The sequence below is a fragment of the Haladaptatus sp. ZSTT2 genome (assembly GCF_037081775.1).
GTDB lineage: Archaea > Halobacteriota > Halobacteria > Halobacteriales > Halococcaceae > QDMS2.
This window is the reverse complement of record NZ_JBAMHQ010000001.1, coordinates 1-56,308: the sequence shown is the minus strand read 5'-3', so window position 1 is coordinate 56,308 and position 56,308 is coordinate 1. Positions and strand designations below refer to the sequence as shown.

54 protein-coding genes (1 of these 54 cut by a window edge) are annotated in these 56,308 nt (G+C 60.2%); 27 read left to right on the top strand and 27 right to left on the bottom strand.

The features are described from left to right. A protein-coding gene (gatA, locus tag V5N13_RS00265) for an Asp-tRNA(Asn)/Glu-tRNA(Gln) amidotransferase subunit GatA (protein ID WP_336359124.1) crosses the window boundary here: on the bottom strand, positions 1–176 show its 5' end (the start). Its footprint begins 1,096 nt before the window's first position; 176 of the gene's 1,272 nt are visible here — the first part of the coding sequence; its start codon is at positions 174–176; the stop codon falls past the left edge of the window. Then, a complete protein-coding gene (gene gatC, locus V5N13_RS00260; protein WP_332898815.1) occupies positions 173–451 on the bottom strand; it encodes an Asp-tRNA(Asn)/Glu-tRNA(Gln) amidotransferase subunit GatC in 279 nt (92 codons plus the stop codon). Before gatC ends, gatA begins: the two co-directional genes overlap by 4 nt. Before the next feature lie 228 nt (positions 452–679). Here gatC and V5N13_RS00255 point away from each other — a divergent pair, with 228 nt between their 5' ends. Together V5N13_RS00255 and V5N13_RS00250 are read left to right on the top strand one after the other, a co-directional pair. After that, on the top strand, positions 680–1,654 hold the full coding sequence (locus V5N13_RS00255) for a transcription initiation factor IIB (protein WP_336359123.1): 975 nt from the start codon (positions 680–682) through the stop codon (positions 1,652–1,654). Positions 1,655–1,691: 37 nt separating this feature from the next. Beyond that, positions 1,692–2,162 carry an NUDIX hydrolase gene (locus tag V5N13_RS00250; protein ID WP_336359122.1) on the top strand — a complete coding sequence of 157 codons (471 nt, stop codon included), beginning with the start codon at positions 1,692–1,694 and terminating at the stop codon, positions 2,160–2,162. Positions 2,163–2,363: 201 nt separating this feature from the next. Here V5N13_RS00250 and V5N13_RS00245 read toward each other — a convergent pair whose 3' ends face one another. Together V5N13_RS00245 and V5N13_RS00240 are read right to left on the bottom strand one after the other, a co-directional pair. After that, positions 2,364–3,437: an asparagine synthase C-terminal domain-containing protein gene (locus V5N13_RS00245; RefSeq protein ID WP_336359121.1), complete on the bottom strand. Its 1,074-nt coding sequence runs from the start codon at positions 3,435–3,437 to the stop codon at positions 2,364–2,366. Continuing rightward, positions 3,437–4,123, bottom strand: coding sequence for a PHP domain-containing protein (locus V5N13_RS00240; protein ID WP_336359120.1), 687 nt, complete (start codon positions 4,121–4,123; stop codon positions 3,437–3,439). The genes V5N13_RS00245 and V5N13_RS00240 overlap by 1 nt, the downstream gene beginning before the upstream one ends. Positions 4,124–4,263: 140 nt before the next feature. Between V5N13_RS00240 and purL the strand changes: the two genes are divergently transcribed. Beyond that, positions 4,264–6,402, top strand: coding sequence for a phosphoribosylformylglycinamidine synthase subunit PurL (gene purL, locus V5N13_RS00235; protein WP_336359119.1), 2,139 nt, complete (start codon positions 4,264–4,266; stop codon positions 6,400–6,402). 612 nt (positions 6,403–7,014) lie between these two features. On the opposite strand, the gene V5N13_RS00230 is transcribed toward purL, so the two are convergent. Further along, positions 7,015–7,176, bottom strand: a complete 162-nt coding sequence (locus tag V5N13_RS00230; RefSeq protein ID WP_336359118.1) for a DUF7550 family protein — start codon at positions 7,174–7,176, stop codon at positions 7,015–7,017. Between the two features lie 94 nt (positions 7,177–7,270). Between V5N13_RS00230 and hisF the strand changes: the two genes are divergently transcribed. Next, positions 7,271–8,083 carry an imidazole glycerol phosphate synthase subunit HisF gene (gene hisF, locus V5N13_RS00225; protein ID WP_332898807.1) on the top strand — a complete coding sequence of 271 codons (813 nt, stop codon included), beginning with the start codon at positions 7,271–7,273 and terminating at the stop codon, positions 8,081–8,083. 11 nt (positions 8,084–8,094) lie between these two features. Here hisF and V5N13_RS00220 read toward each other — a convergent pair whose 3' ends face one another. The 4 genes from V5N13_RS00220 to V5N13_RS00210 form a co-directional block, all read right to left on the bottom strand. Further along, a complete protein-coding gene (locus V5N13_RS00220) occupies positions 8,095–8,379 on the bottom strand; it encodes a DNA-directed RNA polymerase subunit L (RefSeq protein WP_332898806.1) in 285 nt (94 codons plus the stop codon). Beyond that, positions 8,345–8,662, bottom strand: coding sequence for a DUF7563 family protein (locus V5N13_RS17135; protein WP_442905052.1), 318 nt, complete (start codon positions 8,660–8,662; stop codon positions 8,345–8,347). Before V5N13_RS17135 ends, V5N13_RS00220 begins: the two co-directional genes overlap by 35 nt. A gap of 109 nt (positions 8,663–8,771) precedes the next feature. Next, complete coding sequence (locus V5N13_RS00215) at positions 8,772–9,146, bottom strand: YlbF family regulator (protein ID WP_336359117.1); 375 nt, start codon at positions 9,144–9,146, stop codon at positions 8,772–8,774. A gap of 64 nt (positions 9,147–9,210) precedes the next feature. Then, positions 9,211–9,822, bottom strand: coding sequence for a LysE family translocator (locus tag V5N13_RS00210; RefSeq protein ID WP_336359116.1), 612 nt, complete (start codon positions 9,820–9,822; stop codon positions 9,211–9,213). 105 nt (positions 9,823–9,927) lie between these two features. Between V5N13_RS00210 and V5N13_RS00205 the strand changes: the two genes are divergently transcribed. The 3 genes from V5N13_RS00205 (at position 9,928) to V5N13_RS00195 (ending at position 13,013) form a co-directional block, all read left to right on the top strand. Further along, entirely contained in the window at positions 9,928–11,265 is a 1,338-nt protein-coding gene (locus V5N13_RS00205) for a hypothetical protein (protein ID WP_336359115.1), read from the top strand. 159 nt (positions 11,266–11,424) lie between these two features. Beyond that, positions 11,425–12,462 carry a diphthamide biosynthesis enzyme Dph2 gene (gene dph2, locus V5N13_RS00200; protein ID WP_336359114.1) on the top strand — a complete coding sequence of 346 codons (1,038 nt, stop codon included), beginning with the start codon at positions 11,425–11,427 and terminating at the stop codon, positions 12,460–12,462. 44 nt (positions 12,463–12,506) lie between these two features. After that, entirely contained in the window at positions 12,507–13,013 is a 507-nt protein-coding gene (locus V5N13_RS00195) for a hypothetical protein (protein ID WP_336359113.1), read from the top strand. Position 13,014: 1 nt separating this feature from the next. Here the strand turns inward: V5N13_RS00195 and V5N13_RS00190 are convergent, their stop codons facing one another. Beyond that, a complete protein-coding gene (locus V5N13_RS00190; RefSeq protein ID WP_336359112.1) occupies positions 13,015–13,272 on the bottom strand; it encodes a DUF5789 family protein in 258 nt (85 codons plus the stop codon). Between the two features lie 173 nt (positions 13,273–13,445). Between V5N13_RS00190 and V5N13_RS00185 the strand changes: the two genes are divergently transcribed. Next, positions 13,446–13,835 carry a hypothetical protein gene (locus tag V5N13_RS00185; RefSeq protein ID WP_336359111.1) on the top strand — a complete coding sequence of 130 codons (390 nt, stop codon included), beginning with the start codon at positions 13,446–13,448 and terminating at the stop codon, positions 13,833–13,835. Then, positions 13,835–14,455, top strand: a complete 621-nt coding sequence (locus tag V5N13_RS00180) for an METTL5 family protein (RefSeq protein WP_336359110.1) — start codon at positions 13,835–13,837, stop codon at positions 14,453–14,455. The genes V5N13_RS00185 and V5N13_RS00180 overlap by 1 nt, the downstream gene beginning before the upstream one ends. Here V5N13_RS00180 and V5N13_RS00175 read toward each other — a convergent pair whose 3' ends face one another. Continuing rightward, positions 14,456–16,099 (bottom strand): rhomboid family intramembrane serine protease, encoded by a 1,644-nt coding sequence (locus V5N13_RS00175; RefSeq protein ID WP_336359109.1) that lies wholly within the window; start codon positions 16,097–16,099, stop codon positions 14,456–14,458. A 104-nt stretch (positions 16,100–16,203) separates the two neighbouring features. Here V5N13_RS00175 and V5N13_RS00170 point away from each other — a divergent pair, with 104 nt between their 5' ends. The 6 genes from V5N13_RS00170 (at position 16,204) to aceB (ending at position 22,258) form a co-directional block, all read left to right on the top strand. Then, positions 16,204–17,034 (top strand): MBL fold metallo-hydrolase, encoded by an 831-nt coding sequence (locus tag V5N13_RS00170; RefSeq protein ID WP_336359108.1) that lies wholly within the window; start codon positions 16,204–16,206, stop codon positions 17,032–17,034. A gap of 81 nt (positions 17,035–17,115) precedes the next feature. After that, positions 17,116–18,489 carry a hypothetical protein gene (locus V5N13_RS00165; protein WP_336359107.1) on the top strand — a complete coding sequence of 458 codons (1,374 nt, stop codon included), beginning with the start codon at positions 17,116–17,118 and terminating at the stop codon, positions 18,487–18,489. A 41-nt stretch (positions 18,490–18,530) separates the two neighbouring features. Then, positions 18,531–19,457, top strand: coding sequence for a hypothetical protein (locus V5N13_RS00160; RefSeq protein WP_336359106.1), 927 nt, complete (start codon positions 18,531–18,533; stop codon positions 19,455–19,457). 248 nt (positions 19,458–19,705) lie between these two features. Beyond that, on the top strand, positions 19,706–19,873 hold the full coding sequence (locus V5N13_RS00155; RefSeq protein WP_336359105.1) for a hypothetical protein: 168 nt from the start codon (positions 19,706–19,708) through the stop codon (positions 19,871–19,873). Next, on the top strand, positions 19,867–20,880 hold the full coding sequence (aceA, locus tag V5N13_RS00150; RefSeq protein ID WP_336359104.1) for an isocitrate lyase: 1,014 nt from the start codon (positions 19,867–19,869) through the stop codon (positions 20,878–20,880). The genes V5N13_RS00155 and aceA overlap by 7 nt, the downstream gene beginning before the upstream one ends. Positions 20,881–20,956: 76 nt before the next feature. Then, the gene (aceB, locus tag V5N13_RS00145; RefSeq protein WP_336359103.1) at positions 20,957–22,258 is read left to right on the top strand and encodes a malate synthase AceB; all 1,302 of its coding nucleotides are present in this window, start codon (positions 20,957–20,959) and stop codon (positions 22,256–22,258) included. A gap of 102 nt (positions 22,259–22,360) precedes the next feature. Here the strand turns inward: aceB and eif1A are convergent, their stop codons facing one another. Beyond that, positions 22,361–22,648 (bottom strand): translation initiation factor eIF-1A, encoded by a 288-nt coding sequence (eif1A, locus tag V5N13_RS00140; RefSeq protein WP_332898790.1) that lies wholly within the window; start codon positions 22,646–22,648, stop codon positions 22,361–22,363. A gap of 82 nt (positions 22,649–22,730) precedes the next feature. Continuing rightward, positions 22,731–24,608 carry a zinc-binding dehydrogenase gene (locus V5N13_RS00135; protein WP_336359102.1) on the bottom strand — a complete coding sequence of 626 codons (1,878 nt, stop codon included), beginning with the start codon at positions 24,606–24,608 and terminating at the stop codon, positions 22,731–22,733. 169 nt (positions 24,609–24,777) lie between these two features. Here V5N13_RS00135 and V5N13_RS00130 point away from each other — a divergent pair, with 169 nt between their 5' ends. Both V5N13_RS00130 and arcD read left to right on the top strand, forming a co-directional pair. Next, positions 24,778–26,394, top strand: a complete 1,617-nt coding sequence (locus tag V5N13_RS00130; protein WP_336359101.1) for a long-chain fatty acid--CoA ligase — start codon at positions 24,778–24,780, stop codon at positions 26,392–26,394. 134 nt (positions 26,395–26,528) lie between these two features. Beyond that, positions 26,529–28,031, top strand: a complete 1,503-nt coding sequence (gene arcD, locus V5N13_RS00125) for an arginine/ornithine antiporter ArcD (protein ID WP_336359100.1) — start codon at positions 26,529–26,531, stop codon at positions 28,029–28,031. A gap of 193 nt (positions 28,032–28,224) precedes the next feature. Here arcD and V5N13_RS00120 read toward each other — a convergent pair whose 3' ends face one another. Then, complete coding sequence (locus V5N13_RS00120; RefSeq protein WP_336359099.1) at positions 28,225–29,040, bottom strand: IclR family transcriptional regulator; 816 nt, start codon at positions 29,038–29,040, stop codon at positions 28,225–28,227. A gap of 370 nt (positions 29,041–29,410) precedes the next feature. After that, positions 29,411–30,661 (bottom strand): Zn-dependent hydrolase, encoded by a 1,251-nt coding sequence (locus V5N13_RS00115; RefSeq protein WP_336359098.1) that lies wholly within the window; start codon positions 30,659–30,661, stop codon positions 29,411–29,413. Positions 30,662–31,332: 671 nt separating this feature from the next. Between V5N13_RS00115 and V5N13_RS00110 the strand changes: the two genes are divergently transcribed. The 4 genes from V5N13_RS00110 to V5N13_RS00095 are packed head-to-tail and all read left to right on the top strand — an operon-like array spanning position 31,333 to position 36,955. After that, complete coding sequence (locus V5N13_RS00110) at positions 31,333–32,973, top strand: ABC transporter substrate-binding protein (RefSeq protein ID WP_336359097.1); 1,641 nt, start codon at positions 31,333–31,335, stop codon at positions 32,971–32,973. A gap of 14 nt (positions 32,974–32,987) precedes the next feature. Further along, positions 32,988–33,947, top strand: coding sequence for an ABC transporter permease (locus V5N13_RS00105; RefSeq protein WP_332898783.1), 960 nt, complete (start codon positions 32,988–32,990; stop codon positions 33,945–33,947). Then, positions 33,948–34,862 carry an ABC transporter permease gene (locus V5N13_RS00100; protein ID WP_332898782.1) on the top strand — a complete coding sequence of 305 codons (915 nt, stop codon included), beginning with the start codon at positions 33,948–33,950 and terminating at the stop codon, positions 34,860–34,862. Then, on the top strand, positions 34,859–36,955 hold the full coding sequence (locus tag V5N13_RS00095) for an ABC transporter ATP-binding protein (protein ID WP_336359096.1): 2,097 nt from the start codon (positions 34,859–34,861) through the stop codon (positions 36,953–36,955). Before V5N13_RS00100 ends, V5N13_RS00095 begins: the two co-directional genes overlap by 4 nt. On the opposite strand, the gene V5N13_RS00090 is transcribed toward V5N13_RS00095, so the two are convergent. Further along, the gene (locus V5N13_RS00090) at positions 36,952–37,674 is read right to left on the bottom strand and encodes a DUF1028 domain-containing protein (protein WP_336359095.1); all 723 of its coding nucleotides are present in this window, start codon (positions 37,672–37,674) and stop codon (positions 36,952–36,954) included. The two genes, V5N13_RS00095 and V5N13_RS00090, sit on opposite strands and share 4 nt — an antisense overlap. Positions 37,675–37,790: 116 nt before the next feature. On the opposite strand from V5N13_RS00090, the gene V5N13_RS00085 reads away from it, so the two are divergent. Then, positions 37,791–38,210 carry a DoxX family protein gene (locus V5N13_RS00085; RefSeq protein ID WP_336359094.1) on the top strand — a complete coding sequence of 140 codons (420 nt, stop codon included), beginning with the start codon at positions 37,791–37,793 and terminating at the stop codon, positions 38,208–38,210. 13 nt (positions 38,211–38,223) lie between these two features. On the opposite strand, the gene V5N13_RS00080 is transcribed toward V5N13_RS00085, so the two are convergent. Next, entirely contained in the window at positions 38,224–38,796 is a 573-nt protein-coding gene (locus V5N13_RS00080; RefSeq protein ID WP_336359093.1) for an OsmC family protein, read from the bottom strand. A gap of 86 nt (positions 38,797–38,882) precedes the next feature. Beyond that, positions 38,883–39,827: a glycerophosphodiester phosphodiesterase gene (locus V5N13_RS00075; protein WP_336359092.1), complete on the bottom strand. Its 945-nt coding sequence runs from the start codon at positions 39,825–39,827 to the stop codon at positions 38,883–38,885. A 133-nt stretch (positions 39,828–39,960) separates the two neighbouring features. Between V5N13_RS00075 and V5N13_RS00070 the strand changes: the two genes are divergently transcribed. Next, entirely contained in the window at positions 39,961–40,692 is a 732-nt protein-coding gene (locus V5N13_RS00070) for a tetratricopeptide repeat protein (RefSeq protein ID WP_336359091.1), read from the top strand. Between the two features lie 77 nt (positions 40,693–40,769). On the opposite strand, the gene V5N13_RS00065 is transcribed toward V5N13_RS00070, so the two are convergent. Beyond that, entirely contained in the window at positions 40,770–40,943 is a 174-nt protein-coding gene (locus V5N13_RS00065) for a hypothetical protein (protein ID WP_336359090.1), read from the bottom strand. Positions 40,944–41,055: 112 nt separating this feature from the next. Between V5N13_RS00065 and pheA the strand changes: the two genes are divergently transcribed. After that, the gene (gene pheA, locus V5N13_RS00060; RefSeq protein ID WP_332898774.1) at positions 41,056–41,859 is read left to right on the top strand and encodes a prephenate dehydratase; all 804 of its coding nucleotides are present in this window, start codon (positions 41,056–41,058) and stop codon (positions 41,857–41,859) included. 9 nt (positions 41,860–41,868) lie between these two features. Next, positions 41,869–44,838 (top strand): FAD-binding and (Fe-S)-binding domain-containing protein, encoded by a 2,970-nt coding sequence (locus V5N13_RS00055; RefSeq protein WP_336359089.1) that lies wholly within the window; start codon positions 41,869–41,871, stop codon positions 44,836–44,838. Here V5N13_RS00055 and V5N13_RS00050 read toward each other — a convergent pair. The 4 genes from V5N13_RS00050 to V5N13_RS00035 form a co-directional block, all read right to left on the bottom strand. Further along, positions 44,835–46,082 (bottom strand): trans-sulfuration enzyme family protein, encoded by a 1,248-nt coding sequence (locus tag V5N13_RS00050; protein ID WP_336359088.1) that lies wholly within the window; start codon positions 46,080–46,082, stop codon positions 44,835–44,837. The two genes, V5N13_RS00055 and V5N13_RS00050, sit on opposite strands and share 4 nt — an antisense overlap. A gap of 601 nt (positions 46,083–46,683) precedes the next feature. Continuing rightward, a complete protein-coding gene (locus V5N13_RS00045) occupies positions 46,684–47,265 on the bottom strand; it encodes a cysteine hydrolase family protein (RefSeq protein WP_336359087.1) in 582 nt (193 codons plus the stop codon). Continuing rightward, a complete protein-coding gene (locus tag V5N13_RS00040) occupies positions 47,262–48,029 on the bottom strand; it encodes a YqcI/YcgG family protein (protein ID WP_336359086.1) in 768 nt (255 codons plus the stop codon). Before V5N13_RS00040 ends, V5N13_RS00045 begins: the two co-directional genes overlap by 4 nt. Before the next feature lie 78 nt (positions 48,030–48,107). After that, positions 48,108–48,890 (bottom strand): MOSC domain-containing protein, encoded by a 783-nt coding sequence (locus V5N13_RS00035; RefSeq protein ID WP_336359085.1) that lies wholly within the window; start codon positions 48,888–48,890, stop codon positions 48,108–48,110. Between the two features lie 144 nt (positions 48,891–49,034). On the opposite strand from V5N13_RS00035, the gene V5N13_RS00030 reads away from it, so the two are divergent. Beyond that, entirely contained in the window at positions 49,035–50,081 is a 1,047-nt protein-coding gene (locus V5N13_RS00030; RefSeq protein WP_336359084.1) for an NAD(P)/FAD-dependent oxidoreductase, read from the top strand. 74 nt (positions 50,082–50,155) lie between these two features. Here V5N13_RS00030 and V5N13_RS00025 read toward each other — a convergent pair whose 3' ends face one another. The 4 genes from V5N13_RS00025 to V5N13_RS00010 all read right to left on the bottom strand — a co-directional run bounded on the left by V5N13_RS00025 (position 50,156) and on the right by V5N13_RS00010 (position 54,674). Then, a complete protein-coding gene (locus tag V5N13_RS00025; protein WP_332898767.1) occupies positions 50,156–51,358 on the bottom strand; it encodes an orc1/cdc6 family replication initiation protein in 1,203 nt (400 codons plus the stop codon). A gap of 961 nt (positions 51,359–52,319) precedes the next feature. Next, the gene (locus V5N13_RS00020; protein ID WP_336359083.1) at positions 52,320–52,757 is read right to left on the bottom strand and encodes a hypothetical protein; all 438 of its coding nucleotides are present in this window, start codon (positions 52,755–52,757) and stop codon (positions 52,320–52,322) included. Next, positions 52,754–53,632, bottom strand: a complete 879-nt coding sequence (locus V5N13_RS00015) for a ParA family protein (RefSeq protein ID WP_336359082.1) — start codon at positions 53,630–53,632, stop codon at positions 52,754–52,756. Before V5N13_RS00015 ends, V5N13_RS00020 begins: the two co-directional genes overlap by 4 nt. 169 nt (positions 53,633–53,801) lie before the next feature. Further along, positions 53,802–54,674, bottom strand: a complete 873-nt coding sequence (locus V5N13_RS00010; protein WP_336359081.1) for a QueT transporter family protein — start codon at positions 54,672–54,674, stop codon at positions 53,802–53,804. 220 nt (positions 54,675–54,894) lie between these two features. On the opposite strand from V5N13_RS00010, the gene V5N13_RS00005 reads away from it, so the two are divergent. Further along, positions 54,895–56,154: a low temperature requirement protein A gene (locus V5N13_RS00005; RefSeq protein WP_336359080.1), complete on the top strand. Its 1,260-nt coding sequence runs from the start codon at positions 54,895–54,897 to the stop codon at positions 56,152–56,154. Positions 56,155–56,308: the final 154 nt, after the last annotated feature.

Here is a 56,308-nt window from a genome sequence, read left to right as displayed (position 1 = left end):
ACGACGGTTGCGTCGTACGGTGGGACGTACTCCTCAAGCATCTTCGAGCCGCACGTCGTGCGGACGCCCTTCGTGGAGATGTTGTCTTTCACCGCGATGGTCTTGCCCGCGAGCGGGCCGTCGCCGTCGCTCTCAATCGTTTCCTCGGTGACGAAGATGTTGAGAGAATCCGTCATGAGACGCGTGGTCCTTTGAAATAGCCGTCTTCGGTCTCCGGTGCGTTCTGGAGCGCTTCTTCTTGCGTGAGCCCGTCGTGAACCTCGTCGGGGCGCATCACGTTCACCAGGTCAGCCTCCTGTTCGACCTCGGGCACTTCGTCGAGCGCGCCGAAGTAATCGAGGATGTCCCCGAACTGTCGGGCGAACAGCTCGACCTCCTCGTCGTCTAGGTCGATGCGCGCGAGGTCTGCGATGTGGCGGACCTCGTCTGCGTCGACAACCGTATCGCTCATGGCTTTTTGCACACGCGGGCAAGCGGTAAGGGTTTCGATGCTCGGGTTTCACGGCGAGACCCCCTGACAGGGACGCTGACCCGAGGTAAATTTGAATTCAGTTAATTTGTCGAAATCGACAGACAGAACGCCTCACGCGCCCGAAGCATTTAAGTCGCCAGAGATACAACAAAACGGTGTATCGACGCCGTCTCTGCTACTTCTCTCTGCAGTGTGATACACCAGACAATGACTGATACGAGTATTCGAACCCGAACAGACGAGCGGACGAGCGAGCGAGAACAGCCCGAACAAACACAAAGCGAAGAAGAGCTTGTCTGCCCGGAATGTAGTGGCAACCTTGTCGCCGACGCAGAACACGGCGAGACGGTCTGTCAAGACTGTGGCCTCGTCGTAGACGAGGGCACCATCGACCGCGGCCCGGAGTGGCGTGCTTTTGATTCTTCAGAACGCGACGAAAAGTCCCGCGTCGGCGCACCGACCACCCAGATGATGCACGACAAGGGCCTCTCGACCAACATCAGTTGGCAGAACAAAGACGCATACGGCAAGTCCCTTGGCAGCCGCCAGCGCGCGAAGATGCAGCGGCTTCGCAAGTGGAACGAACGCTTCCGCACCCGCGACAGCAAGGAGCGCAACCTGAAGCAGGCGCTCGGCGAAATCGACCGCATGGCCAGCGCCCTCGGCCTGCCGAAAGACGTGCGTGAAACGGCGTCGGTCATCTACCGCCGTGCGCTCACGGAGAACCTGCTGCCGGGGCGCTCCATCGAAGGGGTCGCCACGGCAGCGCTCTACGCCGCGGCACGCCAAGCGAGCATGCCCCGAAGCTTAGACGAGATTACCAACGTCTCCCGCGTCGAAAAGAGCGAAATCGCGCGCACCTACCGTTACGTGGCCCGCGAACTCAAACTCGAAGTGCGCCCGGCCGACCCGGAGAGCTACGTCCCGCGCTTTGCCTCCTCGCTCGGCCTCTCCGATGAGGTGGAGATGCGCGCCCGACAGCTCCTGAAAACCGCCAAACAGCAAGGTGTCCACAGTGGCAAGTCGCCGGTCGGCCTCGCGGCCGCCGCCGTCTACGCCGCCGCGCTGCTCTCGAACGAGAAAGTGACCCAGAGTCAGGTCTCCGACATCGCAAATATCAGCGAAGTCACCATCCGCAACCGCTACCACGAACTGCTCGAAGCAGAAGAGCAGGTCGTCTAAGCGGAACACTGACGGCTTTTCCGGCATTTTTCGACCCATGGAGACGACTCGCCATTTCACCTCAACCGTCTATATCGTCAACGACGGAGCCACGGCCCTCCACGACCACAAACATCTGGACATGTGGTTGCCGCCCGGCGGCCACATCGACCGCGACGAACTCCCCCACGAAGCCGCCATCCGCGAAGTCAAAGAGGAAACCGGCTTGGACGTGACCCTGTTCGCAAAGCGAACCGGCGCATCCTCGCCGACCGTCGAACCGCTTCCCGAACCCGCCCACCTCCAACTCGCGGACGTGAACGTGTACGATGAGCACGTTGGCCACCAGCACATCGACTTCGTCTATTTCGGCCGCGTCGAACACCGCGACATCACGCCCGAAGACGGCGAAATCGAGACGTGGCACTGGTTTACGAAAGACGAGCTCCGCGAAGACGGAGACCGACTCGAACCCGACGTAATCGCCCACGGCATCGAAGCCATCGAGGCAGTTATTTCAATGGAATAGGTATCTGATTACCTAATCAGTTAGGTAAACTGACATATTTTATTATCCTGCAAAAACAATGTCGAGCCATGAGTCAATTAAGAATCGTTATTGGAATTTTGGTCGGGATACTGTTGTATCTATTGGTATTCCATGCTGTACTACCCGGAATTTGTGTTTTAATGTCGCCAATGTGCTCAATCTGAGTAGACAGATTAGGAGTTATTCAAGCAAAGACGCGATGTACTGGCCGACGTGGTCGTCCATCCGTTTTTTGTAGCCCGCCTGTCGCGCGAGGCGGTCGAGTTCGCGGGCGATGAGACTGCCGTACTGTACCGCCTTCTTCTCGCGGAAGGCGATGGGGTCTGGTGTCCACTCTCGGACGGCCATGCGGAACGCGAATTTGCGCTCGCCACGCGGACTCACGAGGAGATTTTCTGGCAGCCGGAGGCTCGCTTCGACCACGTCGTCGTGAAGGAGGGGTGCGACCGGTTCGACGCCCGCGGCACGGAGCGCGAGCACGTCACGAGGAAGTTGGTCTGCGAGCGTCGCAATCACTTCGCGGGCCGCGCCGCGAACGGTGTCTGCCGCGACGCGGTGGTCGTCGGGCGCACGAGTAATTTTCTCGTAGCCGCCGAACAGCTCGTCTGCGCCCTGTCCCACCGCGAGCGTGTCGTAGCCGTCTGCGGCGGCGCGTTTCGCGGTGAGATAGAGCGGCAGGGCGATGCCCACGTCCATTGCGTTGGTTCGACCAGTCGCCCGCGCGACTTCTGGGATTGCTGCTTCGAGCACGTCGTGGGACACCTCGATGACGGTGAGGTCTTTGCCGAGCAATCGTGCGGCTGATTGGGCGGCCTCGATGTCGTGGCTCCCGGGGAAGCCGGTCACGTAGAGCGGGCCGTCGAGATACGCACCGAGGGCAGCCGAATCGACGCCGCCAGAGAAGGCGACGGGCGTGTCTTCCGGGAGGGGAGAAAGTTGCCCTTCGACTGCGGCTCTGACCGATTTGATTGCTTCTGTTGGAGAGGAAAACAGTGGTAGTTCGGGAACCGTCCAGACCTGCTCGTCACCGGCTTCGGTTCGCCGACAGCCTGCTGGGACGAGACGTGGATTTGTAAGGTCGCGGTGGTCGAAACTCCACGTCGTCGGGTCTTCAGGTTCCGAGAAAATTGGATAGCGCCCGAGCACGTCGCGGACGAGCGCGCCAGAGAGTTCGCCCGCGAAGCCCCCGGTTCCGGGGAGAGCCTCTCGTGAATCGAGCGCCCGGCGGACGGTGGCCGGGGCTGCGCCGTCCATCAATCCAGCATCGAGGACAGCCGGTTTTTCACGCGGCGTTTCGCGCCACCGGCGGCCTGTGCGAAGCTGATGTGCCACGGGGTGCGCTGGCCAACGACGCTCGTGTGCCCGTCGCGAATGGCGTCGAGAATGGCGGGGACGCTCCGGTCTTCTGCGTCGATTTCGGTGACCGCCTGCCCGACCATCTCGCTGATGTGGGCGTCGCTTCCGGCGGTCATCGGGAGGCCGCGAGCGCGGGCGAAGCGCTCTGCCTTCCGATTTGCACGACCGGTGAGGAGCCGCGAGTTGTACACCTCGATGGCGTCCGCGCTCGCAAGCTGGTCGGTAGTGATGTGCGGGGCGACGCCGCTCCGTGATTTCTGGAACGGGTGGGGGATGACCGCGAGGCCGCCCTGCTCGCGGATGCGGTCGAGCGTTTCGTCGAACGGCCGGTAGGCCGGGATTTTCTCCTGGATGCCAAAGGCGAGGATGTGGCCCGCGGCGCTCGTGATTTCCATGCCGGGAATGCCAACCAGCCCGTACTCTGGAGCCTTCTCTGCGGCTTCGAGGCTGGCGTCTATCTCGTCGTGGTCAGTGATAGCGAGCGCGTCCAAGCCAACGGCTGCTGCCTGTTCTAACAGGAGGTCGACGGGATCACGCCCGTCGAACGAAAGCTGTGAGTGTGTGTGAAGCTCGACCGACAGCACAAGCGGAGGTAGCGCGCCAGTCTTGAAAAGGGCCTCGGAATCATGAGCGCCTGCGCTGGCACATCACGACGAGCGGCGATTTTGGGCACGTTCGTGCACATGAAAAGGACTTTACCCCGACTATCTCAACAGATAGGTGAATGAGTCTTGCCGAGTCGGACAAGGAACTGGTGGTTGCGCAGTTGGGGCGAGAGCCCACTGACGCAGAAGAAGTCCTGTTCGAAAATCTCTGGAGTGAACACTGCGCCTATCGCTCGTCGCGCCCCCTCCTCGGCGCGTTCTCTAGCGAGGGCGACCAGGTGGTCATCGGCCCCGGCGACGACGCCGCCGTGGTCAAACTGACCGATGACGTGTACATCACGATGGGTATCGAGAGTCACAACCACCCGTCGTACGTCGACCCCTACGACGGGGCGGCGACGGGCGTTGGCGGCATCGTCCGCGACACCCTCTCGATGGGAGCCTACCCAATCGCGCTCGCTGACAGCCTCTACTTCGGCGGGTTCGACCGCGAACACTCGCGCTACCTGTTTGAAGGCGTGGTCGAGGGCATCGGCGACTACGGCAACTCGATTGGCGTGCCGACCGTCGCCGGAAGCGTCGCCTTCCACGACGACTACGTCGGCAACCCCCTCGTGAACGTCGCGTGCGTGGGCCTGCTGCCCGCAGATCGCATGGTCACCGCAGAAGCCCAGACGGTCGGCAACAAACTCGTCCTCGTCGGAAATTCCACGGGCAGAGACGGCTTAGGTGGTGCATCGTTCGCCTCCGAAGATTTAGCTGAAGACGCAGAAACCGAAGACCGCCCGGCCGTGCAGGTCGGCGACCCGTACACGGAAAAACTTCTCATCGAGTGCAACGAAGCACTGCTGGACGAGGGGTTAATCGAATCGGCCCGCGACCTCGGCGCGGCGGGTCTGGGCGGCGCGTCCAGCGAACTCATCGCGAAAGGCGACAAAGGCGCGGTGCTCGAACTCGAAACCGTCCACCAGCGCGAACCGAACATGGTTCCCCTCGAAATCCTGCTCGCCGAATCCCAAGAGCGGATGGTGTACGAAGTCACGCCTGAGAATGTGGCGCGCGTCGAAGCTCTCGCAGAACGCTACGACCTCGGCTGTTCGGTCATCGGCGATGTGACCGACTCCGGACGCTACATCTGCACCTTCAAGGGCGAGACGGTCGTCGACGTACCCGTCGAATTCCTCTGTGAGGGCGCGCCGATGAACGACCTCGCAACGGAAGCCCCAGCGGGCGTCGAACGTGACCTCCCAGAGACGGACCTCACAGACGCCTTCGAGGCGCTCGTCGGCAGTCCGAACACTGCGAGCAAGCGCTGGGTGTACCGGCAGTACGACCACGAGGTCGGGACGCGCACCGCAATCGGGCCGGGCCAAGACGGCGCGGTGCTCGCCATCCGCGAAGCCGAGATGGGGCTCGCCTTCACCGCGGGCGCAGACCCGAACTGGACGAGTGTGAACCCGTACGAGGGCGCACGCGCCGTCGCGCTCGAAAACGCCACCAACCTCGCCGTGAAAGGCGCGACGCCGCTCGCGGCGGTGGACTGTCTGAACGGCGGCAACCCCGAAAAACCCGACGTGTACCACGGGTTCAAGGCAATCGTTGACGGCCTCGCGGACATGTGCGCAGACCTTTCGGTACCCGTGGTCGGCGGGAACGTCTCGCTCTACAACGATTCGCAGGCCGGGCCGATTCCACCGACGCCGACGCTCGCGATGGTCGGCACGAAAGACAGCTACAAAGCCCCACCCGCGTTCTTCGCCGGAGAGGGCACGCTCCTGCTCGTCGGTGACTCCGTCCTCGCGGGCGAACAGTCGGGCCTCGGCGGCTCTGAGTTCCTCGCCCAGTTCGGCGGTACGGACGACTTCCCGGCGCTCCCCGAAGACGCGCCAGCGTTCGTGGAAACCCTCGCCGCAGTCGTGAATCAAGACACGACGCTCGCCGCCCACGACGCGAGCCACGGCGGGCTCGCCGTGACGCTCGCCGAGATGGTCACCGAGGAATCGGGCGCTGACGTGGCGATTTCGGGTGACGCTTCCGCCGCAGAACTCCTGTTCCACGAACAGCCCGGTCGCGCCGTCATCGAGACGACCGACTCCGAGGCAGTAAAAGACGCCTTCGACGGCGTCGCGCCGGTGTTCGAACTCGGCACGGCAACGACGGAAGGCACGCTCTCGCTTACGGTCAACGACGAGGAACTGTCGGCGTCAGCAGAAGCGATTGCCGACCTGCGCGCCATCATCGAACGCGAACTCGAATAACTCGGATTTTTCGTTTTTTACGAACCTACCGCGTCAGCGTGGCGTCGCTCAAGGTTGGTGGGGAAGAATGGCTCTACTGAACCCCTCAATCGGTGATCGGTTTCAGGAGTTGTGCTGCATACAGGGTGCGGACACAGCAGTGCGATAATCTGTACGGCCCCTCTATCCCATTGTCAATCCAACAATTCATAAGCTCGTCTCGATATCTCACTTGTATGTCGCCACCGCCGTTTATTGACCGGGAATCGGGAGAGTTAGACCTACGTCAGATCCGCGCAGAAGTCTTTCCTCTAGCTGGTCTTATCGTGCTATTCGGAGGGTTGGCGCTTCTTATGTTTTTGATTACGCTGCTTGTCGCTGGCAACTCTCTACTCGTTGGACTCCTTACCGTCGTCACACAGTTCATACTAGCCGTCGGCACCGGTATCGTGTTGATGTATGTTATTGCGCGTGGGATACAGCTTGCCGACGGGTAAGAGCGCCCCTAAGACATTCGGAGACCCAGTTCTGGTTCCGAGTTTATTGAGGAATCTCCGTTTTGCATTATTGCCAGCCCGTTTGTGTTAGCTGTTGAAGGTTTCAACAGCGTCGGAAGAAGAGAGGGAGTGAAACTTACGCCAGCGCGAACGCGAGACCGAAAACGACCGCAAGCCCGATGATGGTGACGATGAGTCCCGTCGTGACCTGTCCCATCGAAAACTCTTGCATTGGGGAGGTGACGCGGCCGACTTGTTCGTCTTCGTGGTGCTCGCCGTCGTGTGAGTGCTCGTCCATATCCGCACATTTGCCCGGTGGTACTTTGCTATGTCGGATGCTTACCGCAGGCGAAAGGGACTAACCCCGTTCTTCCGTAGCAGAAACCAACTGAATGCTCACCAAGCGGATCATCCCCTGCATTGACGTGGCGTTGGACGACGACGGGAACGCAGCAGTTTATACCGGGGTCAACTTCACCGACCTCAAGTACACCGGTGACCCCGTCGAGATGGCAAAGCGGTACAACGAGGCAGGCGCAGACGAGTTTGTCTTCCTCGACATCACCGCGAGTTCCGACGGCCGTGAGACGATGCTCGACACCGTCTCGCGGGTGGCAGACGAGGTGTTCATCCCGCTGACCGTCGGCGGCGGCATCCGGACGAAAGCCGATATCAAAGAGACGCTCCGTGCGGGAGCGGACAAGGTGTCGATTACCACGGGTGCGCTCGAACGCCCCGAACTCATCGAAGAGGGCGCGGCCGCATTCGGCAACCAGTGTATCGTCATCAGCGTTGACTCTCGGCGTCGCTTCGACGAGCAGGGCGAACACTACGTCGAAATCGATGGCGAGTCCTGCTGGTTCGAGTGTACGGTCAAAGGCGGGCGCGAAGGGACGGGAAAAGACGTGGTTGAGTGGGCAATCGAAGCCGAATCGCGCGGTGCGGGCGAGTTGTTCGTCAACTCCATCGACGCCGACGGCACGAAAGACGGCTACGACATCCCGCTTACCTCGGCGGTGTGTGATGCGGTTTCGACGCCCGTCATCGCCTCCTCGGGCTGTGGTGGCCCGGAAGACGCCTACGAGGTGTTCACCGAGGCGAACGCGGACGCGGCGCTCGCGGCGTCTATTTTTCACTTCGATGAGTACACCATCCGCGAGGTAAAAGAGTACCTCGCAGAACGGGACGTTCCAGTACGTCTCTAACGAGAATCGGGTTACTGAGCGGCTTCGAACGCGGCGCGGAAGGAACCAGCCTTCTCACGGACGCGCGCGGCACCTTGTTCGAGTGCTTCGAGTGGGTCGACTCCTTCGACCGTTTTCACGGTGAGGATGGGGTCGGTTTGCCCACCGGACTGCTCAGGGTTCATGTCGTACGTCGCCGCGGACACGTCCTCGAGTTCGAGGAGCGCGCCCTTCAGGACGTTCATGAACGTGTGGTCTTCGCCCGCAATCTCGATGGAGAGTTCATTCTCCGTCTTCTCGATGACCCGCAGTTCCATACCCATTAGTGCCAAAGCCGGGCGTTTGTACCTTTCGAAGGGCTACGCTCAGGAGTTCGCCGTGATACTGACAGAAACGACAGTCTACGAAGAACCGACTGGTAGTGTGAGGCCCCTGCCGTCCGCCGCGCTGAACTACTGGCGCGACTGAAACGGCACCGCCTGCCTGTAACTCCCTGAAGGACGCACATTCCAGACACGCGCTAACGCGATTGTTGTTATCCTCGAAAACCCGACGGAACCGCCCCGACACCCCCGCCCCACAGTTCAGACAGTGTTCCATGTTACGTCTCCCCCATGTGGACCGATGGCTGGAAGAAGAATATGAGTACTGACAGACACTATCCGCTGAGAACCACCACAACAGTTAAAACTGAAAATGTTCGTCGCCGTCAGTCCTGGCAGCAGCCGCCTGCTTTCTCGCCGAAGTCGACGGCGAGCTCCGCGGAGATGGCGTCGTTGACCGCCGCGAGTTTCGCGTCGAGTTCCGCCTGTGCGGTGAGGAACTCGTCCATCACGGGTAGTTCGTGGAGGTCTGCCTGTGCGTTCTGGAGGTTGTGGAGGTCTTCTTGGGTCGCCTCGCCCGTCTGGCGGGCCAGCATGAACTCCTGGCGGAGCTGTTCGAACTTCTGGACGCGCTGTTGGGCTTCCTCTGAGTTCTCGACCTTTGCTTTCGTCGCTTCGAACCGCTGGTAGGCCGGTGAGTCAGCAATTGCCTTGCCGAGTTCCGTGCCCATGTCCTCCAGTCGTGCGGTTTCCATACTCATGGGCGTCGCTTAGTGAGCGAGACGTTTGAAAGTGCCGGTCAGTGCCATTTTCGGGTTGTCGAGGCTACAAATGGTCACCAACGGCGAGGCGTGCACCGAGGGCGACGAAGATACTCCCCGTGACCCAGCGAAGCCCGCGGTTGAGCGACGGCCGTGCAGCGAGCAGCGCACGCACCCGCCCCGAGAGGAGAGCGACGCTCGTGAGATACGTGAGCGTCAACACGGCGTAGATGCCCCCGAGTACGAGAAACTGACCGGTCGCGCCAGCGGAGTCAACGAACTGCGGGAGGAAGGCGAGAAAGAACAGCGCGACTTTCGGGTTGAGAACGTTGATGGCGACGCCTTGGAGGTAGCTGTGGTCGTCCCTGTCGTCATCCTCGATGGTGAGCGGTTCGTCGTCGCGGAACGTCTGGATGCCGAGGTAGATGAGATACAGCGCACCCGCGTATTTGACCAGCGAGAAGGCGGTGGCGGAGGTTCGCAAGAGCACCGACAGCCCAAGGACGGCCCCCAGCGTGTGGACGAGGATGCCAGTACTGATACCGGCGGCAGAGAGCAGCCCCGCTTTGGGGCCATCGCTCACACCGCGCGTGAGGACGTAGATGGTGTCCGGCCCGGGCGCGAGGATGAGTCCAACCGAGGCGACGATGAACAAATCGAGCGACGAGACTGCCATTGGGTAACACTGTCGGCACCGTGCATAAAAAATCGCCGGGAAACCAGTCAACTTCCCTACGAGACCGCCACAATCATTAAGTGAGCGCAGTCGATGACCGTCTCAATGGCATGGGTGCGGGCAGTGGCGTTGGTAGGGCTTCTGCTAGTGCTCGCACCGATGGCAGCCGTGGCCGACCAGCCGGCGGCGTCGCCTGCACTCACGGTCACGAGTTCGAAAACTCCCGACGGCATACGATACGACATCGTCGTCGAACCGGCAGCTGCCGAGGGTCTCTGGGTTGACCCGGGTGCCAAGTTCGACGTCGTCGGGGTTTCTGGACTGACGGAAACGAACACTGGCGAGCGACGCGTCTATCGCTGGGACGGCTCGTCCGCAGTCACGACCCTCACCCTTGAGTACACCGTCACGAACTCACACGCCGTCTCCGGCGGCCCTGAATACACCAAAACTGACGACTGGGTGCTCGGTCCCGTCCCCGGCCTCGAAGTGACGTGGCAAGAAGACGGCGAGGAACACACGCTCAGGCCGTTCGAACAACGCGATGCGGGCGTGACGATTGCCACGGACGGCCCGGGTGTCGTCGGGAAACGCTACGCTCTCCTTGGCCCATACGACCAGTACCAGCGCACAACAGGCGACGAAACCGTCCGGCTCGTCATCCCACGCGGCGCGGAGACTGCAGCCGACCCTACTCACATCCTCGACGCAGTGAGCGAGAGTAGCGCTTCACTCGACATTGGCCAACCACGCGGAACGGTGCTCCTGTTCGCGCTGCCGGACCCCGCCCGACGCGGCGGTGAATCGTTCCTCCGGATGCGCGAACTCTGGGTACACGCCGATTCGCGCCTCGACACGCCGAACAACGTCTGGCTCCACGAGTACGTCCACACTCGTCAAACGTTCACGCTGGCTCCCGAAATGCAGTGGCTGCGGGAAGCCTCGGCCGAGTACTACGGTGCTCGGCTGGCCGAAAAGCAGGGCCTCGTGAGCGAACACGAAGCCCAACAGTTCGTCACCAAGTCGGGCTACGAAGACGCCGTCCTCGCAGAGCCTGCGTCGTGGGACGACCGGGCGGTGCCGTACACCAAAGGGATGCGCACGCTCGCCGCTCTTGACGAACGCATCCAGACCGCGACCGACGGCGAGCGGTCGCTTGCCGATGTGTTCACCCGACTCAACGAGTACGACGGAACCGTCACCTACGAGGTGTTCGAACAGACCGTCGAATCGGTCGCTGGTGAGTCGATGGACGAGTGGCTGTGGAATCATGTGTACGAACGCGAACCCCCCAAGCCGTTGACCACGCCGTGGCTGATGCACCAAGCCCGCGAAGCAGCCACGCCGCTGGGGCTCGCAAGCGAGAGTGGGAACGCACCGATTTTCGTCGGCGTTGGCGTCGTCGCACTCGGCCTCACCGGTGGGCTGCTTCGTCGGCGTTAGCCTCCTGTCGGCGCTCGTGTCGAATGCCCAATCACACTGATGGCGATACCAGACAGGCAACCGGGTTTTGGGAAACACCTGCCTAACGAGTGGGTGAGCGACACACGGTCAGTCGGGGAAACGTCGCTGTTAAACGTCCGTAGCCGCTACGAACGCCCAATGACCAACGAATCGGAGTACTCAGAGGGCGACCTCCGAAACACGGGCCTTTCGCTCAAGCACGACCGGGAGTGGGACTACGAACTCGAACGCATCATCGAATCTGTCGAAGAGCGCGATGCGAAGAAAGTCGGTCTCCAGTTCCCTGAAGGCCTCAAACGCCGCGGTCCGGCCGTTGCAGACGACCTCCGCCAACTCCTGCCCGACGACGTGACCGTGATGATTTCGGGCCAGCCGTGTTACGGAGCCTGCGACCTCGATACCTTCCTCATGCGCCGCACCGACGTGTTCGTCCACTTCGGTCACTCGCCGATGAAGGAGTCTGACAAAATCATCTACGTTCCGCTGTTCTCGAACGTCGAAGTCACGCCCATCATGGAGGAGGCGTTGGCCGAACTCGACGGCGACGAGGTTGGCCTTGTTACCACTGCCCAGCACATGAACCGCTTCGACGAGATGCGCGACTTCTTAGAAGACGAAGGCTTCACCGTCCACACCCGTCGCGGCGACGACCGCCTCACCCACGAAGGGCAGGTGCTCGGTTGCAACTACGCCTCTGCAGACATCGACGCAGACCACGTCCTCTACGTCGGCGGCGGCAAGTTCCACCCGCTCGGCCTTGCGATGGAACACCCCGACAAAAAGGTCGTCATCGCAGACCCCGTCAACATGGTCGTCACCATCGCGGACACGGACAAGTTCCTCAAGCAGCGCTACGCCTCCGTCCACAAGGCGATGGACGCAGAGACGTGGGGTGTCATTTTCTGTACGAAAATCGGGCAGGGTCGCTGGGAAATTGCCCAAGAAATCTTAGAGAACAACGAGAACGCCTACCTCATCACGATGGACGAAGTCACCCCAGACCGCCTGCTCAACTTCGGCTTCGACGCCTACGTGAACACGGGCTGTCCGCGCATCACGACCGACGACGGCCCGCGCTTTAACAAGCCGATGCTCACCCCCGGTGAGTACGAGATTGCGATTGGCGAGAAGCCACTCGACGAACTCGAATTCGACACCTTCCACGGCACCTGGTAAGCGGGCTGCGCACGTTTATCCGCCGGTATCGCCTATTTTCGGGTATGAGTGAGGGTGGAACGACGGGACCGAAGTCGAGAGAACTGCGACCAGAGTCGAACGCGGAGCTGCGGACGATTGGGTTTCGGCTGCGCGAGATTCAACGACTGTTGAGCATGCGCGTAAAGCAAGAAAACGTGCGACTCGAAGCAGAGGGATTAGCGCCGGTCACGGACGCAGCGTTCTTCAAAGAGGGTACAGCGGAGCACGCCGTTTCGCGCCACCGAGTGAAATCACTGGCAGCCCAGCTTGGCGGGCTCGAGCTCGGCGCAGACGTACGGGTGGCACTCCTCGGTGGCACGGTCATCTCGGGGACGACCGGACCCATCGACTACGTCCCAACGGAACGCCTCCGGCTGGAAGTGCGTCCCCGTGACGACTCGTCCGTGCGATACGAGATTCGCGCCGTCGTCGAGGAAGCGGGGTGGTCGCCGGTCACGGTTCGGCGCTACGAACTCGGCGACGACGACTGGGAGGTTCTCGGCGTCGTGCGAAGCGTCGAGACCGAATAGGCTATCCCTCTCCTTCCGACTGGTAGGGTTCGCCCACAGCGTGTTGGGGTAACAGCGAGAGAATTTCGTTCAGCAGGTCATCCGGGGACTCAAAGCGGTCTTCGTTCGACCGTTCGAGAAGCGCCCCAAGGTTCTCGCGGCCGTCTGCGAGCTGTAACGTGACATCGCCACACTGCTCGACCGCCGCCGTGCGCTCGAGGGGGAACGACAACTCGTCCAGAACCGATGCGAGGTCGTTCAGTTTCACGTGTCGTGTCATGGCTGAGTATACGAGAGCCGACCAGATAGCCGTGTGTATCTGTCGCGTCCGAACGCCGAGTTAGTAGAATGCGTGGCCAGCGTTCTGCTCGTATCGGCCGAGGCGACCACACCAAATAATTACTATTGTGCATACACAAAACTATTAGTATGTCTATGGGGAATGGTGTGTCAATGAGCGCAACCCACGACGTCAGCCGAGCACTCGATTGCTGTGAGCCAGACGATGCAACCCCTGTGACCCTCGATGCGACCGAACTCGATTCGACGGGTTCTGACTACCTTCGGTCGCTTCGCGGCGCACTCAAAGAGAACAACTTCGTCCCCTCGCGCCTGCGCCTCTCGGCGGCGTTCGAGAAAGACTGCTCGCTCGCGACCCAGCGCGAAATCGATCGCGTGCGCGAGTACGTCCGCGTCGCAGACTTCCTCGGCGCGACGACGCTCACCGTCAGCGTTGACTCGGTGGCGAACCCGGAGAAGGTGCGCCCCGCTCTCTCGGCGTGTCGCGAGCGCGCAGACCGAGAAGGAATCAGCCTTGAGGTGACAGGCCCTCTTTCGCTCTAATGGGAACCAAACGCGCCCTCGAACAGCAGTTGGCCGTCGTCGCCGGATTCGAACGACCGAAGGCGAGTCTTGAACAGTACCGAACGCCGCCCGACCTTGCCGCACACCTCATTCACATCGCTGACTTGCAAGGCGACGTAGAAGACCGCCTCGTGGTGGATTTGGGCACCGGAACTGGCATGCTCGCGCTCGCCGCGGCGTTGCGGGGGCCAACGCGCGTCGTGGGTGTAGACGTAGATCCAAAACCCCTCCAGACCGCTCGCGAGAACAGACGGCGGGTCGGCACCCGCACCGACATCGAGTGGGTGAACGCAGACGCCACGCAGTTGCCGCTCTGTCCCGACGAGCTGACGACCGTCGTGATGAACCCGCCGTTTGGCGCACAGGACGACAACGTCCACGCAGACCGCGCCTTTTTAGAGACGGCCGCCGCGCTCGCGGACGTGTCCTATTCAGTGCACAACGCCGGAAGCCAGCAGTTCATCGAGTCGTTTGCCGAAGACCATGGCGGCGAAGTCACCCACGCGTTTCAGGCCGCCTTCGAGATGCCAAAACAGTTCGACTTCCACACGGAGGCGTCGAGAACGCTCGACACCGAAGTGTTCCGCATCGAGTGGTAGTTAGCCTTCGTAGGTTTCGCGCGCGGCGACCTGGATGCGGGTGCCGTTATCTGAGACGTAGATTTTGTCGTCAGTTCGCGTAAAGTCGAGTCCGCCGACCGCGACGGTTTCGTTCGGCGCGGGGAGCAAGCCACGGTCGAGCGTTTCGTTGCCCCGGGTGACGATAACGTCGTAGCCGAGTTGTGAGGGTTCGAGTGAGATGTTTTTGTTCGAAATCGTGAATGCCGTGCGCGACTCAGCAGAGACGAATGCGAGCACTTCCGGTGCGCCGGGTCGTTGGAGGTTGACTTTGTACACCGAGGAGTTTCCGGCGACCGTCCAGCCGTCGCGCGTGACCGTGACGGTCTCTTGCCAGCCCACGCCGCCGACTCTGACCGTTTCTTGGCCGGAGAACGCAAGGCGACCGCTCGTCACCGCAGTCGTCCAGATGTGTCGCTGTTCGCTGATGACGATGACGCCTGAGGTGTTCACCCGCGTCGTCTCGTTGAACGCGCTCACGTTGATGGCGAGAATCATCTGGTTTGGCACGTCTTCTGCGTAGGAGACGGTGTAGTCGCGAACCTCGACGGCGTTCATTCCGGGTGCCGTGGCGTCGTCAACCGTTGTGAGGTTCACCGGGACGGTCGGGACGCTGAGCAAGAGAAGACACATGACGAGCAGTCCGGACGCCACCTCCCAGCGCGAGAGGTCGAGGGCGCGGATCAACGGCCGGTCTGAGGCGCTCACGCCGACGGCGATGAGGACGGCGAGTGAGAACACGAGTGCCGTGCCGAGTGCCCGGTAGAGGACGAACGTTTCCGCGCCGCGAAACCAGTACACTGCCCAGAGGCCCTGCCCGACCGAAAAGAGGAGCGCGCCGAGCCAGAGCCGGAAGGCGTTCGGCTTGATGTTGCGCCGGTGGATGAGGAACACACCGAGGACGACCCCCGCGAACAGCCCGAGAGCGTGGCCTTGAATCGCAATCGACGCCCACCACGGTGTCTGGAACACCGGGCCTGCCTGCGCTTCGGTGACGGGCGTGCGAAGCGCGCTGTAGACGAGGCTGATGACGCTGCTCGCAGAGAGCGCGATGATGGTGGTGAGCGGATAGCGCACGAGTGCGAAGCCAGCGAAGGCGAACACGACGCCCGAAAAGCCGATGACTGGGCCGAGCGCGAACATGCCCGTGAAAACGCCGACGGCGAAAACCACGCCGACGAACGCGAGGATGCGCGCGAACGGATTGGTTCGAAGCGAGGTGAACGTCTGCGTGCCGCGTTCGGTGGGGTAGTGGCTGAAGGCGTACTCTGCAATCGGTGCGAGCGCGAGCGTACCGATGAGATTGCCCATCAGGTGTCCGGGACTCGCGTGGGAGAACGGCGCGGCGATGATACCGAGCGGATAGAGATACGACCACGCCCGGAAGGGAATGACCAGCGGGCGATACCAGTCAGCGATGCCCTGCTGGAGAAACAAGTAGACGGAGAGGACGCCGCCGATGACGATGAGGGTGCCCCACGGCACGCCGAGGACGAGACGTTTTCGAAGCGGGTCGCCCCACCGACTGTTGTGGCGGTCGAGCCACCACACCGCAGCGAGTGAGACGAGAACCGCAAGCACGGTGGCAAGTTGCCAGAGGGAGCGCCCGAACGGGAGAGAGACCATTATCAGTGAGTGAGAACCTCCTGCCTCTTTGTTCCTCCGTCCAGTGATTTGCGCGCCATCGGAGAGACGACACGTTTAGGCGGGTGGTGGCCGCAGTGTGGCACATGATTCACTCAGACTGGGGCGACTGGCTTCCGACGACGGTTGCGGAGGCAGACCCAGACGGCGTCGCCATTTGGTATCTCGGCTGCAACGGCTTCATCCTCAAAGGCCACGAGGGAACCACGATTTTCATCGACCCGTATCTCGGCACGGGCGACCCCGGCCGGACGCTTCGTATGGTACCCGTTCCATTCGACCCTGACGACGTTGTCGAGGCCGATGCGCTGCTCTGTACCCACGAGCATTCAGACCACGTCCATGGTGAGAGCCAAGCACCAATCCTCGCGAACACGGGTGCGACGATGTACGCCCCAGACGACAGCCTCGCGGTGGCAGAGGAAGAAGGCTGGGCTGAGACGTGGGACGTCTCACAGCAGCAGTTCCACGAGGTCGCAGAAGGTGACACGCTCACGGTTGGCGAATTCGACATCACCGTCGAAGTCGCCCACGACCCTGATGCGACCCACCCCGTCTCCTACGTCATCGACCACGACGCAGGGACGTTCTTCCACGGCGGCGACTCAAAGCCCCACGAGAAGTTAGAGCGCGTTGGAAACGAATACGACATCGACCTCGGCGTGCTCGCCTTTGGCTCTGCGGGGATGATTCCTGACAAGCAGACCCGCGTGCCCAAGTATACGAAGTGGTACGCAGACGAAAACGAGATTATCGACGCCGCCCGCGCACTCAAGCTCGACCGCTTACTGCCAAGCCACTGGGACATGTGGAAAGGCCTGACTGCAGACCCGACGGCGCTGCACGACCACGCGCGGCGTTTCGAGTATCCGAAACGACTCGAAATCACAGAGATTGGCGACTGCGTCACTCTGTAGCCGGTCTACACGGCAGCAAACCTGTATTTTTTATGAACTTTCTCGGGTAGTTTTATGTATTTTCCGGAGAGATTCAGAAGTATGAGTAACTCACCCGTCGCAGAAGAACTCGCGGTTTCTCTAGAGGATGTCACAGTCACAAAATCCTACCAATCAGAGAAATTTCCGGTTCCCGCTATCGAATTTGTCATCGAATCAAACCGCGACGACGACGCACTCGTTCGCCTCATCGACTACCCGCCCGAGACGATTTCGAAAGATGACCTCGGCTTTCACCCCGAGTTCGGCGCAAGTTACTGGACGGTCGCAGACGACCACATCGTGTTCGAGCGGACGGTTGCGGCGGGCGAATCGTACACGACCGTCTACGGGGTTCGGGACGTAGACGACGAGGGCATCGAGGCGTTCCTCACCGAACCGGAACTCGTCATCGTGGATGCGAGTGAAGATGTCGAAGCCGTCCTCGGGGAGGACAACAATCAGGTCGTCCGCGAAGTGCTCGCGGGCACGGCAGAGACGGTTCCGGGCACAGAGCCAGCGGCGGAGACCGACCACGACTCAATCGAGGTTCCAGACTCCGAACCGGAAGCGGACGAAGACGAAGACGAAATCGAGCCAATCGAACTCGAAGACCCAGACCCAATCGGAGACTCAGCGCCAGCCGATGCAGATGAACCAGCCGAAGCGCAAGCTGAGGTTGACGAACCAGCCGAAATCGAAGCGCCAGTTGAACCGGTCTCCGAACCCGAAGCGAACGAAGCGGTAGACGAAGAAGCGTCGGAGGAAGCCACAGAGAGTCGCGGCCCCGCAATCATGCCGGGTAACGTGGCGGCGGCACTCGCCGCAGAGGTGCGCGAAGGGCGCGTGTCGAGCGACGCCCTCGACGTGTTGCGCGAGGAGCTGACTGTCGAAGCCCACGACGACAGCAACGACGTGCGCATCAAGCACCTCCAATCGCAGGTCGCAGATCTCACGGCGTACACGGCGGCGCTCGAAGACTTCATCGACGAAAACGGCCCCGGTCGCCACCTCCTCGACAACTTAAAGAGCGAACTCGCGAACGTAAACGACGATCTCCACGACCTGAACCAGCGCGTTGACTCGAACGGCAAATCGATTCGCACGCTCGAAGACGACTCGCTCGAACTGCGCGATAACATCAACGAACTCGACGAGCAGGCCGCGACCGTGCGCGGCAACCTGAGCGCGCTCGAAGACGACGTGCTCGACGTGCGTGGCAGCATGGACGACATCGAAAGCGACGTGAGCCGGCTCGACGACACGATTGACGACGTGGTCGAAGAGCAAGAAGAGCAACTCGCAGAACTCACCGAGAAACACAAACGCCGCCTCGATGAGGTGCAGGCAACCCAAGCAGAGTTAGAGGAAACGGTCGCAGAGATGAAGCAGTGGCGCGACCAACTCGCCGGCGTGTTCGGCGGCCAAGCTGAATAACAACCGCAATCTGTTTTAGAGGGAGTCCCTTGGACTCGATAATGACCGAGACGATTCCGGTCGCCGTGCCACGCAAGGGCCGCCCGCTCGAAGCCGTCTTAGAGCGGCTCGCGGCTCGCACCCGGGAACTCGATGAGACCGCGCCGTTCGACGACGTTGCAGACCACGTCATTTCGACGCTTCGCTACGAGAAGGCCATCACGAAGGGCAACCAGAGCGCAGCGGAACCCGTCTACGACCGGCTCGCAGACTACAGCGACTTAGCCGACCCAGAAGCGCCCGAGTTTACGCTGTTGCGCGACGACCGCGAGGCGATGCCCCGACGCATCGTGTTCGACAGCGTCACCGTGCCCGTTGGCGACGTGGAAGTGCAACTTGTGGGGCGCGAAGAGCCGTTTCGCGCGCTCAGAAAACACGAGTTCGCCCTCGGCTTCGACAGCGCAGACCTCGTATTGGAAGAAGTCGTCGAGTTGCGCGAAGAACCGCTCGCGCGCATCGCGGACCTGAACGCGCGCATCAGCCCGCGCGACACGGACGTGCGCGTCGTGACCGGGCTTGGCGATACGGTGTATCACACGCTGCTCGTAAGTCCGGAGCGCAAAGCAGACGGCCCTGACGTCCCGCTTGGCCACGAGTTCGTGAAAGCTCACGACGGCCCGTTGTGTATCTCGCCGCGCTATGAGCGCCTCGTCGAAGCCATCCTCGGCACCGACGCCATCGAGAACGTCACCTTCTGCTATCCGGAGGAGGGCATTGAGGAAGAAGAAGCGATTGCGGACGTTGGCCTCGGCGTCTATCTCACGGTGACCGGGTCAACGGCGCGCGACTACGGGCTCGAACTCGGCGAACGGCTGTTCCCGAGCGAAACCGTGCTCCTCGAAAATCACAAGGAGGCGACGACCGACGCCGCCCGAAAGGCGAAACTGCTGTTCTGTAACCCCGAACTCGACACGGAACTGTCGGTCTGAAACGGGGCTTTTCGGTAGACGCAAGCCGATTGGCACGGGGGGTTTGTCACGGTTTGTCACTTATATTGTTTTGAGATGTCTTAAGCCACTAATCCCATTATAGAATATTAACATTATAAATCATAAAGGTTTTTTACCCGGTCGTAGTTCGCAATGATGTAGTGACAAACCATGACTGTACACACCGCAGTACATCGCCGGTCTGCACAGCTTCCTTACCAGCCAACAACCCCACCCAGTCGACCCACATGCCACGACACACTGACGACCTGACCGCACCGCTCGTCCCGCACATCCATTCGGATGGCGAGGACGACCGAGAACCGACGCAGACCGACTTGTACGAACAGCTTGCACAGCTGCAAACGCAGCTCGACCAACTCGAAACAGACCTGAGAGAATCATTCCAATGTTAGACGACTACATCACCGACACGAACTTCGACATCAAAGACATCGACAACCCGAAAGCCCGCGAACTCCGAAACAAGCTCAACAACCAGGACTACGTGTTCGCGCCTGGCCTCTATCACGCCTTAGACGCTCGGCTCGCCGAGATGGCTGGCCACGACGCAGCCTACATGTCCGGTTACTCGACCGTGCTTGGCCAGTTTGGCTTCCCCGACCTCGAAATGGTCACGATGACCGAGATGGTCGAGAACGCAAAGCGCATGTGCGAAGCCACGAACCTGCCGGTCATCGCGGACTGTGACACGGGGTACGGCGGCATCCACAACGTCCGACGCGCGGTGCGAGAGTACGAGAAGGCAGGCGTCGCCGCCGTCCACATCGAAGACCAAGTTTCGCCAAAGCGCTGTGGCCACATCGCGGGCAAGCAAATCGTCTCGCGTGACGAAGCCCGCGCCCGCTTCGAGGCCGCGGTGGACGCAAAGCAGTCAGAAGATACCATCATCATCGCCCGCACGGACGCCTACGGCTCTGCGAACGGCGACTGGGAGGAACACTTAGAGCGCGGGCGCATCTACGCCGACGCTGGCGTCGACCTCGTCTGGCCAGAGATGCCAGACCCATCGCGCGAAGACGCCGTCAACTACGCAGAGACGATTCACGAGACCCACCCAGACCTCAAGCTCGCGTTCAACTACTCGTCATCGTTCCGCTGGTCTGAACAGGAAGACCCGCTCACCTTCCAAGAGCTCGGTGACCTCGGCTACAAGTACCAGTTCATCACCCTCTTCGCGCTCCACTCCGGTGCGTACGCGGCCTACGAGGACATGAAGAACTTAGCCGAGAACGCAGAACAGGCGCAGTTCGACTTAGAACAGAAGTACATCGGCCACCCAACCGAGAGCCACCACGAACTCTCGAACGTCCCACGCTACCAGGACATCGAAAAGCAGTTCGACCCACTCGCCAGAGAGCGCATCGAATCCTCCGAAGGGTTCGCAGAATCCGACGACTAAGCTCTCGGCTCGATTTTCCGCAGTGCTCACATAGCTGACATAGTATTTAATCGACCACCTGACAAACCAAATTACCATGACTGAACGAATACACGGCAGACAGTTCGTGCGAACATTTTTCACCACACCAACGGCGGTGGAAGGAGAAGACGATTCAGCCAAAATGCTCCGGAGCGCCATCAAGCTCCGCGGCATGAAAGCCCCCGACGTGTGGGTGCCGGACAACGAAGACGCAACCGCCCCCTCGATGCGCGATGAAGGCGCAGCAAACATCATCGACGTCATCTCCGAAGGCGGCGCAGAGTTCCCTGGCGAAATCCACCCGCGCGTCGTCTGGCACCGCGACAGCCCGTCGACCCGCTATCAGGGATTCAAACACATGCTCGAAATCGCAGACCCGGAACGCGGTGCAATCGAGCACATAGACGGCTTCGTCATCCCCGAAGTGGGTGATATTGACGACTGGAAAAAAGCAGACGAGTTCATCACCATCGTGGAACACGAACACGGCCTGCCAGAGGGCAGCATCAACATGTCCGTCATCGTCGAAAGCGGCGAGGCCGAGCTGGCGATGGGCCACCTCCGCGACGAGATGGGCAAGCCAACGAATAACTTAGAACGCCTGTTCATGCTCGTCGACGGCGAGGTTGACTACACGAAGGACATGCGCGGGATGACGCCGACCGGGTCGCTCCCGCCGTGGCCCGAACTGCGACACAACACCTCGCGCGCGGCGAGTGCTGCCGGCCTCATCGCGGTCGACGGTCCCTACGACAACATCCGCGACGTGGAGGGCTACCACACCCGCATGACCGAGAATCAGGCCAAAGGGATGCTCGGCATCTGGTCGCTCACGCCCGGTCAAGTCGTCGAAGCGAACAAGGGGCCACTCCCACCGAAGACCGGAAGCTGGCACATCGAAGCTGGCGGCCGTCGGGTCGAACTCACGCCCGAAGACGGCGTGCAGGTGTACGACGGTGACCGCGTGTCCGTCGAAGCAACCGGCGACGGCTACCTTCTCCGCGTCGGCACCGACGAGCAGCAACTCACAGAAGACGAACTCCGCGAGGAGCTGTTGAATCTGACCGTCTACGTCCCGAGCATGGACGACATCGTCGACTCGATGGAGGAGTTCGAGACGGCACGTGACGCGGGCAGAGGTGCAATCGCCATCACCCAATCTGCGACGATTCGCATCGGTGAGGTCGACATCGACATCAGCAAAGACCGGATGTGGGACGAAGCCACCTTCCAGGCCGCGATGACGCCAATCGCGCTGTTCCAAGACGTCTACGAGAATCGCCCAGACCAGCACGACGACTTGGCCGACCTGTACGGTGAAGACATCGTCGAGCGCGCGGCGAACGTCGGCCGCTGAGCACGGTTCAGTTTTCCTTTTTTCGAGCCCAGAGCCAGCGCTCTCAGTCACAACGTCAAAAGAACCGGCTGACACCCGGTGTGCGGGTTCAGGGGAGAATCGTTACTGGATGTGGCCTTCGCGGCGCAGCTGGGCGGCGTCCTGTTTGGTGTAGCGCCACTCGATGTTGGCCTTCTCGTCTTGCCACGACCACGGTTCGATGAGGACGACGTCGTCCTCGTTGATCCATGTCCGATACTTCATTCGGCCGGGGATACGCCCCAGCCGGGTTTCGCCGTCTTGGCACTGGAGACGGACGTGGTTGCCACCGAGCATCTCGGTGACGACCGCGAACATCTCGTCGCTGTTTGGCATGCGGAGATTCCTCCGCCCACCGTCTTCTTCACTCACAGTGGGACTATGTGGTCACGACGGATAACTCATTGGAGATAGGTGCGACCGTGGGACACACCGAAAAAGGGAGGCTGGAGGCTTACTGGTCGTCCCAGGCGGAGAGGAGCGCTTCTTCGTCCGCAAGCCCGTCTTCAGGCAGCGCATGGTTGATGACGTAGGAGCCTTCCTCGTGGGTGTTGTCCCACATGTCTTGGTGGGCTTTCGGCGCGTCGTCCCACGCGGTGAGGTGGGTTTCTGGAACGCCGAAGGCACCGAGTTCGATGGCCTCGTTCATCTGGGCCACCTCCCACGGATTTTTCATGTGCGTGCCGAAGATTTCGGTCGATGGCATGTAGATACGCCGCTGGCGCATCCAGACCTGTGGGGCGTAAAACGAGTAGCGCCGCCCTGCCATCCCCTCTGCGAAGACGATCTTCCCCTGGAATGGGAAACAAAGCATCGACGAGACGGCGAGCGTGTTCTGGCCTGCGCGCTCGAACACCACGTCGGGATTACCGCGCGGGTTGTTCGGCGTCTTCAGGATGCCGCCGAGGGCGATGCCGAGTGGCTTGAACATGTTGCCCATGTACGCGCCAAGATTGCGTGGGTCGTCGATGTCGGGGAACGAGTCCATGTACTCGAAGGAGTCGTTCTCTTCGGCGAGCGTTTCGAGGCTGATGACGCCCGTCACGTCGTACTCGTCTTCGACGTAGTCTGACTGTTCGTCGGTTTCGGTGATGACGGCGACGCGGGCGCGACTGGCGAGCGCGGATGCTATGGCGTCCTCGGCAACCGCGTCTTCGGTGCCCGTCACGTCTTCTGGCGTTCCGTACCAGACGAGCACCGACTGGCCGGGACGGAGGTTGGCGCGCGAGAACATCTCCTCGGGTTCGACGCTGCCACCTTTCCCGATAAAGGAGAGTTCGTGGCCCGTCGACGCGCCGTAGAACGTGAGACGGCCGCCGTCTCCGAGCAGTTGGTAGGTCCGCGAGAAGGCGAGTTTGCCCGCGTGCGAGACGGCGTAGTCTGCGAGTTCGCCGTCGTTTTGGTCGCGGTACGAGTCGAGGAGCGGTTCCCCGGCTGCTTCCCACTCGGCCCACTCGTCGGGGTCGTTTGGCACGTCGGTCATGGCGTCTACGAGCGCGGCATCTTTGCGGTTGATGGTCGCGGACGCACCGGCGTCGCGGGCGCGTTGGGCGCGTTCGTCACTGGAGACGAGACCCGTGACGTTGAGGCCCTGACTCGCGGCCATCACGACGGCGTCGCGGCCCGTCCCTGTTGATGCGCCTTCGACAAAGAGGTTCGAGTTCGGCTCCACATCGAGCGTGGTAAAGAGGGCGCGATAGATGGTGCCCATCGTAAGAATGTAGGAACCGGCCTCGGTGAGATCTAAGTTCTGCGGTGGTTTGAACAGCTGTGTGCCTTGGGCGACCATGAACTGCTGGTGGGAGCCATCCGGCGTCTGGTAGCCTTGAATCTCGTAGTTCGAAAACATCGGGTCTTTCGATGCTTTCGGGTCGATTGGGTCGAACTGCCCGGCATAGACGTTCACGAGGTCGCCAACTTCGATGCGTCCCTGTTCTTCGATTGCTTCGCCGACGGAGACGACGTAGCCAAGGCCGCCAGAGCCGGTGATGTGCCACGGCGTGTCGTGGCCTTTGAACGTCGAAACGGGGTCGCCCGCGATGGCCCACGAGTCGTTGAAGTTGACTTCAGAGGTGAGCAAGTAGACGAGGGCGTCCATCGGGCCGGGCTCTTCGACCGGCACGACGATTTCCTTTTCTGCCTCGTCTGCGAGCGGTTCGCCGTGAATCGGTTCGGCGTCGTCGTCGCCAATGATACCCCATGCAAGCTGGTACGGTGGAATCTCAGTTTCGCCAGGATAGAACGGTGCGCCAATTGGGAGCAGGTCACCGGCTTCGATGAGGTCCGAAACGAGGTCATCGGAAGCGAGTTCTGGCGGTTCAATCGTTCCCATGGCTCACACCTTCCGGGAGCAAAGTGATAAACATAACTTGTGCAAAATCAAATAGAATGGTTAATCACCATTGTTGTGTATGCTGAATTTTCAGAAATTGTAACTAGACAAGTTTTGTCTGTACCCCTACGTGTTATATGTTACAATGGGACAACTGTGACAGTACCAAATGCCATCTTCAAACATGACGCTTCTGTCGTATTTCACCCGGGCGACACAGCTCTTTCCGGAGAAAGAAGTCGTGTCGTGTCCGCCCGATGGTGATCAACGATACACGTATGCGGCGTTCGCAGACCGCGTCACCGGACTCGCAGTCGGGCTGGCAGAACTGGGCGTCGCGGAGGGTGCGCGCGTCGGCACGATTGGCTACAACCACCACCGCCACTACGAGGCGTACTTCGCCGTCCCGCTCTCCGGCGGACAGCTGCATACCATCAACGCCGTCCTCCCAGACAGTCACGTCTCGTACATCGTAAACGACGCCGCAGATTCCGTGTTGCTCGTAGACCCCGGCGACCCACTCGAAACGGTCGAACGCGTCTGGGACGACATCGATTGCGTCGAGCACGTCGTGGTCATGAGCGATTCCGTCCCCGACACTACCCTCCCCGCGGTGGCCTACGACGATATCGTGGTCGAAGATGCGACGGTCGAGTGGCCAGAACTTGCCCCCGACCAGCCTGCGGGGATGTGTTACACCTCGGGCACCACGGGCAAGCCAAAGGGCGTCGAGTACACCCAGTCGATGTTGTACGCCCACGGCATGATGCTCATGTCGCCTGCGAGCATGTGCATCGACGAATCCGACGTGGTGCTCCACACCGTCCCGATGTACCACGTCAACGCGTGGGGGCTTCCCTACGCGGCGACCGTCGCGGGCGCAAAGCAGGTGTTTCCCGGCCCCGCTCCAACTGTCGAAGAACTCGCTCATCTCATCGAAGCAGAGGGGGTGACACTCACTGGCGGCGTCCCAACAGTGTGGATTTCCATGCTTGAATATCTCGAGGACCACGACGTGGACATCTCTTCGCTTGACCGCATCGTCGCCGGAGGCAGCGCCGTCCCCGAAGGCGTCATGCGCACCTACGAAGAAAAGTACGGCGTCACCATCGACCAAGCGTGGGGGATGACTGAAACGATGAGTATCTCCAGTGTGTCGCGGCCGAAGTCCTACATGCGCGAATGGACACAAGAACGCCAGTTCGAAAAACGAGCCAAGCAGGGGATTCTCGCGCCGAGTCTCGACATGAAGGTCGTGAACACCAAAGGCGAGGAGATCTCGTGGGACGGCGAAACGTTTGGCGAACTCTGGATTCGCGGGCCGACCGTCGTAGACGAATACTACAACCGACCGGACGCAACCGCAGACAGCTTCGAGGGCGACTGGCTCAAGACGGGCGACATCGTCACCGTAGACGGCCACGGCTACATCGAACTCGTAGACCGGGACAAAGACATCATCAAAAGCGGCGGTGAGTACATTTCGAGCATCGAACTCGAAAATCAGCTCATGGGCCACGACGAAATCACGGAAGCCGCTGTGTTCGCAATCCCTCACGAGAAGTGGCAAGAGCGCCCTGCAGCGACGCTGAAACTGCGTCCCGAAAGCACGCTCACCGCAGATGACGTGCGAGAATTTCTCAGCGAATCGTATCCTCGATGGTGGCTCCCTGATACAATCTTATTCGTCGACGAAGTGCCGAAAACCGCAACCGGAAAGTTCGACAAGAAGCGACTCAGAGAACAGTTTGAGCAGACAACCTTAGAGCAGACGCCTGACCGGTAAGCTACTCGAACACTCTTTCGCACGGAAAATTGACACGGCGACCCACGAGAATCAATTTCTCCCGTGCCATTGAATGTCCCTCGTGCATACGATAGACACTTTCATATGCACCTTAGGAATAAGCCGAACCAGAGATGGCAACACTGTCATTCGAACCGCTATCGTACGACGACATTCCAGTCGAGGAACGACCGACTCTGTTACAGGCGCTCGTGCCCGTACTCGGAATGCTCACCTTCCTGAGCGTCGGGGCAATTGGACTTGGCCTCGACGCCCATATGCCGCTGTTGTGGGGCATCGTCCTCACCGGGCTTGTCGGACGCTACTGGATTGGAATCTCGTGGAACCGCATGTACAAAGGCATCGTCGATGGGCTGCGCATGGGGATGCAAGCGATACTCATCATCTTCATCATCTACCTGCTCATCGCGACGTGGACGGGGTCGGGCACGATTCCCGCGCTCATCTACTACGGTCTCGACATCTTGAACCCACAGGTGTTCCTCCCCGCGACTGCCCTGCTCGCGGCCATCGTCGCGTTCGCGATTGGCTCGTCGTGGACCACCGCCGGGACGCTCGGCGTTGCATTCATCGGCATCGGAGCCGGGCTTGGCGTCCCCGAACAGATGACCGCCGGTGCCATCCTCACGGGTGCGTACACGGGCGACAAAATTTCACCGCTCTCTGATACGACGAACCTCGCCGCTGCGGTCACCAACACCGACCTCATGACCCACGTCCGCACCATGCGCGTGGGCACGTCGATTGCGATGGGGATTTCACTCGTCCTCTACGCAATCCTCGGCCTCAACGCTGCTGGCGCGATTCCAGCAGAGAGCGTTGGCAACATCCAATCAGCGATTGCGGGAACCTACAATCTCTCGCCGCTCGTTTTCCTTCCGCTGCTCATCACTTTCGGCCTCGCACTGAGTGGCTTCCCCGCCTTGCCAGCACTCGGTGCAGGCATCTTCGCGGGCGTGTTCACGCAGTTTTTCCTCCAAGGGCCGCTCACGGTTGCGAACTTCGTCGCCGCGTGGGAAGTGCCGATGTACGGAACCTCCCCGGAGACCGGCTCTGAACTCGTAAACGGACTACTCGCTTCCGGCGGCGTCGTGGGTGATTCGGCGTGGACGATTACTATCGTCGTCGCCGCGCTTTCGCTCGGCGGCATCTTAGAACGCACTGGGGTAATCGCCGTCTTGACCCACCACCTGAGCAAGGCCATCACGTCGGTTGCGGGGCTTACGATTGGGACGGCTGCCTCCGCACTCGGCATGAACATCCTCGCCGCAGAGCAGTACATGAGTATCGTCGTGCCAGGGATGAGCCTCCGCGGGCTCTACGACGATTTCGACTTAGAGAGCCGCAACCTCTCGCGCGGTATCGAAGCCGCCGGGACGACGACGAGCGCCCTCATCCCGTGGAACGCCGGTGCAATCTACATGACCGGTGTCCTCGGTGTCGCACCGTTCGCCGGTTCGATGGGACTCCAAGGCTACGCGCCGTACTACTTCCTCGGATTCCTCTCCCCGCTCATCCTCATCACAATGGGGCTGACCGGCTGGCGGATTACGAAGAAGACAGATGAGACGCAGGCTGGTCTCAAAGGCGCAATCGCGTCGCTCGGCGACGACTGACCACTCCTCCTCAGTTTCGAATTTCTCAACCGAAATTGTCGAGGCGCAATCATACTACTGGTGGAAAACGGGTCGTTTGAGCGAGAAGTATTCCGGAAAGAGAAATATGTGTTTGGAAAGGACAAACTATAGTCCGAATTATCCGAATTGAGCGATGAAAATCGAAATGACGTACTAGTACGTGGAGAAGAAGCTACGACAGATTCGGCAGGTTCGAACTCTGATCTGACATATTGATGTTGACCTCGATGACGTTCGCCGTACTCATCACGAGTTCCGGAATCGTTTCGTGGAAGCGGTCGCCTTTGAGGCGGCTGGTCGGCCCGGAGACGCTGAGCGACCCGAGAACGGTTCCTTCGCGGTCGCAGATGGGTGCCCCGACGGCTCGCAACCCCTCGATTTCCTCTTCATCGTTACACGAATAGCCACGCTCGCAGATTCGTTCTAAGTCTTCGTGCAGCGCCTCTGGCGTGGTGATTGTGTTTGCGGTTCGCGAGACGAGGCCGTGACGCTCTACGATGCTATCGACGCGCTCTCGCGGGAGTTCTGCGAGGAGTGCCTTGCCAGTCGCAGAGTAGTGTAAGTAATCCGGCTTCTGAAGCTTTGCAGTCTGATAGTCGCTCCCGACTGCCTTCGGACCGTGGACCTTGTAGAGGTTGATTCCGAGGCCGTGTTGTTCGGTCGAGAGGTGGACGTACTCGCCACACTCCTCTGCGAGGCGGTCGAGCTCGGGGCGGGCGACCCTGTATAGCTGTGAGCGATTGCGAACGTACTCTCCGAGGAGGAGGAACTGATAGCTCAACTCGTAGTCGTCGCCGGATTTGACGACGAGGTTCTTCTGGCGAAGCGTCGTGAGGTGGTTGTAGACGGCGCTTTTCGAGAGGTCGAGGTGGTTCGCAAGTTCGGTCACTCGAGCACCGTCGAGTTCGACGAGCGTGGTGATGATGTCGGCCGACGTGCTCACCGTCTGTAAGGTTCGAGAAGAGCGGTCGCCCGGCAGTTCAGCCATGTGTGAACCATGAACCGTTGGCACATAGCCGTTTCCCCCTCGAACAATTGGTGGAAATGGAGAAACCCACATACACAAGTCGAATTGCAGAGTGACTGTCAGAAGTCTGTTCAGCACAAACAAACCAGAGGTGAACTGAGACGCCAGTAAACGGCAGATAGAGGACGAGTTCTCATTTGCGACAATCGAAACGGCGACGTTCGGCGCAAATTAATTTTAATACTTTCCGCGTGCGTGCGCGTACGGAAACAAAATAGTATGTCTCCAAACACCTGTTTGGCGGCGAGAAACTCAGGATTGGCGTCTGTCGCGTAGGAGCAATCGCCAGGCGAGAGAGTGGTAGACGAACGGACGAACAGTGTGAAAACAGCTACTGACAGGCGAGGTTTGCCATCGCCCCGGCGAGAACGCGGGTTGCGGCTGCACAGTCCTCCCAGTCGGTCCACTCACGCGGTGAGTGTGAGATGCCGTCTTCTGACGGGGCGAACAACAGCGCCGCGTCCGTGACCGCCGCCACGTTCATCGTATCATGAGCCGCCCCGGAATGGAGGTCGAGCGTCGAAATATCCGCCGTCTCACCAGCGGCGTGCAGTGCGTTGCGACACCGGTTCGCCATCGGAACGGGTTCGCGGCTCCACGGACGGTCGAAGCTCGTTTCTACGGCGCGTTCGTTCTCGAGACGTGCAAGGCTTTCTTTGGCCGCAGCAACGATGTGTTCCATCGACTCGGTTGCAACGTCTCTGACGTCTACGGTGAGCGTGGTCTCGCCGGCAATCACGTTCGGGGCGTTCGGCGAGACGCCGAGTTTGCCAACGGTACCGACCGCGGTTTCGCTCTCGCGTTCGACGTACTCGTTGGTCGCAGCTTCGATGTCGAGGATGAACTCACTTGCCGCGGCGAGAGCGTCCGTTCGGTCGCCCATCAGCGTCGCTCCCGCGTGATTCGCTTCACCGAGAATCTCGACGGTACAGCGGGTGATACCGGTAATCGTCGTCACGACACCGGCGCTCACGGCTTCGGCTTCGAGGCGCGTGTCCTGTTCGATGTGGAGTTCGAACCACGCATCCCACGCACTGGCATCGACGACGCCTTCACCGAGATAGCCAATCTCGGAGAGGACAGTTTCGAGCGAAACGCCGTCGTCGTCGGTGAGCGCGAGTGTTTCGTCGACGGTGTAGTCGCCGGCGGCGACCGCAGAGCCGAGCAAGCCACCGCCAAAGCGCTGGCCCTCCTCCTCGGTGAACGAGACGACCTCGACTGGCCGTGTCGGGGAGACACCTGCATCCTGCATGGCCCGGACGGCTTCGAGAGCAGCGTAGACGCCGAGTGGCCCGTCGAAGATGCCCCCTCGAGGAACCGAGTCGAGGTGGCTCCCCGCAGCAATCGGTGCCGCCTCGGGGTCTGCGCTCTCTGGGCACCATCGGCCGACGATGTTCCCGACAGCATCGACGCGAACAGCTAAGTCTGCGGCCTCGAGCTGGGAGATGAAATAGTCGCGGGCCTTCCGGTCTGCCTCGGTGCCGGTGAGCACCGTCCGACTTCGACCGCGCTCGACGGCGACCGCCCCGAATTCGGCGTTTGCCTCAAGGTCGTTCTGCAATCGCTCTGTGCATACGTCCATATATGGCCAGCACTTTGTGGAGAAGTAGTATTTTATTCTTCCCATTCCGGAGAGTTTCTGGAATATTTCTAATTCCTATGACTCGCGTACGGGCGAGGGCTACTCCGCAGAAGGAGGAATAGCAATGGCCCACATAGAGCTGTCCCGCCGGAAGAAAAACGAGGGACGCGAGACAGTCCGTTTCGAGTATAAACAACAATGAAGAACATTTTTCGAGAAGCCGACAGAGAGTCGCTTAAACACCGATTTTCGAGAGTCTTCCCAATACTCGTAGAAACGCCCGACAGTATATAAAGGACAGAAAAAATGGCAGTGGTGGGATGGTAGTAGTTCTGACAGAAATGAGCGCGACAGTGGGTACAGTGTTCCACACCACGAATCGAGTGTTCACAACGTAGACAGCCTCGTCGCACACAGCGAGAGGGGTGTAAGATGACTGTCTAACTTTATTCGAATTTCTACGAAATAGCTACATCTTTTCGAGAAATTTGAAAGTATTTGGCAACTGTAGCCCGTGATTCAGAGAGCGACAACCTGCCTCCGTGGTGTCCCGTTCTGTCTGGAGCACCACCAACTACAGAGAATATTTCTAAATACATCATGTAAGAAGTAAGAGTGAACTGTCTGACACACCGAATGATTTAAGTGCAGTTACTTGGATAGCCGAAGGTATGTCTCGGGATGGCAATGCAAACGAAAATCAACACGAACAGGATTCCTCTCCTCATCCGGAAAACCGCTTGAATCGTCGGAGATTCATCACCGCAGCCTCGGCAACTGGTGCGCTTGCGCTCGCTGGTTGTATGGGTGGCGGCGACGGTGGCGATGGCGGCGATGGTGGGAATGGCGGCGACAGCGGCAGCAGTGGCGAGCCACAGTCCGGTGGCACGCTCAACTGGGGCGGCAGTGTCCCCGTCCAGACCCTCGACCCACACCTTGAGAGTGCCGCCGCATCGGCTCGCGTTCTCGAAAACATCACCGAAGGCCTGCTGACGGTCGACTGGGAGTACAACCTCCAGCCAGACCTCGCAAAGTCCTGGGAAACCTCAGAAGACAACACGAAGCTCACTTTCGAACTCAGAGAAGGCGTCAAGTTCCACAACGGCGAGGAGATGACCTCGGCCGACGTGCTGGCTTCGCTCGAACGCGTCGCAAACGGCAAGCAATACCTTGCCCACGGCTACTTCGAGAACGTCGATTCGATGAAAGCGCCGGACGACTACACGTTCGAGATCACGCTCACCGAACCGTTTGCGCCGTTCCTCGCCCGCATGGCTACCTCGGAGATGCACGTCGTCCCCGAAGCACAGGCCCAACAAGACCAGATTAAAGAACCAATCGGCACGGGGCCGTTCCAGTTCGAGAGCATGGAAATCGAGAGCGAGTTCGTGATGACCAAGTTCGAGGAGTACTGGGGCGAACCAGCACTGCTCGACAAAGTCGTCAAAAAGGAAGTGTCGGATGCAAGCGTCCGGCTCCAGTCGTTCCAGGCTGGCGAACTCGACTTCATCAACGACGTGCCACCAAAAGACGTCCAGAGCGTCAAATCCCAGTCGAACACCCGCTTTGAGACCACCTTCCCGAAGGCCCTCGTCTACATGGGCCTCAACTGCAACCGCGAACCGTTCGACGACAAGCACGCTCGCCTCGCACTCGACTTCGCCATCGACAAAGCAGAAGTCGCAGAGGCTGCCCTCTACGGGACGGGCAAGCCAGCCGCGACGCCCGCTGCACCGGGCAGCCCGTGGGAGAACACGGACATAGAACCACGGCCAAAGGACTTAGAGAAAGCCAAAGAACACCTCTCACAGTCTGCCTACCCAGACGGCTATACGGCGACGTTCAAGATTCCAGAGCCGTATGCAGCACAGGTCACCGCGGCGAAAATCATCCAGGACTCCGTCTCCGAAATCGGCATCAACTTAGAGATTCAGAAGATTCCGTGGAGTCTGTGGCTCTCTGACGTCTACAGCAAACAGGACTTCCAAGCGACCACGTCGTCGTACCTCGCACTCTGGTACCCTGACGTGTCGTACTACAAGTTCCTCCACCCGAACGGTGCGTACTTCTTCACCGGCTGGGAGAACGACGAGTACAACACCCTCGTCGAAGACGCCCGCCGCATCTACGACACGGACAAACGGGCAGAAAAGTACCACCGTGCCGCAGAAATCCTGCAAGAAGAGCGTGCTGGTCACCTGTTCTTGTTCTGGCAGGCAAACCTGTTCGCCGCAGATTCGAGCTACCAGGGCAAAATCGGCGCACCGGACGGCTCTACCCTGCGCTTCGAAGACAACTGGCTCGACCAATAACCTGCCTCTGAACGATGTCCCTGCACAACTATCTCGCTCGCCGGGTCGGGTTCATGGTGGTGACACTGTTTCTCGTCTCGCTCATCACGTTCGCCATCACGAACATCCTCCCGGGCGACGTTGCGCTGTTAATTCTCGGCCCGAACGCCGGTGAGGAGAGTCTCCATCAACTGCAGACCCAACTCGGCCTCAACCAACCACTGTACATCCAGTACCTCTCGTGGGTTCAGGATGTCGTGGTCGGAAACATGGGTACTTCCATTCGCTTTGGCGACCCGGTTGCCCAGCTCATCGCTGAAAAACTCCCCCGCTCGCTGATGCTCGCCGTGGCCGCGACGTTCGTCGCTGTGATGCTCGCCATCCCACTCGGTGTCATAGCAGCCGTCAAACAGAACGAAGGCCCCGACCTCGCGGCCTCGACGTTCAGTTTCGTCGGCGTCTCCATCCCCATCTTCCTCTGGGGGCTGGTGTTCATCCTCGTGTTTGCCGTGTGGCTCGACTGGTTCCCCACCGGCGGGTACGTCCCGCCGAGTGAGGACCCCATCGGAACGCTCAAACACTTGGTGTTGCCTGCTACTTCGATGGGCTTTGCGCTCACGGCCTACGTGATGCGGATGACCCGCTCCAGTATGATTGAGGTGCTGAGCGAAGAGTACATCCGCTTTGCCAAGGCAAAGGGCATGACCCAACGAATCATCGTCCTGCGCCACGCGCTTCGCAACGCCATCATTCCGGTCATCACGGTCGTTGCATTCCAGTTCAGCTACGCCTTCGGTGGCGTGGTCGTCCTCGAAAAGGTGTTCGTCTGGCCGGGCATCGGGAATCTCACGCTCACCGCCATCCAGAGCCGTGACATCCCGCTCCTGCAAGGCTGCATCATCGTCGTTGCGCTCATCTTCATGATTTCGAACTTCACGGCAGACCTGCTGTACGCCTACTTCGACCCACGCATCCGCTACGGAGGTGACGAATAGATGTCGAACGCTGAAGTCACGAACTCGTCTGAGGAATCGAAGTCTCTGAGCGAACAGTACGCCCCCCAGATTGACCGGACAAAGCGCTTCGCCCGGAAATTCCGTCGCAACAAGAAGGCGATGATTGGGCTCACCATCGTGCTCACGCTCGTGTTGACCGCGGTCGCTGCCCCCGCTATCATCCCCCATTCCTACCAAGAAACGAACATTCCAGACCGGGCACAACCGCCGTCGCTCGAACACCCGTTCGGAACCGACGACATCGGACGCGACATCTTCAGCCGCGTTATCATGGGAACACGCATCTCGCTGAAAGTCGGCTTCGGGTCGATTATCGCAGCACTCACCGCCGGGACGATTATCGGAACCGTCTCGGGGTACTACGGCGGCCTCGTAGACGAGGTGTTGATGCGGATGATGGACGCGCTCATGTCCTTCCCGCCGATTCTCCTCGCGCTCACCGTGATGGTCGTCATCGGCCCCGACCTCAACAACGTCATCTTGGCGCTTGGGTTCGTGTACACGCCGTACATCGCTCGCGTGGCCCGGAGTGCCGCGCTCTCGGTACGTAACGAGTCGTTCGTCGATGCGGCGACCGCTCGCGGCGAGAGTGATTCGTTCATCATCTTCCGCGAGGTGTTGCCAAACTGTCTCGCTCCCCTGCTCGTCCAAGGGTCAATTAACATCGCCTTCGCCATGCTCCAGGAAGCGAGTCTCTCGTTCCTCGGGCTTGGCACCCAGCCGCCAAACCCGTCGTGGGGGCTGATGATTGACACCGGACGTGACTTCATACAGACCGCACCGTGGATGATTATCTTCCCGGGAATGGCCATCGCCATCACCGTCATCGGCTTCAACATGCTCGGTGACGGCCTGCGCGACGTGCTTGACCCCAAGGTGGACACTGTCGAATGAACCAGAACGCCATGACTACGCCACTCTTAGAAGTCGAAAACCTCCGCACGCAGTTCCGCACGGAAGACGGCCCCGTCGTCGCCAGCAACGACGTTTCCTTTACGCTCGAATCCGGCGACACGATGGGCTTGGTCGGTGAGTCCGGAGCCGGTAAAAGCGTCACCGCACGCTCCATCATGCGGCTCATCGACAAGCCGGGTGAAATCGTCGGCGGAAAGATTCTGTTCCAGGGCACAGACCTCCGCAGCCTCTCCCCAAAAGAGATGCGAGCGATGCGCGGGAACAAAATCGCCATGATTCCACAAGACCCGATGACGGCGCTCAACCCCGTGTTGACCGTTGGCTCACAGATTGTGGAGACCATCACCGAACACCAGGACAAAGGCGAAAAAGAAGCCCGCGAGCAGGCCATCCGCTCGATGGAAGAAGTCGGCATTCCCGATGCGGCCTCTCGCATCGACGACTACCCCCACGAGTTCTCCGGTGGGATGCGCCAGCGCGTGTTGATTGCGATTGGCCTCTCCTGTCAGCCAGACCTGATTATCGCAGACGAGCCAACCACCGCGCTCGACGTGACGACGCAGGCGAAGATTCTCGGCCTGTTGAACGATTTGCAGGAAGAGAAAGGGATGGGTATTCTGATGATTACCCACAACCTCGGCGTCGTCGCCCAGACGTGCGACCACGTCGGCGTGATGTACGCCGGGAATCTCGTGGAAAAAGCGGAGATGCACGAGTTGTTCCGTCGGCCGCGCCACCCCTACACCCGCGGGCTCATCAACTCGATTCCCGACCCCGAATTGGAGTACGACGTGCTGCCAACGCTGCCGGGGTCGATGCCGGACCTCCTCGACTTGCCGTCGGGTTGTAACTTCGCAGACCGCTGTGAGTACGCAGAACCGGCGTGTCGAACCGGCGACGACCCAGAGCTCGAATCGCTTCAAACCGGGTCACAGGCTGCCTGTATCCGCAGCGACGAGCTCGACCTGAGTGAACCAGACATCCCACAGCAGGCGTCAGGTGACGGCAAACAACCGATCGACGCGGACGCCGACGCAGTGTTGCGAGTGAACAATCTGAAAAAGTACTTCTCTGCGGGTGACGGGCTGGTTGATAGCCTCTCATTTACCTTGGCCGATGGCGGGTTGCCCACCATCGAGCGAAAGCACGTCAAAGCCGTAGACGATGTGAGCTTCCACATCCAACCCGGCGAGACCGTCGGGCTGGTCGGCGAGTCCGGCTGTGGGAAGTCGACGGTCGCCAGGACCGTGCTCAAGCTCCTCGAACCGACTGGCGGTGAAGTGTACTTCGAGGACCAACCGCTCCACGAGCTGTCGAGCCGCGAGATTCGCAGTCTCAGAAAGGAGATGCAGATAATCTTCCAAGACCCACAGAGTTCGCTCAACCCACGCAAGACGGTCGGGCGAATCATCGGACGGTCGATGGAGAAACACGGCATCGCGTCAGGCAACGAAAAGCGCGAGCGAACCGCCGAGTTGTTAGAGCGCGTCGGCCTCTCTGCTGAGGCTGCGAACAAGTATCCCCACGAGTTCTCGGGTGGGCAACAACAGCGGATTGCGATTGCCCACGCCCTCGCCGCAGAGCCGAAGCTCATCATCTGTGACGAGCCAGTGAGCGCGCTCGACGTCTCCGTGCAAGCGCAGATTCTCAACCTGCTCGAAGACATCCAGGAGAGCTACGGGCTGTCGTATCTGTTCATCTCGCACAACATCGGCGTCGTCCAGCACATCTGCGACCGCGTCGCCGTGATGTATCTTGGACACATCGTCGAACAGGGGACAGTTCCACAGGTGTTCTCTGCGCCGTTCCACCCGTACACCGAAAGCTTGCTGTCTGCCGTACCTCACGCAGACCCCGAGCGAGAGACCGAACGCATCCTCTTAGAGGGGAGCGTGCCGAGTCCGATTAACCCGCCGTCTGGCTGTCCGTTCCAGACGCGGTGCCCGAAGAAAATTGGCGAGCAGTGTGAGACCGAGGTTCCCGAACTGGAGGTCAAAGAAGCCGGGACGGGTCACGAACTGTCCTGTCACCTCTCGGTTGCCGAGATGAGCGAGACGACGCTCGGCAACTAGTACTTCACGCCGAAATCCACGATTTCGTCGGGTACTCCCCCGAGCATCTCTTCTGCTTCCTTCGGAATGTCGCGGACGGTCTGTTTCGTCTCCTCGTAGAGGGCACGGAGGTCTGCGATTGGCGTCTCCGCGCTGTCGATTCTGAGGTTATGATACAGCTTTGGCTCCGGCGCATGGACGAGCAACGCCCCACTCACCTTCCCGCGCTTGTCGCCACCGGCTTCAGCACCCGCAGCCAGCGCGGCGAGCAAGCGGTCTGCGAGGTCGCCCCCGGTTTCGGTGAACGTCTCGCTCACGGCTTCGATGACTTCCGGGCCGACAAGCATATTCCCGGCGACGGTGTGATTTTCCCCGACCGTTTCACCAGCCCACTCGACGCAGTCTGCGCCGGTGAAGGCGAACGTCTCGCCGTCGCGGTCGATGCCGTGGAGTTGGCGGTAGCTCGAATACTCGTCTGCGTCGAGCAGCGCGTTACAGGCGGTTGCGACGCCCACCCCGCGGTCTACGAGTTCGAGGGCGTGAACGCCGTGGGCGGTTTTCGTCCACGACTGGGTCATGACGGCACCGTTCGCGCTCACGTGCGGGCAGGTTGCGCCGACGGCGACCGCGCCGGTCGTGACGGCCCCGCCAAAGCTGTCTGCATCGGGGTCGTAGGCGGCGATTGAAAACGTCCCGGGGGCGGTGCCGCGCTGCCAGCGGCGGCCAGTTTTCTCCTTCATGACCGCATAACTCGGGTGAATCCGCAAATAGCTACCCGAAAGGGGCGACTAGCCCCGTGGCTAAAAACCGTTTAGAACCTTCATAATGAATTTACATGAGTTCGTGGGTGGTAGGTATGAGAACTCGTTTCACCGAACTCGCGCCGCTACCAATCCGCGCAGTAGTGGTGGGCATCCTCACGATACCTGCCATGAGTAAATTCCTGAACTTCAGCCAGAGCGCGGGCTTCTTCGCGTCGCTTGGCTTCCCCGTCCCGGAGGCGCTCGTCGTCGTAGTCGGTCTCATCGAAGTCACAGCGGTCATCATGATAGCGTTCGGGATTGCCGGTCGCGTCGCCGCACTCTCGCTCATACCCGTGATGATGGTGGCGATGGCGACCGCCGGGCCGAGTTGGAAGAATGCCGTTGTGCTCCTCGGGGCGATGGCGCTGTTTGTCTTCGGGACGGGCGCGTACTCGGTGTACCGCCTCGGTGAGTTGCCGGGAAATCCCTCTGCACAGCCGCTCTCACGCGGCCGGACGGACAGCGGTCGATAGAAAAAGCCGTAGGTCAGTTCGTAACGAGTTCCGACGAAACCGTGACGGCGTTCATGACGTTGTCCATGATGGACGATGCGCCCTCAGCAGCCTCTCTCAGCTCCGCAAGCTCCGCTTCTGTGCCTTCAGCGTCGAGGTAGGTCGTCACCTCGATTTCGTCAAATCCGTTTCTCACGTCGTCTGCGAGCCCGAGAAAGCCACGCAGGTCGATGTCGCCTTCGAACTCGAAGCGGAGGCTGTTGAGTTGGACGCCGAGTGCCGCGCCATGGGCGGCGTAGCTCACGGTGAGACACGAGCCAAGCGCGGCGAGCAAGAGTTCTGCGGGATTCGGCGCAGCGCGTTCACCAAGCAGTTGGGTTGGTTCGTCGCTCTCGATGACGAACTCCGGCGAGTCGATGGTCTCGCCCGCGTGGTCGAAGTCACTGACGCGCGTTTCACAGGAGACGCCACCCGTCCATTCCGTCTCTGCGCGGAAAGTTACCTCACCGAGTGTGGGGTCGTCTTCGACGGCGTCAATGGTCGAAAACAGCGCGTTCAGGTCTAAATCGTTGCGTGTTTCTTCAGTGGGTTCGTTGGTCGTGGCCATTGGTTTCACTGCTCATGTGAACTGTACACAACCATTCGTAAAACGGTAGGTGAACACCCCTTGTTTCTCCGGCAATTGTGTGAAAATTACGACAGGTCGAACGGGTAGTTTGCGATGATGCCATCGACGCTAGCACGCGAGAGCTGCGCCGCCTCGTACCACGTCGCTACCGTCCAGACGTTGACGTTGCGGCCCTCGTCGTGGGCGACCTGGACCAGGTCGATGTCGGCAAAGGGCCCGTCGAGGTAATACTCGTCGCCAAAGAACGGCGTCCCTTTGACCATATTTTTCGGCGGGTGAATCGCTTCACAGTCGTAGGTTCGGGTGATGTCGAGTCCGGTCTCGATGTCGTCCCAGAACAGCGTTGCGAGCGGGACGTCGGGTGCAACCTCGTCTACGGCGGAGAGCGCGCCCTCGTAGAACGACGAGACGAGAATGTCGTGTTCGTAGTCGTCGAGCACGTCGAACACGGAAACGGCGAACTCCTCCCAGAGCGCTTTCTGGGCGGCCAACTCGTCGCCAGAGAGTTTTTCAGCAAACTTCGTCTCGGTCGAACCGGGATTTTTGAACTCGACGTTGACGCCGATGTGCGTCGGCAGTGCGTCCATGACTTGTGCGAGCGACGGAACCGTTTCGCCGCTTTCGAGTACTTCTGCCTGTTTGACCGTCTCCCACGGCGTCTCCAAGACGAGTCCTGAAACGTCGGTGAGTCCCTGCGTGCCGCCGTCGCGCTCTGCGAGGCCGCTGTCGTGGAACACGACCACCGTCCCGTCGGCGGTCGGCATCACGTCGAGTTCGACCATGTCAGCGCCATTGCGACCACGGGTGGCGTTTTCGAACGCCGCGACCGTGTTCTCGGGATACATCCCGGCGAACCCGCGGTGGGCGATGAGCGAGGGTGCGTCCATCTCTGTTTCGTGTTCGAGACCCGCGTCCCTGTCAGTTGCAGCGGCAGTTCCCGTGACGGCAGCCCCTGCGAGGGCGACACCGGTTCCCTGCAGGAAGGCTCGCCGACTCGTGGTTTCGAACATGCGATAATTCATCAGGAGATGAGTGAGAAATATATTGCTAAGAGTGGTATTTCGCCGTCGCGTGTGAAAAATAGCCACACAGAACCGCGCAGAGCGCCACGCATAAGCTATCTGAGCGCCAAGATACGTGGTCGTGGCCACACATCGTAAACACCGCTATTCTGACAGTCGAGGCTTTGGGAATCCGTACGAAGGCGTGACGCTGGACCCGCATATTCTGCGCGAGGACAACACCAAGATAGACCCCGTCGATGACTACGCGCTCGCTGACCTCATAGACGACTGGAACATCAAACGCGACGACATCACGCCACAGGAACTCATCGACCTCGGCCTCACCTATCTGCAACTCGGCTTCCATACGGAGGCCGCAGATTCCTTCGAGCGCGCGGCGCGACTCGCAGACGAAGACTCACTCGACGCCCAAGAGGCGTGGGTGAACAAGGGCGTCGCCCACTCACAAATCGAGGAGTTCGATGAGGCAATCGGAGCGTTCTACGAGGCGTTGCACATCAACGACCGAAACGAGTTCGCCGCGCTCGCGGAGATGAACCTCGCCTTTGCCCTCTGGGAGGGCGAGGATTCCTCGCACCCACTCGAACACGCAGAGCGCGCCGTCGAACTCGACCCACGCATGCCACAGGCGTGGTATAATCTCGGCTTTTTCTACACAGAGCGCGCGCTTTGGGAGGACGCCGTAGACTGTTTCGAGAAGGCGATTACGCTCGGCTATCGGACGGCAACGGTCTACGAGGAACACGCTCGGGCGCTCGAAGAAGTGGGCAACTATGTCGAGGCTGAAATCGCGGCGGAAGAAGCCGCAGCGATTCGGGCACAGGGCCAACAGCGCCTGCTCACCGAGTAATCACGGCGTTTCCCAACACAGTTCGAGGGTGAGTTGTGCGTCACACTCGAGTGTGTTCGTATCCATGCCAACCTCGGTCACGTCGTGGTCTGTTGGCAGCCCGGCGCTGCACGATTCGTACTCGACGATGGTTGCGAGGGTGGCCGGGCGCCACAGGCAGGGCAGTCAACGTAGTAGCCCTCGTCGCCCTCGTGCCACGAATCTTGGGTCAGTTCCATGCGGGCGGCCTCGTCGTCGGTGCGCTCTGTCATGATACGTGTCGATGTCCACTCCCCCGACAGATACGTGGACTGGCCGATTTTTCTCCGGCAGTCGTGGCGGCCACCGATGGGTACTTGTGTGAATCTCGATGAACTGAGGTATATGAGAGCAGTCACCTTGGGGCCAGTCGGGACGTACTCCCATCGTGCGGCGAAAGCGGTCGCAGACGAGGTCGAGTTTCGCGAGTCGATGACCGCCATCGTAGAGGCAGTCGTCGCGGGCGAGTATCGCCGTGGCGTCATCCCCATCGAGAACAGCATCGAAGGGAGCGTCACCGAGAGCTTAGACGCCCTCGCCACCCACGACCTCGCGGTGGTCGCAGAGTTGGTTACACCCATCCGCCACGCGCTGCTCGCCCAGAGTGAGACGTTCGACACGGTCGCAAGCCACTCGCAGGCGCTTGCCCAGTGTCGTGGCTATCTCGAAGAACACTACCCCGACGCCACCATCGAGGCGGTTGCAAGCACCGCACGCGGCGTCGAACTCGCCCGTGAAGACCCGACTGTGGCGGGCATTGGCCACCCGGACACCGCAGGCGACGACCTCACCGTCCTCGCACAGGACATCCAAGACCGTTCGTCGAACGAAACCCGATTTCTGGTGATTGCCCCACCCGAAGAACGCAGCGTCGCGGGCGGAAAATCGACTGCCGTCGTCCACCCGAACGCCAATTATCCCGGACTTCTCCTCGACATACTCGAAGCGTTCGCAGAACGGGACATCAACCTCTCGCGCATCGAGTCGCGGCCGAGCGGGAACCGCCTCGGTGACTATCTGTTCCACCTCGATTTCGAGGCAGGCATGTACGAAGAACGCGCCCAAGCCGCCATCGACGAGGTGCGAAAGACCGTCCCGAAGGGCACCGTTGACGTGCTCGGTTCCTACGACACCAAACACATCGTCTGAAACGAACCAATGAGCAACACACCAGCGAGGCCACCAGGAGCCGACCAGCGTGCGAACTACGACTACCACGACGACACCATCGCCCGGCCGGGACTCGTTTCGGATTTAGAAACCCTCGTCGCAGGCGACGTTCGCTTTGATACCTACACGCGCCAGTTGTACGCCACCGACGCGAGTTCCTACGAGGTGACGCCCATCGGCGTCGTCCTCCCGGAATCGACCGCTGACGTGAAAGCCGTCATGGAGTACTGTGCGGCGCGGAAGATACCCGTCCTGCCACGCGGCGGCGGGACGAGTCTCGCCGGACAAGCCGTGAACGAAGCCGTCGTCCTCGATTTCACCCGGTACATGGACGGCCTCGTCGACGTAGACCCCGAGGCGAAAACCGCCCGTGTCCAGCCCGGCATCACCCTTTCCGTCCTCAACGACGCCCTCGCTCCTCACGACCTCAAATTCGCCCCCGACCCCGCAGCGGGCGACCGAAGCGTCATCGGCGGCGCGATTGGCAACAACTCGACCGGGTCGCACTCGCTCAAATACGGCCTCACCGAAGCCTATGTCGAAGAGTGTGAGGTCGTCCTCGCAGACGGTACCGTGACGACGTTCGGGGAAGTGACCCTCGAAGAACTGAGAGCCGGCGCCGGTGACGAGGATTTGGAAGCCAGAATTTACGCAGAGGCCTGCCACATCCTCGACGACCTGAGCGACGAGGTGCAGGCGCGCTATCCCGACCTGAAGCGCAACGTCTCGGGGTACAACTTGGACTCCTTTGTCGAGCAAGCGAAGTCGGGGTCGGTGAACCTCGGTCGCTTGCTTGCAGGCAGCGAGGGCACGCTCGCGCTCATCACCGAGGTCACGATTTCGCTCGTAGACGTCCCGGAGGCGAAGGCGATGGCGCTGCTCGCCTACGAAAACATCACCGACGCAATGCACGACGTGGCTCCAATCGTGGCCCACGACGCCGCGGCCGTCGAGCTGGTCGATGACGTGTTGCTCGACTTGGCGAGTCAGACCGCCGCGTTCGAGGACATCTCGCAACTGGTGCCGTCGGGAACCGAGGCCGTGTTGCTTGTCGAATTTTACGCGGATGACGACGACCACGGCAAACAACAGGTGGCCCGACTCATCGAAGACCGCGTTGCGGGCGAGGGACAAGCGTTCGACGCCGTCGAAGCCTACACCGAAAAAGCGCAAGCGAACTTCTGGAAACTCCGGAAAGCTGGTCTGCCAATCTTACTTTCTCGAACCTCCGATAGAAAACACATCTCGTTTATCGAGGACGCGGCCGTGCCCCCCGAGCATCTCCCCGAGTATGTCACATGCTTCCAGCAGATTCTCAGAGACCACGGGACTGAAGCCAGTTTCTACGCCCACGCCGGGCCGGGGGTGCTCCACGTCCGGCCGCTCGTGAGCCTCAAAGACGAAGCCGACATCGAGATGATGGAGTCGATTGCAGACGAGGTGACCGACATGGTCGTCGAACTTGGTGGCTCCGTTTCCGGCGAGCACGGCGACGGACGAGCCAGAACCCAGTGGAACAAGAAACTCTACGGTGCGACGCTCTGGGAGGCGTTCCGTGACCTGAAAACCGCTTTCGACCCCGACTGGCTCCTGAACCCCGGGCAGGTCTGTGGCGACGTGAAGATGACCGAAAACCTTCGCTACGGCACCGACTACGAGTTCGATGCCGGATTCACGCCCGCGCTCAACTGGGAGAACGACAACGGCTTTCAGGGGATGACGGAGCTCTGTCACGGCTGTGGCGGCTGTCGCGGCCATCAGGAAACCACCGGCGGCGTGATGTGTCCGACCTACCGGGCAGCGAACGAGGAGTCGCTCGCCACACGTGGCCGGGCGAACATGCTCAGACAGGCGATGAGCGGCGACCTCCCGAAAGGCGAGTTGTTCTCCGCCGAGTTCCAACACGAAGTGTTAGACCTCTGTGTCGGCTGTAAGGGCTGTGTCCAAGACTGTCCCTCCGGTGTCGATATGGCAAAGCTGAAAGCCGAAGTGCAACACGTCCACCATCAGCGAGAAGGGTCGAGTCTGCGTGATAAGCTGTTTGCGAACATCGACCGCCTCTCCGCACTTGGCAGCCTGTTTGCACCCGTCTCGAACTTCGGGACGAAGATTCCTGGCGTTCGGACTGCCATCCAAAGCACGGTTGGCATCGCAAAGGAGCGAAGCCTTCCGGAGTTCCGTCGCCAGACGCTCAAAAAGTGGTTCCGGGCGCGTGGGTCGATGCTAAGCGAGGACGAAGCAGACAGAAAGGCCATTCTGTTTCCCGACACATACACGAACTACAGCCACCCGGAGGCCGGACGCGCCGCCGTTCGCGTGCTCGAAGCCGCGGGCGTCCACGTCAGACTCGCAGACGAAACCGACAGCGGGCGTCCGGCCCACTCGAAAGGCTTTCTCGGGAAATCGCGGGCGACCGCCCAGCGAAACGTCGCCGCACTCACCCCGTACGTCGAAGACGGCTGGGACGTTGTGTTGGTCGAACCCTCCGACGCGGTGATGTTCCAGTCCGATTACGTAGACCTCCTCTCTGGAGAGGACGTAGAGACGCTTGCGGCCAACACCTACGGCGTCTGTGAGTACCTCGATGTATTCCAGCTAGACGAGACCATCTCCTACCGCGAGGTGAACACCTCGCTCACCTACCACGGCCACTGCCATCAGAAGGCAACGAAGAAAGACCACCACGCGGTGGGTGTGCTCCGGCGGGCGGGCTTCACGGTCGACCCACTCGATTCGGGCTGTTGTGGGATGGCCGGGAGCTTCGGCTACGAGGCAGAGCATTTCTCGCTCAGCAAAGCAATCGGTGACGTGCTGTTCGAGCAAGTCGAGGAAAGTCCCGGTGACCAAATCGTCGCGCCGGGGGCGTCGTGTCGCACGCAGCTTGGTGACCGCGACGGGACGAGCGAACAGCCGAAAACGCCAATCGAACTGGTCGCGGTTGCACTTGGCGAGTACTAGTCAGCAGTGTGGACGGCGCGCTCTTCGACCGCCCTAAGGGCGGAGTCGAGGTCTGCGATAAGGTCGTCTACGTGTTCGACACCGACAGAGAATCGAAGGAGGGTGTCGGTGATGCCGAGCGACTCGCGTTCTTCTGGCGAGAGTTCTGAGTGGGTGAGCGACGCGGGGTGTTCGACCAGCGATTCGACGCCGCCAAGGCTGACGGCGAAGGTGAACTCATCGAGTTCAGCGACGAGGTGTTCTACGGTTTCGAGCGAACCATTGAACACCGCAGTTACCACGCCGCCGGGACCGGACATCTGCTGGCGGGCGAGGTCGGCTTGCGGGTGGCTTGCTAAGCCGGGGAAGTAAACCGTCTCAACGAGGTCGTGATTATCGAGGAATTCGGCAACCGCTTGGGCGTTTTCAGCGTGCTGGCGCATCCGCATCGGGAGCGTCTTGATGCCGCGAAGCAAGAGGTATGAGTCGAACGGCGAGAGCATGTTGCCGAGGCCGATCTGTTGCAGGAATTTGAGGCTGTCTGCGAGGTCTGGATTGTTCGTGATAGCGACGCCGCCCATCGAATCGGAGTGGCCGTTCAGGTACTTCGTCGTGCTGTGGACGACCACGTCCGCGCCGAGGGTGAGCGGCTGTTGGAAGTACGGCGAGAGGAAGGTGTTGTCGACGCCGAACAGCGCGCCGTGTTCCTGTGCGACGGTGGCGATGGATTCGATGTCACAGAGGTGGAGCAACGGGTTCGTCGGCGTCTCCATCCAGATGAGTTCGGTGTTGTCCTGCATCGCCGCACGGACGTTCTCGGTGTCGCGGGCGTCGACGAAACTGACTTCGACGCCGAGTTTGTCGGGGAGAAACAGTGTGAACATCGCTTTCGTGCCGCCGTAGAGGTCGTCGAAGGCGACGACGTGGTCGCCGGGGTTGAGCGCGGCCATTGCAACCGTGGCGATGGCGGCGGTGCCGGAGGCAAAGGCGAAGGCGTGGTCGCCGCCTTCAAGGGCGGCGAGTCGGGTTTCGACCGCGTTTCGCGTCGGGTTCGAGAGCCGCGAGTAGACGTATTCGTTCGCATCCGGGTCGAGCGAGAGGAGGTCTGCGGCAGGGTCGATGCCGGGGACAGCAAACGTAGAGGAGAGGTGGATGGGTACCGTCACGTCGCCAACGTGGTCATTGCCAGCCTGCGCCTTCTCGCCGCAGGTGACCGCCAACGTTTCTACGTGCTCTGCGTCCGTGGTGCGCGCTCGCCAATCCATGCTAGACAATACGACAAAATCTGTGAAAAAGATTAAGGTTTTGTCCGATAAAACCAGAGATAATTAAACAAACGTATAGATTATTGCTGGTAATATACGGGCGACAGCGGAGGCTCTGTGGCAGCCTGAAGACAGTCCTCTGTAGGCAATCTGAACACAGTTATACTGGAAGCGGGCCGGTGGCCGCGGTGGCCCGGTGTCTGGTATGGCACCAAAGAGAAACACCACAGCCCGGTTTCTCGACCATCGGGTAGGTGGAGCGCTACGCCGAATGTCGCAACGGACGGTTCGTGGTAGCATACCATAGCCCTGCCCGTTGCGGTGAGTTCTGCCGAGAGGCCACACGCGAAAACCTATCTCCAATAAGGACTCCCCAGCCTGCAAGCATATATACTCCCAGAAGGCGAAAGGCCACTCATGCAAGGAGCAGACCGATTCTTCCGGCTGGTCGTCATCCTGACGTTCGTACTCATCTTCATTGGGGTTTTAGCGAGCGTTTTCCTCTAGCGGTTTTCACCGGAAACCCGGTGTGACGGGCGGAGGTGACAGCTACGCAGGAAAGACAGTAGGTGCAACTGGCAAAACGCACCGCAGGCGCAAGCTACTCCGAACGCACAGCGAGCAGCGCCTCGGTGTCGAGAACCGTCGCGAACTCGCCGTTGAGGTGGGCAAGCGCGAGTGCGTGAGACTCGTCGGCTTCGTAGGTTGTCCCGTCGTAGCCGGTACGCTCGTGTGTCGCCGTTGCGTCTGCGACGACGAACACGGTAAATCCAAGGTTTTCTGCCATCCGCGCCGTCGTGGAGACGCAGTGGTCAGTCGTGAGTCCGGCGAGCACGAGCGTCGTAATGCCCGCCTCGCGGAGTCGGGCTGCTAAGTCCGTCCCGATGAACGCGCTGTTTACGTTCTTGGTGATGACGGGTTCGCCGTCTGCGACGAGGCCGTCTCTGAGCGCGCTTCCGGGCTGGTCTGGGCGGAGCGGTGAGTCGGATTCGGTCGAGTGGTGTTTGACGTGGAACACGGGTCGGCCAGCCTCGCGCCACGCGGCGAGGAGGGCATCGAGGTTTGCTTCCATCTCGGGGTTGTTTCGCGGCCCCCACGCGGGGTCGTCGAAGCCTTGCTGTACGTCGATGGTGATGAGCGCGGTGGTGTCGGTGAGTGGTGTGGTGTCGGTAGAGGCGGTCATCTGAGTGCAGTGATTATGAGCGGACACGTCTCGATGGTGTCCTCGTTTCTCTCGGGAAGGAGGTACTGTTTCCACTCGCGGGTGTGAGAATCGCCCCAATCACCGATATCCGCGTGCGGGCAGACGCCGTCGTAGTCTTCGATGCGCGCTCTGATGATGCGTCGCGCTTCTTTTCCGGCCGCAGTGTCGCCCGTGATACCCGCGAAGATGGCTCGCGGTTGGGCCGTGATTTCGAGGCCGTGTGGCGTGTGGCGGCTCATGCGCTGTTCGTAAAACGGCGCGCGAGCGGTCGGAAACATTGGCTCACCGGCGAAACAGAACTCCCAGTAGGGGTCCGTCGGGTCGGTTGGGATGTGGTGTGGCCACGGCTCCGGGTCGTGGTCGTGGAGGAACTGGAGGATGTGCCAGAAGTGGTCTCGGTACGCGGCCTCGTCCAATTCACGCTCGGGTGGTTTGAAGAAGATGACCAGCGACGTCCGCTCGCTGTACTCTTCGAACACCTGAACGTACTCGAAGAGGGTGTCTGTGAGCGTGAGCAGCGCCGACTCGTCGGTCATCGAGTCACAAAAGGTGTAGAGGGCGTCGCCGCTCCGTTCTGATTCCATCCCGAAATAGCACGGGAACGGTGCGCCGTCGTGGGTGCCGAGCATCGCGTTGCGAAAGCCCTCGTAGTGGCTTTCGGCCCAGTCGGGAAGTGCGCCATTGTCGAGTGCGTCGTGTAACTGTTCCTGGGTAAACAGTCCGTAGGTCGATTCGACCGCCATGTCTAATATTGGCAGTAGGGACGAGCGCGCAATGACTGTGCCGGTTCGAGCGATTTGCGCACGCCGTGTATGAGAAAGTTAACCAACTGTGACAGAATCACCGACGTGAATCTCCTTCCCCCACGCCGACTCGGGGACGGTCGTGTTCACCGTCACGCGAAAGAAGTGGTCGAACTGCGCGCGGTTGGCCCACGCTGGAAGCGTCGCCTCTCGTCGGGTGATGAATGTTGTGCGAAACTCCGACGTCGCCTCGCCAGTGTCCGGGTCGCGCGTCGGGACGACACAGCGCTGGCAGGGGTTCGTCCCGGCGAATGGGGTGGGTCCGATTTCGAATGGTTTGGCCGTGCCGGGTTCGGCGTAGAGCCGGTCTTCCCAGAACGCCGGACAGCCGCCGAGTTCGAGATTCGCTCGAAAGCGCCGCCGAACGTTCGCCACGGGGAGGTCGTACCACGAGGCGATTTCAGCGAGCGTTGCGGTCGAGACGACCGTTGGCCCCGACGCCTCCGTGTCGTCTGGCGCGCCGCCTGCAGGCTGTTTTTCGAGCGAAACGTCGCGCTCGAAGTAGCTTGAGAGCCACGCCTCGAATCGGTCGCGGTGGTCGTCCAGATGGCCGGACACAGCCCGGTCAGTTCCGCGGACGCTGATCGTCGCTCGATTCGCCTCAAGGTCCATCGAGAGGGCGAGGCGGTGAATGGTAGCTGTGCGTTTGCCGTTCACGAACGTTCCCGCCGCATCGACGAGTGCGTACGCGCGGTCGTGGGAGAGGCCGCCGTTTTCGACCAGCGTCGCCCGGTCGCAGGTGACGCCATCGAGTGACTTGATGGGATAGACGGTGATTCGGTCGAGGGTAGGCGCGGTCACTGTGTTGAGTAGGGTGGGTGGTGTCTCAAAGCTTCCTCTGAAAGGAAGCCGGAAATCGACACCGGAAACCTGCACATCCATTCGATACCCGAAACCTGTGTGCCCCATGCCACAGACTTTGGCTCCGTGACCCGACACTCTGGTATGACCAACGCGCTCGCAGTCGTCGGAGCTGGAGCCGCGGGGTGTGGCGTCGCCTACGCCCTCCGCGATACAGCGTTCGACGTGACGATATTCGAGAAGAGCCGCGGCGTCGGCGGCAGGGCCACAACGCGACGGCGGAACGGCTGTTACTACGACCACGGCGCGAACTACCTGAAGCCCACAGACGACAGAACCGGGACCTTGCTTTCGACTCTCGGAACCGACGGGCTTGTCGACATCGAGGCTCCAGTCTGGACGTACGACAAGCGCGGGCAGATTCGCCGGGGAGACCGTGAGGAAGCCCACAAATGGAGCTACCAAACCGGCCTCACCCAGTTCGCAAAGCGAGTGCTCAGGCAGACGGATGCGACGGTCGAAAAGGGCGTTGAAATCGCTCGCCTCGAATGGACAGACGACGGCGATTGGGCTGGCTGGCGACTGTTCGATGGAGCTGACACGGCGGTTGGACGGTTCGACCGCGTCGTCCTCACGCCACCCGCACCGCAAACGGCCGGGATTCTCCGGCGAAGCCAGTGGATAGATTCACGACGACGGGAACTCACCGAGGCCATCGACGCCGTGCCCTACCGGACGATTCGCTCGGTGATGCTCCACTACCCGTTCAAGCTTGACCTGCCTTACTACGCACTCGTCAATGTAGATCGGGACCACCCGATTGGCTGGCTTTCGCGTGAGGAGTGTAAGCCAGGCCACGTCCCCGACGGTGAGAGCTTGCTCGTCGTCCAGATGAGTCCGGAATGGTCAGAAGAACACGCAGACCTGTCCACGGCGCGAGCGGGACGCCGTGTCGCACAGCTCGCTTCGACGTTACTCGACGATTCGCGAGTAGCAGACCCTGACTGGGTCGATACGCAGGGGTGGCGCTATGCACTGCCAGACGCTCGTGTCGATGACGCGACGGTTCGCAGCGCCGAGGACGAGGGACTGTACTTTGCTGGAGATTGGGTGGTTGGTGAAGGGCGCGTGCATGCGGCATTCTGGAACGGTGTAGCCGTGGGCGAGCGAGTGACTGTAGCTCACGAATAGCACGAGTATTGGTTGCGCACGCGCACCGGGTTTCCGGTGAAATGTGTGAGAAAGGAGTGGGGTGGCTGAGCCGACTACTGTTCGGTCGTCTCGACGAGGACTTTCTTTACGACTGCTGGTTCCTCTAGGAGTTGGTGTTCGGTGTAGCTCCCTTCGGCACTCCCGCCGCTGCGATGGGCTTGTTCGATGATATCGAGGAAGGCGTGTTCTTTGAGGAGGTCACGAACCCGGCGCAGTGAGAGGTAATCAGAGCCTTCCTGTCTGCAGATTTCTTTGTACACATCGTAGATACGGGTCGTGCGAAAGCCGTCCTGATTCGGGTTGTTGAGCGAGAGGACGGTGAGCGCTTGGAGGACGAACCGGGAGTGGGGCGTCGAACCGCGGATGAGTTCCCGAAAGCGGTCGGTTTCTGCGCGCTCGCGGGCTTGGACGATGAACTCCTCTTTGACCGTCTTCGCGCCCGTCGATTGGGCAATCTCGCCTGCATACCGGAGGATGTCGATTGCCTTTCGGGCGTCACCGTGTTCGCGTGCGGCGAGGGCGGCGGCGCGCGGAATCACGGACTCTTCTAAGACGTTGTCACGAAAGGAGTCAGAACGGGCGTCCATAATCTCACGAAGCTGGTTCGCGTCGTAGGGTGGGAAGACGTACTCGCGTTCACAGAGCGACGAGCGGACGCGTTCGTCCATCCGGTCTTTGTACTTGATTTTGTTGCTGATGCCGATAACGCCAACCTTGCAGTGGTGGAGTTTTCCGGCTTCGCCCGCCCGCGAGAGTTGCATCAGGATGCCGTCGCTGTCGAGTTTGTCGATTTCGTCTAAGATGACGAGCACCACGTCGTACTGTTGGTCTAAAATCTTCCAGAGGCGCTTGTAGTACGTCGCAGTCGAGATACCCTTGTCCGGGATTTTGATGTCCGTCACCGCGGGGTCGTTGACCGCGGTGGCGATGGTTTGGACCGTCTGGGTCTCGGTCGTATCCTGCGCACAATCGACGTACGCCATGGCAACCGTCACGCCTTCTTCGTCTGCGGTTTCGATGAGCCGACGAGAGACGTACTTCGCACAGAGCGATTTCCCGGTGCCCGTCTTGCCGTAGATGAGCACGTTGCTCGGACTCTGTCCGAAGATTGCTGGGTTCACGGCATTTGCGAGGTGGCCGATTTCCTCGTCGCGCCCGACGATGCGTCCCCCGTCCGGGAGGTGGTTGATTTCGAGAAGCTCTTTGTTCGCAAAGATGGGGTCTTCCCGAGTGAAAAGTTCGTCAGCCTCAGACATTCTGGATATTCACCCCGTTTCCGGTGAAATGGCTTTACGTTTTCTGTCCACGGGCAGGTTCGAACGGCTACGAGTGCGAATCAAGAACTTCACCAAGTGGTCCCGAGCAACGGTGACGCGCACACCGCATTTCCGGTGAAATGTGTGGGATGGGCGTGGGGGTAGTCGAGGTCGGTGTGCGATTCCGCACAATAAACAAGTATTGCGATTGACTTACTGGACTGTTATTCAGATAGCATACTTAATCATTTCTATATCAGAGTGTTGTTTGATTCGTAGATATTTCACCGGAAGCGGTGTATTTAGAAATGCTATATCTTTGATTGGTTAGAAATATGACTGGTCCGGGACATTCGGAACATCGTTTAGGAAACATCAACCTCACACAAGACTGCTAGGAACGGCTCCCCTGGCAAACGTAGTGGCCATCGCGATGGGTTGTTGGTAGACTGGCGGCCCAATCGAAGCCATCAATTGATTGCTCCAGTTGACTGCTCCAATTGTGGGCACCAGTTGGCGACGTCAGTAGCCGAATACCGCCAATAGACGCGACATCCTGTCTTCGGTCGCAGCCTATCGCCACGGTTCACCGGAAATCCGGTGTGTGCGTGCTCATCCAACCACGCTGCCCAAGCTACCCACCTTCCCCTCACACGAATTTCACCGGAAACCCGGTGTGCGCGCGTTCACGTACCTTCACTTCGTTCACCAACGCCGTTTCACCGGAAATGCGGTGTGCGCCACCCCTGCATGCAGACCCGAACACACTAGGCCAATTTCGCCTCAGTTCACCGGAAACGTGGTGTGCGTCTCACAGCCTGCGTCGCCAGTGCTAATCTCGCCATCTGCTCCATCACTCACCCATACAGCCACACTGCTTTCACCGGAAATGCGGTGTGACACGCTTCTCAATCGATCTTCGAATACATGAGTAGCGAGCGAATAGAGCGTTGTCAACCCGTCAGTCGAAGTAGTTGTAGCCCCACGATTCGAGCAGCGAGATGACCATCTCAGGGTGTTGCATCCCCACGAGATACGCGGCTTCGCGCACGTCGAGGCGGCTCAGGTCGGTGTCCATCGCCTCTTCAAGGTCGCTCTCGAACCGACGGTAGGTTCGGTCGGTTTCTGGTCTGACGAACAACTGGTGAACCTTCTCGCGGTCAGCCTTGACTTTGTCTCGACGGAAAATCCACGGGATTTCTGCCTCGTCGGCCGGTTCTTCTGCCTTCCCGGCCGGCTCGTCGGTAGCGTGCGGAGAGTCGTTTTTCGACACGTCCAGTACGTCTGACTCTTCTGTGCTACCACCCTCGACAGAGTCTGCGTCCGCTGGTTGCCCGTCGTCCAGCGTATCGTCTTCAAAGATGTCTGCAAACGGGTCGTCACCGGCACCGGATTTCATGCCGACACCTCCGCTTGTTCTGTGGCTGCCCCATTGACTTGTTCGTTGATGAACGCCGCAAGTTCGTCAAACTGTGCGAGCGTGTCGAGTTCGTACTGGCGCTTTCGCGCCCGGTGTTCTTCGACGTAGGTGAACGCGTTCACCTGCTGTTTCCAACAGCCTTCAAACAGCGAGGTTCTGTCGCGAATGGAGACCGGTACTGAAAAGCCGAGTTCCGAGAGTGCTGCCTCGTACTCACGCTGGTCTGCGGTGTCTTTGACTTCGTTTGGCACCACGGCGAGCACGCCGACTTCCAACTCCAGTTCCGATTCGAGCCCGGCCACGATGTCCTGTAACCCCTCGACGCTCTGGTGACCTTTCCCCGAGAGTTCGAGCGGGATGACGACGTTTCGCGTCGCGTAAATTGCGTTGTACAGGTGGTCGCCCGTCGTCGCCGGTGGATCGACAATCAACACGTCGTAGGTTTCGTGAACCCTGGCCTCCGCGAGCACGCGGTGGAGCTGCTCGTAGCGTGGGTACGTGTACTCCGGGTCGGGATTCGTCTGCTCTTCGATTTCCGAGGTTCGAAGGAGCAACTCGGTCAACCGTTCGAGCATGTTGTGACTCGGGAGGACGTCGATGCCCGGTTCGGCCGTTCGAATCAAGTCCTCGAACGCGCCACCTGGTCGCCCAATCATATGCCGGACGAGATTGTCAGAGCCGCCCTCGTTGCGAGCGGCTTCGACATCGAGTAAGTAGGTCAAACTCCCCTCCTGTGGGTCTAAGTCGATGACGAGTACGTCCTGTCCAGCCCGAGCGTGTGCCTTAGCGAGATTCGCAGAAAGTGTGGTTTTCCCGACGCCGCCCGCCTCCGAATAAACCGTGTACGTAAGCATGCTACAGTGATGGCTGAACACGTACAAAAACACCCGTCAGACAATAGAATATTACTGGCCAGTGTTACTGCGCAGTATTACTGTCGGGGGTGGTGAGGTGGTGTAGGCAAGCTTGCATCGCACGGCAATATCCCATTTCGAACGTTTCGAAGCGATTCGTCGTCTCGCCTCACCCACTGCGTCCGATTCGCTCTCGGCCTGTTGACCTGCGTAATCGTGGCGACCACCCGCCCGAGAGGATACTGAAGCCAACGAGCAAGGAGAACGCGATTGCGCCGATGGTGATCTGAACCACTGAGCCACCGGTTCCCGCCTCGATGCCAGCACCACCGACACCGAACGGGACGCCTTGTACAGCGACCCCGATACCGATTCCAACGATCAGCCACGCGACTGAGACAGTCGAGAGCCCAACAGCAGCGTAGCGCTGGTCACGGGTCGCCGTGATTGGGTGGTCGTTGTGGTCCATCATGCCAGTGTAGAGCAACCCTGCACGTTCGATACGGGGATATAGAAGATACAACAACGGCGGCCCGATGACGGCAGCAGCGAGGAAATCGTTGACCAAAATGATGGTCGCAAACACCGAGAACGGAAACAGCCCCAAGAGTTCGAGCCCCCACGCAATTATCGCGGCGGTGCCTGCAGCCGCGACAAACGAGATGACGACGAACTCACCGAGTTGTTTCACAGACCGCATGGTCGGCTTCTCACCCGAGGATAACCACCCGAGCCGTCCCCAGAGTTTATAGCCGATATAGCCGCTGAAGAAGTTGCCAACGAAGCCAAAAATGCTGCCGGCGGTGAGCGTACCGCCGAACGCATCACTGAACAGATTACCGATACCTGCACCCCACGCCGTGGCTGGGCCAAACATGAGACTGAGCGCGACCGGAAGCACGTTCGCCGGACGAATCTCCGTGAATCCCGGGACGATAACGAACCCCTTGAACGGGATTAACGCGGTCATGTACACTGCCGCGATGACCGCCGTGAGTGCAACCATCCGTGGGTCTTTCCACATCGTGAATACTTCTTTCATGTCGTCTCCGTCCGCTGAGGCCCCGAGTCGTAGTTCGTAACCTGTCCACCCTGCAAACGCGGTGGATTCCTCGACACCAGTAGGTATTATAACGATTTAATATGGCATAAACGCCGCGACAGTGCTGTTTTCAGTACGTTGCGGAAACTCGATGACTCCTCGACTGCCACGACATATGCTTATGCTATTTTGTGTCGTTTTTATACGCAGGAGAGATTCGATGGCGTTCGACCCTCGAGGAATCAGGAGACACTTCAAGCGGCCGCTCTCGGTGTATACCGGCAGAGAGGAGAGTCTGCGCCACGCCACATGGCTCGAACTCTTTTTCGACCTCGTGTTCGTCGCTGCCATCGCAGAGATTGGCACGAATCTCCATCACAACTTGACGCTCGAAGGCGTGCTGTATTTCACCGGCGTGTTCGTGTTGGTCTGGTGGGTCTGGCTTGACTACAGCTACTACGCAGACCTGTATGCCGCAGACGACCTCATCTCGCGGGCGAGCCTCATCGGTGTCATGTTCGTGGTGATATTCCTCTCACAGACCGTAGACGGCGTGTTCCACGGCCAGACGTTCGTGTTCGGGGCCACCATGCTGTTCTTGCGCGTGGTTCTCACCGTCCTCTATCTTCGGCCGCGACCAAACGTCGTCACAGAAGAGACACAGGGGTTCGTCATGACGTGGATTACCTCAGAATTCTTGACGACCGCTGTTTGGGGGGTTTCCCTGCTCGTCCCCGACCCCGGCCGGTTCGGGCTGTGGATTGCGGCGTTCACCATCAATATGGCCGGAGTCGCGGTGTTGTACACCGTCTTCGACACCGTCCTCGTTCAGGTGTCACACTTCCCCGAGCGCCTCGGGCTCATCACCATCATCGTCCTCGGTGAGACCATCCTCGCCGTCTCGTTTGGCACCTCCATTGTGACCTCCGGTGCCGACTTCCAACTCGAAGTGCTCCTCGTCGGACTGGGCGGCTTCTTGATTGCAGTCGGCGCATGGTGGCTCTACTTCGGGCGGTTCGACGAGCGTGTCATCGACCGGGCGCTCACTGCACCACCCGACCGACAGCTTCGAGCACGCCAAGCCGCACTCGTCTACGTGTTCAGCCACTTCTTCGTTCACCTCGGAATCGTTGCGGCCGGGGTCGGACTGGTGCTCGCCATCGAAGCGACGATTGCCGGTCACACACTGGAACAAGGTGCCAGACTCATCCTCTGTGGAGGCGTTGCCTCGTTCTTGCTCGGCTGTGCCATCCTTCAACGGGCCATTCCACAGGTGTCCGATGAAATTCGATTCGACAATCACGTGCTCGTGGCACGGCTCGTCGTCATCGGAACATTCCTGGCGCTCATCCCACTCGCGGATATGTTTTCACCAGTCACGCTGATTGGAACCATCGCCGTGGCGTTCATCGCCCTTATCGGCTTCGAAAGCATCGTCAATCCGTGGGTTGAGGTCCCACCAGCTTCGGCTGAGGTGTAAGCTCCTGTCGCTCACAGAGTTGTTCGCGGTTAGAAAAGCCAAAGGAGGGACAAACAGCACTTGTCCACATCCGAGTATTTAATAGGGACATTTTCCTTGGTACTCTCATGGCCGACCCAGCCGCTGAGATTGAGCGCCTCAGAGACCGCATTGA

What these genes read in the sequence shown, in the direction of transcription:
- gatC (WP_332898815.1), bottom strand. Translation starts at nt 451, where the DNA reads ATGAGCGATACGGTTGTCGACGCAGACGAGGTCCGCCACATCGCAGAC.
- V5N13_RS00255 (WP_336359123.1), top strand. Translation starts at nt 680, where the DNA reads ATGACTGATACGAGTATTCGAACCCGAACAGACGAGCGGACGAGCGAG.
- V5N13_RS00250 (WP_336359122.1), top strand. Translation starts at nt 1,692, where the DNA reads ATGGAGACGACTCGCCATTTCACCTCAACCGTCTATATCGTCAACGAC.
- V5N13_RS00245 (WP_336359121.1), bottom strand. Translation starts at nt 3,437, where the DNA reads ATGGACGGCGCAGCCCCGGCCACCGTCCGCCGGGCGCTCGATTCACGA.
- purL (WP_336359119.1), top strand. Translation starts at nt 4,264, where the DNA reads ATGAGTCTTGCCGAGTCGGACAAGGAACTGGTGGTTGCGCAGTTGGGG.
- V5N13_RS00230 (WP_336359118.1), bottom strand. Translation starts at nt 7,176, where the DNA reads ATGGACGAGCACTCACACGACGGCGAGCACCACGAAGACGAACAAGTC.
- hisF (WP_332898807.1), top strand. Translation starts at nt 7,271, where the DNA reads ATGCTCACCAAGCGGATCATCCCCTGCATTGACGTGGCGTTGGACGAC.
- V5N13_RS00220 (WP_332898806.1), bottom strand. Translation starts at nt 8,379, where the DNA reads ATGGAACTGCGGGTCATCGAGAAGACGGAGAATGAACTCTCCATCGAG.
- V5N13_RS17135 (WP_442905052.1), bottom strand. Translation starts at nt 8,662, where the DNA reads ATGGAACACTGTCTGAACTGTGGGGCGGGGGTGTCGGGGCGGTTCCGT.
- V5N13_RS00215 (WP_336359117.1), bottom strand. Translation starts at nt 9,146, where the DNA reads ATGAGTATGGAAACCGCACGACTGGAGGACATGGGCACGGAACTCGGC.
- V5N13_RS00210 (WP_336359116.1), bottom strand. Translation starts at nt 9,822, where the DNA reads ATGGCAGTCTCGTCGCTCGATTTGTTCATCGTCGCCTCGGTTGGACTC.
- V5N13_RS00205 (WP_336359115.1), top strand. Translation starts at nt 9,928, where the DNA reads ATGGCATGGGTGCGGGCAGTGGCGTTGGTAGGGCTTCTGCTAGTGCTC.
- dph2 (WP_336359114.1), top strand. Translation starts at nt 11,425, where the DNA reads ATGACCAACGAATCGGAGTACTCAGAGGGCGACCTCCGAAACACGGGC.
- V5N13_RS00195 (WP_336359113.1), top strand. Translation starts at nt 12,507, where the DNA reads ATGAGTGAGGGTGGAACGACGGGACCGAAGTCGAGAGAACTGCGACCA.
- V5N13_RS00190 (WP_336359112.1), bottom strand. Translation starts at nt 13,272, where the DNA reads ATGACACGACACGTGAAACTGAACGACCTCGCATCGGTTCTGGACGAG.
- V5N13_RS00185 (WP_336359111.1), top strand. Translation starts at nt 13,446, where the DNA reads ATGAGCGCAACCCACGACGTCAGCCGAGCACTCGATTGCTGTGAGCCA.
- V5N13_RS00180 (WP_336359110.1), top strand. Translation starts at nt 13,835, where the DNA reads ATGGGAACCAAACGCGCCCTCGAACAGCAGTTGGCCGTCGTCGCCGGA.
- V5N13_RS00175 (WP_336359109.1), bottom strand. Translation starts at nt 16,099, where the DNA reads ATGGTCTCTCTCCCGTTCGGGCGCTCCCTCTGGCAACTTGCCACCGTG.
- V5N13_RS00170 (WP_336359108.1), top strand. Translation starts at nt 16,204, where the DNA reads ATGATTCACTCAGACTGGGGCGACTGGCTTCCGACGACGGTTGCGGAG.
- V5N13_RS00165 (WP_336359107.1), top strand. Translation starts at nt 17,116, where the DNA reads ATGAGTAACTCACCCGTCGCAGAAGAACTCGCGGTTTCTCTAGAGGAT.
- V5N13_RS00160 (WP_336359106.1), top strand. Translation starts at nt 18,531, where the DNA reads ATGACCGAGACGATTCCGGTCGCCGTGCCACGCAAGGGCCGCCCGCTC.
- V5N13_RS00155 (WP_336359105.1), top strand. Translation starts at nt 19,706, where the DNA reads ATGCCACGACACACTGACGACCTGACCGCACCGCTCGTCCCGCACATC.
- aceA (WP_336359104.1), top strand. Translation starts at nt 19,867, where the DNA reads ATGTTAGACGACTACATCACCGACACGAACTTCGACATCAAAGACATC.
- aceB (WP_336359103.1), top strand. Translation starts at nt 20,957, where the DNA reads ATGACTGAACGAATACACGGCAGACAGTTCGTGCGAACATTTTTCACC.
- V5N13_RS00135 (WP_336359102.1), bottom strand. Translation starts at nt 24,608, where the DNA reads ATGGGAACGATTGAACCGCCAGAACTCGCTTCCGATGACCTCGTTTCG.
- V5N13_RS00130 (WP_336359101.1), top strand. Translation starts at nt 24,778, where the DNA reads ATGCCATCTTCAAACATGACGCTTCTGTCGTATTTCACCCGGGCGACA.
- arcD (WP_336359100.1), top strand. Translation starts at nt 26,529, where the DNA reads ATGGCAACACTGTCATTCGAACCGCTATCGTACGACGACATTCCAGTC.
- V5N13_RS00120 (WP_336359099.1), bottom strand. Translation starts at nt 29,040, where the DNA reads ATGGCTGAACTGCCGGGCGACCGCTCTTCTCGAACCTTACAGACGGTG.
- V5N13_RS00115 (WP_336359098.1), bottom strand. Translation starts at nt 30,661, where the DNA reads ATGGACGTATGCACAGAGCGATTGCAGAACGACCTTGAGGCAAACGCC.
- V5N13_RS00110 (WP_336359097.1), top strand. Translation starts at nt 31,333, where the DNA reads ATGTCTCGGGATGGCAATGCAAACGAAAATCAACACGAACAGGATTCC.
- V5N13_RS00105 (WP_332898783.1), top strand. Translation starts at nt 32,988, where the DNA reads ATGTCCCTGCACAACTATCTCGCTCGCCGGGTCGGGTTCATGGTGGTG.
- V5N13_RS00100 (WP_332898782.1), top strand. Translation starts at nt 33,948, where the DNA reads ATGTCGAACGCTGAAGTCACGAACTCGTCTGAGGAATCGAAGTCTCTG.
- V5N13_RS00095 (WP_336359096.1), top strand. Translation starts at nt 34,859, where the DNA reads ATGAACCAGAACGCCATGACTACGCCACTCTTAGAAGTCGAAAACCTC.
- V5N13_RS00090 (WP_336359095.1), bottom strand. Translation starts at nt 37,674, where the DNA reads ATGAAGGAGAAAACTGGCCGCCGCTGGCAGCGCGGCACCGCCCCCGGG.
- V5N13_RS00085 (WP_336359094.1), top strand. Translation starts at nt 37,791, where the DNA reads ATGAGAACTCGTTTCACCGAACTCGCGCCGCTACCAATCCGCGCAGTA.
- V5N13_RS00080 (WP_336359093.1), bottom strand. Translation starts at nt 38,796, where the DNA reads ATGGCCACGACCAACGAACCCACTGAAGAAACACGCAACGATTTAGAC.
- V5N13_RS00075 (WP_336359092.1), bottom strand. Translation starts at nt 39,827, where the DNA reads ATGTTCGAAACCACGAGTCGGCGAGCCTTCCTGCAGGGAACCGGTGTC.
- V5N13_RS00065 (WP_336359090.1), bottom strand. Translation starts at nt 40,943, where the DNA reads ATGACAGAGCGCACCGACGACGAGGCCGCCCGCATGGAACTGACCCAA.
- pheA (WP_332898774.1), top strand. Translation starts at nt 41,056, where the DNA reads ATGAGAGCAGTCACCTTGGGGCCAGTCGGGACGTACTCCCATCGTGCG.
- V5N13_RS00055 (WP_336359089.1), top strand. Translation starts at nt 41,869, where the DNA reads ATGAGCAACACACCAGCGAGGCCACCAGGAGCCGACCAGCGTGCGAAC.
- V5N13_RS00050 (WP_336359088.1), bottom strand. Translation starts at nt 46,082, where the DNA reads ATGGATTGGCGAGCGCGCACCACGGACGCAGAGCACGTAGAAACGTTG.
- V5N13_RS00045 (WP_336359087.1), bottom strand. Translation starts at nt 47,265, where the DNA reads ATGACCGCCTCTACCGACACCACACCACTCACCGACACCACCGCGCTC.
- V5N13_RS00040 (WP_336359086.1), bottom strand. Translation starts at nt 48,029, where the DNA reads ATGGCGGTCGAATCGACCTACGGACTGTTTACCCAGGAACAGTTACAC.
- V5N13_RS00030 (WP_336359084.1), top strand. Translation starts at nt 49,035, where the DNA reads ATGACCAACGCGCTCGCAGTCGTCGGAGCTGGAGCCGCGGGGTGTGGC.
- V5N13_RS00025 (WP_332898767.1), bottom strand. Translation starts at nt 51,358, where the DNA reads ATGTCTGAGGCTGACGAACTTTTCACTCGGGAAGACCCCATCTTTGCG.
- V5N13_RS00020 (WP_336359083.1), bottom strand. Translation starts at nt 52,757, where the DNA reads ATGAAATCCGGTGCCGGTGACGACCCGTTTGCAGACATCTTTGAAGAC.
- V5N13_RS00015 (WP_336359082.1), bottom strand. Translation starts at nt 53,632, where the DNA reads ATGCTTACGTACACGGTTTATTCGGAGGCGGGCGGCGTCGGGAAAACC.
- V5N13_RS00010 (WP_336359081.1), bottom strand. Translation starts at nt 54,674, where the DNA reads ATGAAAGAAGTATTCACGATGTGGAAAGACCCACGGATGGTTGCACTC.
- V5N13_RS00005 (WP_336359080.1), top strand. Translation starts at nt 54,895, where the DNA reads ATGGCGTTCGACCCTCGAGGAATCAGGAGACACTTCAAGCGGCCGCTC.